The sequence below is a fragment of the Kitasatospora sp. NPDC028961 genome (genome assembly GCF_055564815.1).
The window spans coordinates 35,153-91,530 of sequence record NZ_JBVHVO010000026.1 but is presented as its reverse complement, the minus strand read 5'-3'; the positions used below and the strand labels follow the sequence as shown (position 1 = coordinate 91,530).

General features: G+C 74.2%; 47 protein-coding genes. 20 read left to right on the top strand and 27 right to left on the bottom strand.

Features of this window, described 5'->3' with window-relative positions; translation table 11 throughout:
- Positions 1-185: 185 nt before the first annotated feature.
- The 3 genes from ACZ4UX_RS30260 to ACZ4UX_RS30250 form a co-directional block, all read right to left on the bottom strand.
- Entirely contained in the window at positions 186-899 is a 714-nt protein-coding gene (locus ACZ4UX_RS30260) for a TNT domain-containing protein (RefSeq protein WP_465708969.1), read from the bottom strand.
- A gap of 349 nt (positions 900-1,248) precedes the next feature.
- Positions 1,249-2,031, bottom strand: a complete 783-nt coding sequence (nagB, locus tag ACZ4UX_RS30255; protein WP_329491001.1) for a glucosamine-6-phosphate deaminase — start codon at positions 2,029-2,031, stop codon at positions 1,249-1,251.
- A 375-nt stretch (positions 2,032-2,406) separates the two neighbouring features.
- The gene (locus ACZ4UX_RS30250) at positions 2,407-3,402 is read right to left on the bottom strand and encodes a 2-hydroxyacid dehydrogenase (RefSeq protein WP_465708968.1); all 996 of its coding nucleotides are present in this window, start codon (positions 3,400-3,402) and stop codon (positions 2,407-2,409) included.
- A gap of 475 nt (positions 3,403-3,877) precedes the next feature.
- Here ACZ4UX_RS30250 and melC1 point away from each other — a divergent pair, with 475 nt between their 5' ends.
- Positions 3,878-4,282, top strand: a complete 405-nt coding sequence (melC1, locus tag ACZ4UX_RS30245) for an apotyrosinase chaperone MelC1 (RefSeq protein WP_329491003.1) — start codon at positions 3,878-3,880, stop codon at positions 4,280-4,282.
- Between the two features lie 56 nt (positions 4,283-4,338).
- Positions 4,339-5,166, top strand: a complete 828-nt coding sequence (gene melC2 / locus ACZ4UX_RS30240) for a tyrosinase MelC2 (protein ID WP_465708967.1) — start codon at positions 4,339-4,341, stop codon at positions 5,164-5,166.
- A 92-nt stretch (positions 5,167-5,258) separates the two neighbouring features.
- Here melC2 and ACZ4UX_RS30235 read toward each other — a convergent pair whose 3' ends face one another.
- The 7 genes from ACZ4UX_RS30235 to asnB all read right to left on the bottom strand — a co-directional run bounded on the left by ACZ4UX_RS30235 (position 5,259) and on the right by asnB (position 15,279).
- The gene (locus ACZ4UX_RS30235; protein ID WP_329491007.1) at positions 5,259-6,284 is read right to left on the bottom strand and encodes a 6-phosphofructokinase; all 1,026 of its coding nucleotides are present in this window, start codon (positions 6,282-6,284) and stop codon (positions 5,259-5,261) included.
- A gap of 351 nt (positions 6,285-6,635) precedes the next feature.
- Entirely contained in the window at positions 6,636-7,364 is a 729-nt protein-coding gene (locus tag ACZ4UX_RS30230; RefSeq protein WP_329491008.1) for a type 1 glutamine amidotransferase, read from the bottom strand.
- A gap of 43 nt (positions 7,365-7,407) precedes the next feature.
- Entirely contained in the window at positions 7,408-8,670 is a 1,263-nt protein-coding gene (locus ACZ4UX_RS30225; RefSeq protein ID WP_329491009.1) for a MurT ligase domain-containing protein, read from the bottom strand.
- A 377-nt stretch (positions 8,671-9,047) separates the two neighbouring features.
- Entirely contained in the window at positions 9,048-10,475 is a 1,428-nt protein-coding gene (locus ACZ4UX_RS30220) for a GNAT family N-acetyltransferase (RefSeq protein WP_396490556.1), read from the bottom strand.
- Positions 10,476-10,551: 76 nt separating this feature from the next.
- A complete protein-coding gene (locus ACZ4UX_RS30215; RefSeq protein WP_465708966.1) occupies positions 10,552-11,988 on the bottom strand; it encodes a pyridoxal phosphate-dependent decarboxylase family protein in 1,437 nt (478 codons plus the stop codon).
- A 120-nt stretch (positions 11,989-12,108) separates the two neighbouring features.
- Complete coding sequence (locus ACZ4UX_RS30210; RefSeq protein ID WP_465708965.1) at positions 12,109-13,224, bottom strand: hypothetical protein; 1,116 nt, start codon at positions 13,222-13,224, stop codon at positions 12,109-12,111.
- Between the two features lie 204 nt (positions 13,225-13,428).
- Entirely contained in the window at positions 13,429-15,279 is a 1,851-nt protein-coding gene (asnB, locus tag ACZ4UX_RS30205; RefSeq protein WP_465708964.1) for an asparagine synthase (glutamine-hydrolyzing), read from the bottom strand.
- Between the two features lie 249 nt (positions 15,280-15,528).
- Between asnB and ACZ4UX_RS30200 the strand changes: the two genes are divergently transcribed.
- The 5 genes from ACZ4UX_RS30200 to ACZ4UX_RS30180 all read left to right on the top strand — a co-directional run bounded on the left by ACZ4UX_RS30200 (position 15,529) and on the right by ACZ4UX_RS30180 (position 20,260).
- Positions 15,529-15,813 carry a hypothetical protein gene (locus tag ACZ4UX_RS30200; protein ID WP_352294279.1) on the top strand — a complete coding sequence of 95 codons (285 nt, stop codon included), beginning with the start codon at positions 15,529-15,531 and terminating at the stop codon, positions 15,811-15,813.
- A 44-nt stretch (positions 15,814-15,857) separates the two neighbouring features.
- Positions 15,858-17,684 (top strand): glutamine--fructose-6-phosphate transaminase (isomerizing), encoded by a 1,827-nt coding sequence (gene glmS / locus ACZ4UX_RS30195; protein ID WP_396490561.1) that lies wholly within the window; start codon positions 15,858-15,860, stop codon positions 17,682-17,684.
- 167 nt (positions 17,685-17,851) lie between these two features.
- On the top strand, positions 17,852-19,171 hold the full coding sequence (locus ACZ4UX_RS30190; protein WP_465708963.1) for an aldehyde dehydrogenase family protein: 1,320 nt from the start codon (positions 17,852-17,854) through the stop codon (positions 19,169-19,171).
- A gap of 321 nt (positions 19,172-19,492) precedes the next feature.
- On the top strand, positions 19,493-19,696 hold the full coding sequence (locus tag ACZ4UX_RS30185; RefSeq protein WP_042388274.1) for a cold-shock protein: 204 nt from the start codon (positions 19,493-19,495) through the stop codon (positions 19,694-19,696).
- A 201-nt stretch (positions 19,697-19,897) separates the two neighbouring features.
- Entirely contained in the window at positions 19,898-20,260 is a 363-nt protein-coding gene (locus ACZ4UX_RS30180) for a hypothetical protein (RefSeq protein WP_329491017.1), read from the top strand.
- A gap of 49 nt (positions 20,261-20,309) precedes the next feature.
- On the opposite strand, the gene ACZ4UX_RS30175 is transcribed toward ACZ4UX_RS30180, so the two are convergent.
- The 5 genes from ACZ4UX_RS30175 to ACZ4UX_RS30155 form a co-directional block, all read right to left on the bottom strand.
- A complete protein-coding gene (locus ACZ4UX_RS30175; protein ID WP_465708962.1) occupies positions 20,310-21,464 on the bottom strand; it encodes a serine hydrolase domain-containing protein in 1,155 nt (384 codons plus the stop codon).
- A gap of 125 nt (positions 21,465-21,589) precedes the next feature.
- The gene (locus ACZ4UX_RS30170) at positions 21,590-22,564 is read right to left on the bottom strand and encodes a DUF1648 domain-containing protein (RefSeq protein ID WP_465708961.1); all 975 of its coding nucleotides are present in this window, start codon (positions 22,562-22,564) and stop codon (positions 21,590-21,592) included.
- Complete coding sequence (locus tag ACZ4UX_RS30165; RefSeq protein ID WP_329491019.1) at positions 22,561-22,908, bottom strand: GntR family transcriptional regulator; 348 nt, start codon at positions 22,906-22,908, stop codon at positions 22,561-22,563. The genes ACZ4UX_RS30170 and ACZ4UX_RS30165 overlap by 4 nt, the downstream gene beginning before the upstream one ends.
- A 145-nt stretch (positions 22,909-23,053) precedes the next feature.
- On the bottom strand, positions 23,054-24,847 hold the full coding sequence (locus tag ACZ4UX_RS30160; RefSeq protein WP_465708960.1) for a glycoside hydrolase family 35 protein: 1,794 nt from the start codon (positions 24,845-24,847) through the stop codon (positions 23,054-23,056).
- Positions 24,848-25,007: 160 nt separating this feature from the next.
- A complete protein-coding gene (locus tag ACZ4UX_RS30155) occupies positions 25,008-25,967 on the bottom strand; it encodes a carbohydrate kinase family protein (protein WP_465708959.1) in 960 nt (319 codons plus the stop codon).
- Between the two features lie 297 nt (positions 25,968-26,264).
- On the opposite strand from ACZ4UX_RS30155, the gene ACZ4UX_RS30150 reads away from it, so the two are divergent.
- The gene (locus ACZ4UX_RS30150) at positions 26,265-27,668 is read left to right on the top strand and encodes an amidase (protein WP_465708958.1); all 1,404 of its coding nucleotides are present in this window, start codon (positions 26,265-26,267) and stop codon (positions 27,666-27,668) included.
- An 80-nt stretch (positions 27,669-27,748) separates the two neighbouring features.
- Here ACZ4UX_RS30150 and ACZ4UX_RS30145 read toward each other — a convergent pair whose 3' ends face one another.
- The 3 genes from ACZ4UX_RS30145 to ACZ4UX_RS30135 form a co-directional block, all read right to left on the bottom strand.
- Positions 27,749-29,791 (bottom strand): FUSC family protein, encoded by a 2,043-nt coding sequence (locus tag ACZ4UX_RS30145; protein ID WP_465708957.1) that lies wholly within the window; start codon positions 29,789-29,791, stop codon positions 27,749-27,751.
- Positions 29,792-29,898: 107 nt separating this feature from the next.
- The gene (locus tag ACZ4UX_RS30140; RefSeq protein WP_465708956.1) at positions 29,899-31,221 is read right to left on the bottom strand and encodes an MFS transporter; all 1,323 of its coding nucleotides are present in this window, start codon (positions 31,219-31,221) and stop codon (positions 29,899-29,901) included.
- Positions 31,218-31,730, bottom strand: coding sequence for a helix-turn-helix domain-containing protein (locus ACZ4UX_RS30135; protein WP_465708977.1), 513 nt, complete (start codon positions 31,728-31,730; stop codon positions 31,218-31,220). Before ACZ4UX_RS30135 ends, ACZ4UX_RS30140 begins: the two co-directional genes overlap by 4 nt.
- A 391-nt stretch (positions 31,731-32,121) precedes the next feature.
- On the opposite strand from ACZ4UX_RS30135, the gene ACZ4UX_RS30130 reads away from it, so the two are divergent.
- Positions 32,122-32,865 (top strand): PIG-L deacetylase family protein, encoded by a 744-nt coding sequence (locus tag ACZ4UX_RS30130; RefSeq protein ID WP_329491026.1) that lies wholly within the window; start codon positions 32,122-32,124, stop codon positions 32,863-32,865.
- Between the two features lie 16 nt (positions 32,866-32,881).
- Here the strand turns inward: ACZ4UX_RS30130 and ACZ4UX_RS30125 are convergent, their stop codons facing one another.
- The 3 genes from ACZ4UX_RS30125 to ACZ4UX_RS30115 form a co-directional block, all read right to left on the bottom strand.
- Complete coding sequence (locus ACZ4UX_RS30125) at positions 32,882-33,529, bottom strand: DedA family protein (protein WP_465708955.1); 648 nt, start codon at positions 33,527-33,529, stop codon at positions 32,882-32,884.
- A gap of 49 nt (positions 33,530-33,578) precedes the next feature.
- The gene (locus ACZ4UX_RS30120; RefSeq protein WP_329491028.1) at positions 33,579-33,773 is read right to left on the bottom strand and encodes a DUF1918 domain-containing protein; all 195 of its coding nucleotides are present in this window, start codon (positions 33,771-33,773) and stop codon (positions 33,579-33,581) included.
- 162 nt (positions 33,774-33,935) lie between these two features.
- Positions 33,936-34,613, bottom strand: coding sequence for a TetR/AcrR family transcriptional regulator (locus ACZ4UX_RS30115; RefSeq protein WP_329491029.1), 678 nt, complete (start codon positions 34,611-34,613; stop codon positions 33,936-33,938).
- Between the two features lie 422 nt (positions 34,614-35,035).
- On the opposite strand from ACZ4UX_RS30115, the gene ACZ4UX_RS30110 reads away from it, so the two are divergent.
- Positions 35,036-36,919, top strand: coding sequence for an APC family permease (locus ACZ4UX_RS30110; RefSeq protein ID WP_352294314.1), 1,884 nt, complete (start codon positions 35,036-35,038; stop codon positions 36,917-36,919).
- Between the two features lie 43 nt (positions 36,920-36,962).
- Here ACZ4UX_RS30110 and ACZ4UX_RS30105 read toward each other — a convergent pair whose 3' ends face one another.
- Positions 36,963-37,817, bottom strand: a complete 855-nt coding sequence (locus tag ACZ4UX_RS30105; protein WP_465708954.1) for a universal stress protein — start codon at positions 37,815-37,817, stop codon at positions 36,963-36,965.
- A gap of 617 nt (positions 37,818-38,434) precedes the next feature.
- Here ACZ4UX_RS30105 and ACZ4UX_RS30100 point away from each other — a divergent pair.
- Positions 38,435-39,427, top strand: a complete 993-nt coding sequence (locus tag ACZ4UX_RS30100; protein ID WP_465708953.1) for an ATP-binding cassette domain-containing protein — start codon at positions 38,435-38,437, stop codon at positions 39,425-39,427.
- Entirely contained in the window at positions 39,424-40,212 is a 789-nt protein-coding gene (locus tag ACZ4UX_RS30095; RefSeq protein WP_465708952.1) for an ABC transporter permease, read from the top strand. The genes ACZ4UX_RS30100 and ACZ4UX_RS30095 overlap by 4 nt, the downstream gene beginning before the upstream one ends.
- A 213-nt stretch (positions 40,213-40,425) precedes the next feature.
- Here ACZ4UX_RS30095 and ACZ4UX_RS30090 read toward each other — a convergent pair whose 3' ends face one another.
- Both ACZ4UX_RS30090 and ACZ4UX_RS30085 read right to left on the bottom strand, forming a co-directional pair.
- Positions 40,426-41,127, bottom strand: a complete 702-nt coding sequence (locus ACZ4UX_RS30090) for a hypothetical protein (RefSeq protein WP_465708951.1) — start codon at positions 41,125-41,127, stop codon at positions 40,426-40,428.
- Positions 41,124-41,681, bottom strand: a complete 558-nt coding sequence (locus ACZ4UX_RS30085; protein ID WP_352293922.1) for a sigma factor-like helix-turn-helix DNA-binding protein — start codon at positions 41,679-41,681, stop codon at positions 41,124-41,126. The genes ACZ4UX_RS30090 and ACZ4UX_RS30085 overlap by 4 nt, the downstream gene beginning before the upstream one ends.
- 413 nt (positions 41,682-42,094) lie before the next feature.
- On the opposite strand from ACZ4UX_RS30085, the gene ACZ4UX_RS30080 reads away from it, so the two are divergent.
- On the top strand, positions 42,095-42,922 hold the full coding sequence (locus ACZ4UX_RS30080) for an SAM-dependent methyltransferase (RefSeq protein WP_465708950.1): 828 nt from the start codon (positions 42,095-42,097) through the stop codon (positions 42,920-42,922).
- 190 nt (positions 42,923-43,112) lie between these two features.
- Entirely contained in the window at positions 43,113-44,576 is a 1,464-nt protein-coding gene (locus ACZ4UX_RS30075; RefSeq protein WP_465708949.1) for a S8 family peptidase, read from the top strand.
- Positions 44,577-44,651: 75 nt separating this feature from the next.
- On the opposite strand, the gene ACZ4UX_RS30070 is transcribed toward ACZ4UX_RS30075, so the two are convergent.
- The 3 genes from ACZ4UX_RS30070 to ACZ4UX_RS30060 all read right to left on the bottom strand — a co-directional run bounded on the left by ACZ4UX_RS30070 (position 44,652) and on the right by ACZ4UX_RS30060 (position 49,467).
- Positions 44,652-45,494 carry an MBL fold metallo-hydrolase gene (locus ACZ4UX_RS30070; RefSeq protein ID WP_465708948.1) on the bottom strand — a complete coding sequence of 281 codons (843 nt, stop codon included), beginning with the start codon at positions 45,492-45,494 and terminating at the stop codon, positions 44,652-44,654.
- A 20-nt stretch (positions 45,495-45,514) separates the two neighbouring features.
- Positions 45,515-48,397 carry an AfsR/SARP family transcriptional regulator gene (locus ACZ4UX_RS30065; RefSeq protein ID WP_465708947.1) on the bottom strand — a complete coding sequence of 961 codons (2,883 nt, stop codon included), beginning with the start codon at positions 48,395-48,397 and terminating at the stop codon, positions 45,515-45,517.
- Between the two features lie 242 nt (positions 48,398-48,639).
- A complete protein-coding gene (locus ACZ4UX_RS30060; RefSeq protein WP_465708946.1) occupies positions 48,640-49,467 on the bottom strand; it encodes a TIGR04222 domain-containing membrane protein in 828 nt (275 codons plus the stop codon).
- Positions 49,468-50,138: 671 nt separating this feature from the next.
- On the opposite strand from ACZ4UX_RS30060, the gene ACZ4UX_RS30055 reads away from it, so the two are divergent.
- The 6 genes from ACZ4UX_RS30055 to ACZ4UX_RS30030 all read left to right on the top strand — a co-directional run bounded on the left by ACZ4UX_RS30055 (position 50,139) and on the right by ACZ4UX_RS30030 (position 56,226).
- A complete protein-coding gene (locus ACZ4UX_RS30055; RefSeq protein WP_465708945.1) occupies positions 50,139-51,077 on the top strand; it encodes an ATP-binding cassette domain-containing protein in 939 nt (312 codons plus the stop codon).
- On the top strand, positions 51,074-51,922 hold the full coding sequence (locus tag ACZ4UX_RS30050; protein WP_465708944.1) for an ABC transporter permease: 849 nt from the start codon (positions 51,074-51,076) through the stop codon (positions 51,920-51,922). The genes ACZ4UX_RS30055 and ACZ4UX_RS30050 overlap by 4 nt, the downstream gene beginning before the upstream one ends.
- Before the next feature lie 89 nt (positions 51,923-52,011).
- Positions 52,012-53,340 (top strand): sensor histidine kinase, encoded by a 1,329-nt coding sequence (locus tag ACZ4UX_RS30045; protein ID WP_465708943.1) that lies wholly within the window; start codon positions 52,012-52,014, stop codon positions 53,338-53,340.
- Positions 53,337-54,005, top strand: coding sequence for a response regulator (locus tag ACZ4UX_RS30040; RefSeq protein WP_465708942.1), 669 nt, complete (start codon positions 53,337-53,339; stop codon positions 54,003-54,005). Before ACZ4UX_RS30045 ends, ACZ4UX_RS30040 begins: the two co-directional genes overlap by 4 nt.
- An 847-nt stretch (positions 54,006-54,852) precedes the next feature.
- Positions 54,853-55,374, top strand: coding sequence for a hypothetical protein (locus ACZ4UX_RS30035; protein ID WP_465708941.1), 522 nt, complete (start codon positions 54,853-54,855; stop codon positions 55,372-55,374).
- 54 nt (positions 55,375-55,428) lie between these two features.
- Positions 55,429-56,226, top strand: a complete 798-nt coding sequence (locus tag ACZ4UX_RS30030; RefSeq protein ID WP_465708940.1) for a COG4705 family protein — start codon at positions 55,429-55,431, stop codon at positions 56,224-56,226.
- Positions 56,227-56,378: the final 152 nt, after the last annotated feature.

Here is a 56,378-nt window from a genome sequence, read left to right as displayed (position 1 = left end):
GGGTCCCGCTTTCCCTCGTCACGACCCTGGGTGGGTCCGGTTCGCCCGTTTTGCTTGCCTCCACAGCCTAGGCGGGCCTTACTCCGCCGCTTCCCCCGCCCCCCGTCCGCGGGGCGGCGGCGCGGGAAGGGGCGGCGCGCCGGTCGCCGTCCGCGCGCCGCCCCTTCCGTCCGTCCGGGCGGGTGTCAGGACCCGCTGTTCCCCCTCAGGCAGTAGCTCTTGTCCGTGTGCTCCTTCAGGTAGCCCGCCGTGATCAGGCCGCTCACGTCGAAGGTCGTCAGGGAGGGGTCGTTCGGCTTGAGGTCCGGGTCGAGCCACTGCTGGAGGCCGTTGCCGGGCTGCGAGAAGGCGCCCGCGATGTGGCCCTGCTGGACCTTGAACGCCTTCCGCACCTCGAAGCAGTGGTAGTTGGCCTCGCCCCCGTTGAGGGAGTCCGGCGGGAGGGCGCGCTCGGCGAACCGCGTGCCGCCGGGGGCCAGGAACCTGCCGCGGTCGTTGCTGCCGAAGCGGTCGAGCTTCTTGCCCGTCGGCAGGGTCACCTCGGTCATGTCGAGGTTGCCGCCGTTGGCGGTGAAGCCGTTGTGGTCCGGGTACTTCCAGCCCCGCCAGTCCCGGTACCAGTCCAGGAACCGGGCCGGTGTCACCCCGCCCAGCCGGTCGTAGTCCTTCAGCAGCGCCTTCAGCACCGGGCTCGTCGGCAGGGTGACCGGGCCGAGCTCCCGCCGGGTGCAGAGGAACTGGTCCGCGCCGGTGTCGTAGACCTTCGGGACGCCTTCGCACTCGTTGATCGGCACCCGCTGGGAGGGGGACGACTGCGCGACGGCGGTGCCGGTGGCGGCCAGGCCGGTCAGGGGGAGCGCGACCGCCATGGTGAAGGCGGCGAGAGCGGGACTGCGCATGCGTGGTTCCGTTCGGGAGGGGGGAGTGGGGGCGCCTCGGTCACCCCGCCCGCCCGGCGGGCCCGGCAGCCGAGAGCACGCGCACAGTTACCCACGGCGACACGGTTGGTGCACGGATGACCCACGCGCACAGCCTGCCGCCCACCCGTTCGGCCCAGGGCCCGTGCGGTGGAGGCCCGCTCGGGGGCTCGGCGGCCGCTCGCCCCGGACCGCCGGACGGTCCGGCCGAGGCGGCCGCGCCGTGTGTCGGGTGCGGCGGCGCGGGGGAACGCCGAGGACCCGTCACCGCGGGCGGTGACGGGTCCTCGGCGGTGGGGCTCCGGTTCCACCGGGTGGCCCCGGCCTCGTGTCAGAGGCCCTGCCAGGCGGGCTTGGCGGCGTAGGTGTCGCGGAAGTAGTCGGCGAGCTTGAGGCCGGAGGCGGCCGCCTCGTCGACGACGACGGTGGCGTGCGGGTGCAGCTGCAGGGCCGAGGCCGGCACCATCGCGGACAGCGGGCCCTCCACCGCGAGGGCGACGGCCTCGGCCTTGGCCTCACCGGTGGCGAGCAGCACCAGGTGGCGGGCCTCCAGGATGGTGCCGATGCCCTGGGTGAGCACGTGGTGCGGGACTTCGTCGAGGCTGTCGAAGAACCGGGCGTTGTCCTCGCGGGTCTGCCGGGTCAGCGTCTTGATGCGGGTGCGCGAGGCGAGCGAGGAGCACGGCTCGTTGAAGCCGATGTGGCCGTCGGTGCCGATGCCGAGCAGCTGGAGGTCGACCCCGCCGGCCTCGGCGAGCGCGCGGTCGTACGCCGCCGCGGCCGCGGCGATGTCCGGCGCGTTGCCGTCCGGCCCGAGGAAGGACGCCTCGGTCAGGCCGAGCGGCCCGACGACCTCGCGCAGGACCACCGAGCGGTACGACTCGGGGTGGCCGGCCGGGAGGCCGACGTACTCGTCCAGCTGGCAGACGCGTGCGCGGGAGGCGTCCAGGGTCCCGGCCTGCACGCGGGCGGCCAGTGCCTGGTAGATCGGCGTCGGGGTGGAGCCGGTTGCCACCCCGAGCAGGGCGTCGGGCTTGTCGGTCAGCAGATCGGCGATCGCCGCGGCGATGAGGCTGCCTCCGGCGGCAGCGTCGGGCACGATCACGATTTCCATACGGATAGCCATTTCTGGAGAGCGACGTAGAGGTCTAGACCACATTCTGCCGCGAATTCCTCCCCCAGGTCCATTCCGTTCCCCCGGGCGTCCCGGAGGGTGGTCGGCCCCGCCCCGGACGGGGCGGGGCCGGGCCGGGCGGTGGGCGGGCTCCTCGGCGGGGCCCCCGGAGCACACCGGCGACGTCGCCCCGTACGTGCACCAGGGTCATGTCCTCGGCTGCGGCGCGTTCAGGATCCAGGCCGACGCGCAGGCCGTCCTGCGGGCGGACACGCTCGACCCGAACGCACTCGACCGGGACGGCGACGGCCTCGCGTACCCGGACCTCCCCGGGCCGAAGGACCGCAAGCCGGGCCCCCGCCGGACACCCCGGGGTCAGTTCCTCGGTACCAGGGTGTTCTCGCTGCGCCGGCCGGCTTCGAAGTCGTCGACGTTGCGGACCGTCGCGTCGATGATCTGGCCGACGGCGGTGTGCGTGAAGTAGGCCTGGTGGGAGGTGATCAGGACCTGCGGGAAGGTGACCAGCCGGGCGAGCGTGTCGTCGCTGACGCCCTCGACCGAGCGGTCGTAGAAGAAGACGCCGGTCTCCTCCTCGTAGACGTCCAGACCGACGCCGGACAGCCGGCCGGCGCGCAGCGTCTCGACCAGGGCGGTGGTGTCGACGAGGCCGCCGCGGCTGGAGTTGATCAGGATCGCGTCGTCCTTCATCAGGGCGAGCGCCGCGCCGTCGATCACATGGTGGGTGCTCGGGACCAGCGGGACGTGCAGGCTGATCAGGTCGCTGCGGGCGAGCAGTTCGGCGCGGTCCACGTAGGTCATGCCGAGCGCGGTGCACGCGGGGTTCTCCGTGATGTCCCAGCCGAGCAGCTCGGTGCCGAAGCCGTGGGCGATCCGGGCGAAGCACTCGCCGATCTTGCCGGTGCCGAGCACGCCGACCGTCATCCCGTGGATGTCGCGGCCGAGCAGCCCGTCCAGCCGGAAGTCGAACTCGCGGGAGCGGTTGGTGGCCCGGGTGAGCCGCCGGTTCACCGCGAGCGCCAGCGCCCAGGCGTGCTCGGCGACGGCGTACGGGCTGTAGTACGAGACCCGGGCGACGGTGAGGCCGAGCTCGGCGGCGGCGTCCAGGTCGATGTTGTTGAAGCCGGTGGAGCGCTGCGCGATCAGCTCGGTGCCGCCGGATGCGAGCAGGCCGAGCGTCCGGGCGTCCAGGACGTCGTTGACGCTGCTGCTGACCGCGCGGTGCCCGGCCGCCAGCGGGGCGGTGTCGCGGTCGAGGAAGACCGCCAGGCTGCGCAGCGCGTGGCGCTCGGCGAAGGCCTTCTCCAGCAGGGGCCGCTCATCTTGTTGGACGCCGTAGGCGAGGATCTCCATTCCGTCACGCTACCGAGCCGTCCCGCTCCGACGCCCCCGACGCGTCGGGGGCGTCGCGCCCACCGGACGAACCGACAGTTGTGGCCGGTGGTACCGGGGTTCGGCCACCGTCGGCCGGAGGGAGGCCGTCCCATCGCGCCATCCTGGCCGGGTGGTGCCGGTCACCGCGGAAGGGTCGGGGGCGAAGGATTTTCGGCGCGGGATCTGCACAGCGTGAAGATCGATCCGGGTCTGACGATCATTCAGTGGAGAAACGGGAGATCTTCCTGGGGCGTCCGAGGCGTGGGCAGCCGGGGGATGGCTGGATCCGCGCCAACCGTACGTACCCCCGCCGATCGGCAGTTCACTAGGTCGAGTTGCCCTGCGAGCATCGAAACAGCGAGCACGATCATGAAATCGCCTCGCATTAACGTTTCTGCAAGCTTTTCTGAACGGCGCCCCAACACCAGACGGGGTGCCCAAGGGGGGTACCACCATGTCCGAAGACACCCATGCCTCGGAGCTGACCCGGCGGCGGATGCTGCAGGGGGCCGCCGTGGCCCTGACCGCGGCCGCCGGCACCGTCGTGCTCGGCGTCGCCGGTCCGACCAGCAAGTCGGCGACGGCGGCCGACCCGGGGGCGTCCGACACCTTCGACGAGGTCTTCCAGGGCCGTCGCATCCAGGGCCGCCCGGTCACCGACGGCAGCAGCCACCACCACGGCGGCGCCGGCTACTCGGTGCGGATCGACGGCGACGAGCTGCACATGATGCGCAACGCGGACGGCACCTGGATCAGCGTCGTCAACCACTACCAGACCTTCGCCACGCCGCGCGCGCTCGCCCGCGCGGCCGTCAGCGAGCTGCAGGGCGCCACGCTCGTGCCGATCGCGACGGTCTGAGCACCGAGTCCGAACACCCGGACCAGGAACACCACTTCACACCCAAGGGGGGACTCATGGCAGTCCGCAAGAACCAGGCGACCCTGACGGCCCAGGAGAAGCGCGCCTTCGTCAACGCCGTGCTCGAACTCAAGCGCAACGGCGGTTACGACTCCTTCGTCACGACCCACAACAACTTCATCATCAGCGACACCGACAACGGCGAGCGGGTCGGCCACCGTTCGCCGTCCTTCCTGCCCTGGCACCGGCGCTTCCTGCTCCAGTTCGAGGGGGCCCTGCAGGCGATCGACCCGACCGTCACCCTCCCGTACTGGGACTGGACGGCGGACCGCACCACCACCGCCTCGATCTGGGGCGCCGACTTCATGGGCGGCAACGGCCGCAGCAGCGACGGCCAGGTGACCACCGGGCCGTTCGCCTTCTCCGGCGGCAACTGGGCGCTGAACGTGCGGCCGGACAGCCGCACCTTCCTGCGGCGCCAGTTCGGCGTCTCGGTCGCCCAGCTGCCCACCCGCGCCGAGGCCACCGGTGTGCTGGCGATCGCCGCGTACGACGCCGCGCCGTGGAACAGCGCCTCGGACGGCTTCCGCAACAACCTGGAGGGCTGGCGCGGAGTCAACCTGCACAACCGGGTGCACGTCTGGGTCGGCGGTCACATGACCACCGGCATGTCGCCGAACGACCCGGTGTTCTGGCTGCACCACTGTTTCATCGACAAGCTCTGGTCGGAGTGGCAGAAGCTCCACCCGTCGTCCACCTACCTGCCGGCGGCCGGCACGGCGAACGTGGTCGACCTCAACGAGACCATGAAGCCGTGGAACGACGTGACCCCGGCGGACATGCTCGACCACACCGCCCGCTACACCTACGACACCGGCTTCTGACCGGCCGCGCGCCGACCTGACGCCCGCACGAGACGGCGCCGGCCCCCGAGCGGTTGCTCGGGGGCCGGCGGCCGTGGTCCGGTCGGGTCTGGTCAGATGACCGTCTCCGCCTCCAGGTAACGCTCCTGCGGCACGGTCTTGAGCTCGGCGACGGCCTCGCCGATCGGCACCAGGTTGATGTTGGTGCCCTGCAGTGCGGTGATGTGGCCGAAGGCGCCCTTGTGGACGGCCTCCACGGCGTGCCAGCCGAACCGGGTGGCCAGCACCCGGTCGTACGCGGTCGGGGTGCCGCCGCGCTGGGTGTGGCCGAGGATCACCGGGCGGGCCTCCTTGCCGAGCCGGTGCTCCAGCTCCCGGGAGAGCTGGGTGGCGATGCCGGTGAACCGCTCGTGGCCGTAGATGTCCTTGCTGCCCTCTTCCCAGTGCATGGTGCCGGGCTCGGGCTTGGCGCCCTCGGCGCAGACCACGATCGCGAACTTCTTCTGCCGGTCGAAGCGCTCGCGGACGACGGCCGTGAGCTTGTCGATGTGGAACGGGCGCTCCGGGACGACGATCGCGTGGGCGCCGGCGGCCATGCCCGCGTTGAGCGCGATCCAGCCGGTGTGCCGGCCCATGACCTCGACGACCATGACCCGCTGGTGCGACTCGGCCGTGGTCTTCAGCCGGTCCAGCGCGTCGGTGGCGACCGAGACCGCGGTGTCGAAGCCGAAGGTGACATCGGTGCACGCGATGTCGTTGTCGATGGTCTTCGGCACGCCGACGATCGGCAGACCGGCGTCGCTCATCAGCTTGGCGGCCTTGAGGGTGCCCTCGCCGCCGATCGGGATGACCGCGTCCAGACCGAGGTCGGCGCAGTACCGCTTGGCGCGCTCGACGCCGTCCCGCAGATGGCTCGGCTGCACTCGCGAGGAGCCGAGGATGGTGCCGCCCTGGGCGAGGATGCCGCTCACCGAGTCCAGGGTCAGGGGGCGGTGGACGCCCTCCAGGAAACCGCGCCAGCCGTCCTCGAACCCGATGATCTCGTCGCCGTGGTCGACCACCCCCCGGTGGACCACGGAGCGGATCACCGCATTCAGGCCGGGGCAGTCACCGCCGCTGGTCAGCACTCCAATACGCATTGCTTTGCAACTCCCGAGCAGAACCGAGGAACGGCCGGACTACAGGCTGGGACGACGAACCGTCACCGTAGCGGTCGGTTCCCACACCGTGATGGCGGGGAGATGACCGAGGGGTGAAGGACCGGTCGATCCGGACAGAACGCCCGAAAACGACCGTGCAGTCGAGCATACGACCCCTGCGTCCGGCCGGGCAGGAGCCGACGCGGGAGCGGCGCCGTCGGCGCCCCCGCGCGGAAGTGCAGCCTGCTGCCGAGGAGGGTGTGCAGCCGGCATCCCCATTGTCGTACGTCCGGGCCCGCCCGTGGACCGGATGACCGCATCGCGGGCACCCGGTCGGAGCGGGCCGGCGTACTACGCGGGGCGCGAAGTGGCCGCGATGCGCTCGGCGCGCAGCGCGTCGTACCAGGTGGTGTCGGCCGGCGGCAGGGCGTTCACGTCCAGCGCCAGCTTGATCAGCATGTCCGCGACCGCGGGATTGCGGGCCATCACGGGGCCGTGCAGGTACGTCCCGAAGACGGTGTCCCGCCAGGCACCCTCGGTGCCGTCACCGGTGCCGTTGCCCCGGCCCGCGGTGACGGTGGCCAGCGGCTGGACGCCCTGGCCGAGGTGCGTGATGCCCTGGTGGTTCTCGAAACCGGTCAGCTGCGGCAGGGCCAGGCGCGGGTCGACGTCGGCGAGCACGTCGCCGACGCAGCGGGCGCCCTCGCCGCGGGTGGTCCAGACGTCGAGCAGGCCGAGGCCCGGCTCGCGCTCGCCGAGGTCGTTGACGAACTCGTGGCCGAGGATCTGGTAGCCGGCGCAGACGGCGAAGATGATCGCGCCGTTCTCGGCGGCCCGGACCAGCCCGCTGTCGCCCCGCAGGCGCTCGGCGGCCAGCCGCTGCGGCCGGTCCTCACCGCCGCCGATCAGGTAGATGTCCCCGCTGGTGGGCACCGCCTGGTCGGAGCGGACGTCGATCCTGGTCACGTTGAGGTGGCGCTGGCGGGCCCGGCGCTCCACGACCAGGGCGTTGCCCCGGTCGCCGTAGGTGCTGAGCAGGTCGGGGTAGACCCAGACCACGCGCAGGCTGCTCTCACTCATCCTCGAAGGCCTTCCGTCGTGAAGTGGGCTGCTGGGCCGGGCATCAGCCGGCCACGACCTTCCGCAGCTGCTGGAAGGCGGTGTAGTTGGCGATCGCCTCGATCCGGCCGGGCGGGGCCATCCGGACGGCCTGCTCCAGCGAGTCCACCACGTGGAACTGCAGCCCGGCGACCTCCAGGCGGACGGCGAGGTCCAGCTTGCGCTGGCCCATCACGAAGACCGGGTGCCCGGCGAGGCGCTCGTAGTCGACGTCCCAGAGCCACGAGGTGTCGGTTCCGTCGGCGTCGAGCGCGTTGACGGAGAGGATCACCGGCGCCGGCGGGCCGTCGATCAGCGAGAAGGTCTCCAGCCAGCCGGCCGGGTTCTTGGCGAGCAGCAGCCTGATGTCCCGGCCCTGGTACTGGACCACGTCGTAGCGGCCGGCCACGGCCGTCACCGACTGCATCCGCTCCAGCGCGACCTGCGGCGGGACGCCGAAGACGGCGGCCACGGCGGCGGAGCTGGTGGCGTTGGCCAGGTTGGCGCGGCCGGGCAGCTGGAGCTGGATCGGCCAGGCGCCGCGCTGCGGGTCGATCACGTGGGTGCCCTGGAGCGCCCAGTGCGGGTTGGGGCGCCGGAAGCCGCAGTCCTGGCAGAACCAGTCGTCGCCGGGGCGCTGCATCACGCCGCCGCAGGCGGGGCAGGACCAGGCGTCCTCCTTCCAGGCCTGTCCGGCGGCCACCCAGACCACCTTCTTGCAGGAGGAGGCGGCCCAGGTCACCAGCGGGTCGTCGGCGTTGGCGATGACCACGGCCTCGGTGTCCTGGAGGCCCTCGCGCCACTTCTCGGCCATCATCCGGGTCTCGGCGGCGCGGTCCAGCTGGTCGCGCGAGAGGTTGAGCAGGGCGATCGCCTTGGGGTGGGTGTCACGGGCCACTCCGGCCAGGTACTTCTCGTCCACCTCGATGACGCCGAAGCGGGCGTCCGTGCCGCCGGCCAGGGCGGAGGTGATGCCGGCCGGCATGTTGGCGCCCAGGGCGTTGGAGACCACCGGGCCGGCGGCGCGCAGCGCCTCGGCGATCAGCCGGGTGGTCGTGGTCTTGCCGTTGGTGGCACTGACCAGCACGACGTCCAGGTGGTCGGCGAGGGTGGCGAGCAGGTCGGGGTCGAGCCTCAGGGCGATCTTGCCGCCGATCACCGAGCCGCTGCCTCGGCCCGCCTTCTGGGACAGGGCGGCGGCCACCTTGCCGGCCGTGACCGCGATCTTGGCGCGGGCGGGCAGCGAGGCGTCGCGTGCGCCTGTGGGCTCCGATTCGGTGCCTGCCATGCTCAGTGGTTCCTCCTTGCTGCGGCACCGCCCGGGGCCGGATAACGGGCCGTCGGGCGGCGGGGACGGGGCCAGCCTACCGACTCCGCCGCCCGGCTCGACGCTCCGGACCCCGCGCCGCCTGCTGCGACGGCGCCGGCTGCCTCGTCGGCGCCGCTCTGACGCGGCGTCAGAACGGGCGGTGTACGGAGGGGCCTTGCCCTGCGGGGGACGCCTCGGCCGGGCCGGTCGGTTCCCCCGGTGCGCGCCTGCGAGGGGCCCGCCGAGCGCCCGACGGCGCCGGTCCGGTCCGGGCGCGCGACGGTCCGGGCGGCATGATCGCCGCCCGGACCGGTGAGCGTGCCGAGGCCCGCGGTGAGGATCCGGTGAAGACCGGACTACCTGCCCGGCCGGGTGGGCCAGGGCACGGGCAGCTCCTCGGCGGCCTCCGCCAGGTGCGCGGTGATCACCAGGGTGCCCTCCTCGACCTGGTAGTCCAGCGGCGCGGCCAGCTTGCGCATGGTGGCGATCAGCCCGGTGTTGGAGGAGTGGGTGACGGCGTAGACCGTCTCCACTCCGGCCTCCAGCGCCAGCGCGGCCATCCGCCGCATCAGGTCGAGCCCCAGCCCGCGCCGCTGCCAGTCGTCCTCGACCAGCACCGCGACCTCGGCGCTGCCGTCGTCCCACATCAGGTGCCCGAGGGCGACGATCCGCCCGTCGGCGGCCTCGACCGTGAGGGTCTGGCCGTGCCGGGCGTCCAGCAGGTGGTCCAGATAGCGGTCGGCGTCCCGGACGGGGCCGTGGTAGCGCCGGCGCAGGGTCTCCGGGGAGCAGCGCCCGTGCATCGCCAGCGCCGCCTCCCGGTCGCCCTCGTCCGCGCGCCGCACGGTCAGGTCCGCCCCGGCGGGCAGCCGCAGCCGGGCCCGGACGTCCGGCACCCGGGGGCCGAGCAGGGTGTCCAGCTCGACCAGGGCCTGGGCCCGGGCGAACTCGGTCGGGGTGAACGGCAGGTGCGGGCGGCTGAGCTCGATGAGGTCGCCGGAGGGCACCGGCAGCCGCATCAGGTGCCCGTCCACCCCGGCGCCGCCGCGCCGGGCCGCGCCCGGGTACTGCCGGATTGCGCACTGCCCGAACAGCCGGCGCAGCGCGATCGGCAGCTCGGCGGCGTCCAGCGCGGTGCGGGTCGCCAGCGCCAGGACGTGGGTGGGCACGTCCACCAGGTCGTGCGCGTCGGCCGGGTCGGTCCAGATGTCGTGCCCGCCGGCCGACGCCACCAGCGCGGCCAGGTCGGTCCGGGTGAGGGCGTGCGGCGCCCGGACGAAGAACTCGTCCACGGTGCCGTTCGGCAGCGGGTGGGACTGCATCGAGATGATGTTGACCTGCCGCTCGGCGAAGGCCGTGCAGACCCGGGCCAGACTGCCGGGGGAGTCCTGCACCGTGGTGCGGACCCGCCAGAGCGCGGTCTGCTCGAAGTCGGCCAGCGGCCCCTTCAGCCCCTCCGCCGCGTTCGGCGCGGGCGGACCCGGGGGCGCCGACGCGTCCGGGGCCGGCGGGCCGTGCAGATGGTGCCGGTGTGACCACCAGGTGTGGAACAGCGCCGTGGCGAGCAGGGCCACCGCCGAGGCGGCGAGCACCACCGGGCCCTCCGGGCCGTGCACGACGAGCTTGGCCACCAGGTCGGCGGCGGTCACCGAGAGGAAGACCGCGGCCAGCTCCACGGTGTCGCGGCGCCAGCGGTGGGTTCTGGCGCCGCGCCGTTGGGCACGGGAGGGGGTCGGCGAGTGGTCGGTGGATTCGGTCGTCGTCAGAGGCTCCGTGTGCTCCATGCCATCAATCTGCCGCTCCGGTGTTTCGCGATCACGAATCCCCCGTGACCTGTCGGTAAATGTCTCCGGGCCTCGGTTACCGCTGCGCGCCGGCGAGCAGTTCGGCCGCGGCCGCCTTCACCTCGGTGAGCAGCAGGGCGAGGTCCGCCTCGGTGGTCGCGGCGTTCAGCAGGCAGGCGCGCAGCATCTCGTGGCCGTCGAGCCGGGCGCCGGTGACGAAGACCCGGCCGCGCCGCTGCACCGCGGTCGGCAGCTCCCGGTTGAGCGCGTCCAGCGCGGCGCCGTCCAGGCCGGCGGCGCGGTGACGGAACGCCACGATCGAGGTCTGCACCTCGGCCAGCAGCTCCAACTCGTCGTCCGCCTCGACGAGTTCCCCGAGGTGGCGGGCCAGCGCGGTGCACCGGGCGATGTCCCGGGCGATGCCGTCGCGGCCCCGGTGGGCGATGGTGGCCCAGACCTTGAGGGCGCGGAAGGGGCGGGTCTGCTCGGTGCCGTACTCGGAGAACCAGCCGAGCGCCCCGGCGGCCTCGTCGCGCAGGTAGGGCGGCACCAGGCTGAAGGTGGCGCGCAGCTCCTCGGTGTCGCGCACCAGCGCGCAGCCGCAGTCCACCGGGACGCCGAGCCACTTGTGCGGGTCGAGGGCGAGTGAGTCGGCCCGCTCCAGCCCGGCGTAACGGTGGGCGATCAGCGGGTCCAGTACGCCGAAGGCCCCGTACGCGCCGTCCACGTGCAGCCAGAGGCGCTGCTCGGCGCAGACGTCGGCGATCGGCCCGAAGGCGTCCACGGCGCCGGTGCCGACCGTGCCGGCGGAGGCCACCACCAGGAACGGCAGCAGTCCGGCGGCCCGGTCCCGCTCGATCGCGGCCCGCAGGACGGCCGGGTCGAGCCGGCCGTCGGGGCCGGTGGCGACGGTGCGCAGGTGCCGGCTGCCCAGGCCGAGCAGCTCGGCGGCCTTGCGCACGCACGAGTGCGTCTCGCCGGTGACGTAGCCGACCAGCGGCGGCAGCCCGGCGAGGCCGTCCTCGCGGACGTCCCACCCGGCCGCGCGGGCGGCCCGGTCGCGGGCGGCGGCGAGGCAGACGATGGTCGCCATCGAGGTGCCCGAGGTGAGCAGCCCGCCGCCGGCCGGGTGGGGGAAGCCGACCAGCTCGGCGATCCAGCGGACCACGGCCCGCTCCAGGTGGACGTCGGCGTGGTCGCCGCCGGCCGAGCTGGGGTTCATGGCGGACGCGGCGAGGGTGGCGAGCACGCCGGCCGGCGCGGGGGCGGAGTTCACCCAGCCGAAGAACCGCGGGTTGCCGTTGCCCATCGGGTACGGCAGCACCTCCGCGTCGATGGCGGTGAGCAGCTCGGTGAGCGGCCGGCCGGCCGCGGGCAGCGGCGCGTCCAGCAGGGCCTGCCGGGCGCTGTCGTCCATCGGCTGCCAGACCGGGCGGGCGGGCAGGTCGGCGAGGTAGTCGCTGACCAGGTCGGCGGCGGCGTGCGCGGCGGCGCGGAAGTCCTCGGAGGTCACGGCGGGCTCCAGGTGGTACGGGGCCGTTGGGCGAGGTGCCCTCGGCACCCCTGGCCCACCCTGTTCCTACGAAGGCGGTCCCGCGCCGTGCGGCGCGGCCCCGGTCCTGGGAGGAGGGGATCAGTCCAGGGAGGCGGAGAGCCCGCTCGCCGAGCGGCAGTAGCCCTGCATCTCCTTGTTCGTGATCTTGGCGCAGAGCCGGCCTGCCGCACCGCCGTCGGTGTAGTTGACCGTGTAGTAGCTGACCAGGCCCTCGGCGCAGGCCTTGCGCTGCCAGCCGTCGGCGGCGGTCGCGCACTGCTCGGCGGCCCACTCCTCGCGGTCCAGGTTGTACTTCATGGTCCGCGAGCCGACGCCCCGGCTGCAGTCCACCGCGCCGCCGCTCGCCTTGCCGTTGAGGCACCACTTCAGCGCCTCGCCGTAGACCTCGGGGTGGTTCGGGTAGTCGTGCGAGGAGAGGAAGAAGGTCGGCGCGTAGAAGTAGCAGGCGGACTGGTAGAGGGCCGGCTGGTCCTTGCACGGGTAGAGCGGGTCCTGCGCGAGCTTGTCGGCGGGCAGGTTCGCCTTCGCCTTCTCGTCCTCCTCGTCCGGGCCGAAGAGCTGCATGAACAGGCCCTCCGAGCAGCGGATCCGGTTCTGGTCGGTGGTGAACTTGTTGCAGAGGTCGCGGGCCTTGGCCACGTCCTGCTTGGCGACGAACATCGTGCCGTGCCCGACGCCGTGGATGCAGGGGCCGGTGTTCTTGGGCGCGCAGAGCTTGAGCAGGTCCACCTCGGGCTGGGCGGAGGCGTTCAGCATCTCCTCGACCGCGCCGTGCAGGTAGCCGGCCGCGCAGGTCTCGTGGGGGAAGGAGATGACCTTCTGGAAGTCGGCGTTGTACCGCTTGACCGCCTCGTGCCCGAGCTCGTGCGCGATCGGGTGGCAGAACCGGACGGTGTACGGCAGCTGCTTGGTGATCCGGTCGAGGTCCGCCAGCGCCACCCCCGGGTCGCTCGCCTGCATCTCGGCCATCATCTTGTTGCGCAGCGTCGAGCGGGTCCAGACCGCCGGGTCACCGGTCGGGGTCGCCGTCGCGGCGCCGCCGACGGGGGGTGCGTTGGAGCCGGCCGCGGTGGCGGCGCCGGGGGCGGTCGCCGAGGTGCTCGTCGCGGGGGTCCAGTCGGTGACGGCCACCGACCCGAGGCCCAGCACTCCCAGCAGGAGGGCGGTGAGAATCGCGAAGACTCGCGGCTGCATGGCGGAGATCCCCCGGCGGATCGAGACGGACGGTTCGCTCCCCATCCTGACGCCACGGGGGCGGGAATCCGCGTTTTGGGCAGCCATTCGGGAGGTGTCGGCGACGCTATCGCACGTCGCACCCGGTCAACGAAGCGGGATGCCCGGCGGTCACCACCCGGACGGCGGGCACCCGGCACGCCGCCGTCCGGAGGTGACGGCCGCTCACAGTTCCAGGGAGACCTGGTACTCCGTCAGCCAGGCGTTGAGGTCCAGCGCCAGGTCGACGCCGAGCCGGACGGACTGCGGGTCGGTGTCCGGCGCGAGCGCGTCGGTGAGCGCCCGGCGGTCCAGCAACCCGAGCACGGGGGCGCCCGGGTCGGCGGCGAGCTCGGCGAGTTCGGCGCGCAGCAGCGCCGGGTAGTGCGGGTCCTGGACGACGGGGTACGGGCTCTTCACCCGGTCGGCGATCTCGGCCGGCAGCAGGTCGCGGACGGCGGCCCGCAGCAGGCTTTTCTCCCGGCCGTCGAAGCTCTTCATCGCCCAGGGGGTGTTGAAGACGTACTGGACCAGCCGGTGGTCGCAGAACGGCACCCGGACCTCCAGGCCGTTGGCCATGCTCATCCGGTCCTTGCGGTCCAGCAGGATGCAGACGAAGCGGGTGAGGTTGAGGTAGGAGATCTCGCGCATCCGGCGTTCCACCGGGTCGGCGCCGGGCAGGTGGGGGACTTCGGTCAGCGCCTCGCGGTAGCGGGCCCGCCGGTACTCGGCCACGTCGAGCTTCTCGGCCAGCCCCCGGTCCAGCAGCTGGTCGCGCGGGCCGGCGCCGGTTCCGCCGAGCTGGGTGACCGCGTCCACCCACGGGAAGTCGTCGGCGGCGACCAGCTTCGGGTCGTGGTACCAGCGGTAGCCGCCGAACAGCTCGTCGGCGGACTCGCCGGACAGCGCCACGGTGGACTTCTCGCGCACCCCCCGGAAGAGCAGCAGCAGCGAGACGTCCATGTCGCCGAAGCCGCCGGGGGTGTCCCGGGCCCGCAGTACGGCGGAGCGCTGCGCCGGGTCGGTGAGCGCGGCGCTGTCCAGCTCGATGACGTGGTGGTCGGCGCCGACGTGCCCGGCCAGCATCCGCGCGTACGGGCCGTCCGGGGTGGACCGGACGGCGTCGGCCCGGAAGCTCTCGCTCTGGCCGGTGAAGTCGACCGCGAAGGAGCGCACCGGGCCGGCACCGGCCGTCCGCAGCGCCCGGGCGGCGATGGCGGTGACGGCGCTGGAGTCGAGCCCGCCGGAGAGCAGCGAGCAGAGCGGGACGTCCGCCTCCAGCTGGCGGTGGACGATGTCCTCCAGCAGGGCGCGCACGGTGGCGACGGTGGTCTCCAGGTTGTGGGTGTGCTCGCGGGCCTCCAGCGCCCAGTACCGCCGGCTCGTGACGCCCTGGCTGCGCACCCGGACGACGTGGCCGGGCCGCACCTCGGCGATCCCCCGGTAGACGGTGCGGCCGGGGGTCCGGCTGACGGCGAGCATCTCGCGCAGCCCGTCCAGGTCGACCACCGCCCGGACGTCCGGGTGCGCCAGCACGGCCTTGGCCTCGGAGCCGAAGACCACGCCGTGCGGCGTCCGGAAGTAGTGCAGCGGCTTGACGCCCATCCGGTCGCGGACCAGCAGCAGCTCCTGGCGGCGGGAGTCCCAGACGGCGAAGGCGAACATGCCGTTCAGTCGCTCGGCCAGGCCCTCGCCCCACTCCAGGTAGGCGTGCAGCACCACCTCGGTGTCGCTGCGGGTGCGGAACCGGTGGCCGGCCGCCTCCAGCTCGGCGCGCAGCTCGCGGTGGTTGTAGACCTCGCCGCTGTAGGTGAGGGCGGCCAGTACGCGGCCGTCGTGCTCGACGGTCATGGGCTGGATGCCGCCCTCGATGTCGATCACGGCGAGGCGGCGGTGGCCGAGCGCGGCGTGCCGCTCCAGGTGGGCGCCGCCGGCGTCCGGGCCGCGGCAGAGCTGGGTCCGCGTCATCGCGTCCAGCACTGGACGCTGGGCGGTGAGGTCGCGCTCGAAGTCGACCCATCCGGTGATCCCGCACATCAGCAAGCCTCCGGTCTTCCGCTACGCATCTCCGATGCGTATGCGGAGTATCACGCTACGGGGCGTAGTGGTGTCGCTACAAGGGTGTGTCGGCCGGGTGGCGAACCGGCGCCGGCCGGGGTGGCGCGCCGCCACCCGAGGGCCGAAAGGGACTTCGGGCGCCCTGCCTCCTCCAAATGCCGCAAGGCCTGCCCGAAATCGGGCAGGATCTTTGATCTCGCGGCCCGGTCCGGCCTAGGCTCCCCATTCGTGTCCAGCTCACCCGGCTCCTCGCACCCTCACGAAGACCTGCTCGCGCACCTCACCCGGACCAGCCCGCTCGGGCCCCGCGAGGCGGCGCGGGTGGTGGCGGAGGTGCTGGCGTACTTCTCCGAGACGACCGAGGAGTACGTCCGCCGCCGCCACGGCGAGCTGCAGGCACGCGGCCTGACCAACGAGAAGATCTTCGCCCGGCTGGCCGAGGAGCTGCCCGCCCGGCGCGTCGCGGCGCCCGGGCTCTCGGCCCGCCAGCTGCGCCGGATCGTCTACGGCTGACCGCCGTCGCCCCCTCGCCCTCCCCGTTCAAGGAGTCCACCCAGATGTGCGGAATCGTGGCCTACATCGGCCCCAAGGACGCGACCCCCTTCCTCCTGGAGGGCCTGGCCCGGCTGGAGTACCGCGGCTACGACTCGGCCGGCGTGGCCGTCACCGGCCGCACCGGCGGCCTCAAGCTCCGCAAGGTCAAGGGCCGGGTCGCCGACCTCGCCGCCGCCGTACCGGCCCGGTTCAAGGGCACCACCGGCATCGGGCACACCCGCTGGGCGACCCACGGCGTGCCCAGCGACGCCAACGCCCACCCGCACCTGGACAACGCCGAGCGCATCGCCGTCGTCCACAACGGCATCATCGAGAACGCCGACGAGCTGCGGGCCAAGCTGACCGCCGACGGCGCGGTGTTCCGCTCCGAGACCGACACCGAGGTGCTCGCCCACCTGATCGCCGCGCACGCCGCCGAGGGCGCGGAGCTGGAGGACGCGGTGCGCGCCGCGCTCGGCAAGGTGGTCGGCACCTACGGCATCGCCGTGCTCGACGCGGAGCAGCCCGACCGGATCGTGGTCGCCCGCAACGGCAGCCCGATCGTGCTCGGCATCGGCGAGAAGGAGATGTTCGCCGCCTCCGACGTCTCCGCCCTCGTCCGCTACACCCGCCAGGTCGTCCACCTGGAGGACGGCGAGCTGGCCACCGTCCGCGCCGACGGCTTCCGCACCTTCACCGAGGACGCCCGCACCACCCACCGCCAGCCGTCCACCGTCGACTGGGAGATCGACTCCTACGACACCGGCGGCTACGAGCACTTCCTGCTCAAGGAGATCCACGAGCAGCCCGGCTCGGTGGAGCGCACCCTCAGCGGCCGGCTCGACGAGCGCTTCGCCACCGCCCACCTCGGCGGTCTCAACCTGGACGCCCGCGAGCTGCGCGAGATCCGCCGGGTCAAGATCCTCGGCTGCGGCTCCGCCTACTACGCCGGCGAGATGGGCGCCCAGCTGATCGAGGAGCTGTCCCGGATCCCCGCCCACAGCGAGCCGGCCTCGGAGTTCCGCTACCGCAACCCGGTGATCGAGGCGGACACCCTGTACGTGGCGGTCAGCCAGTCCGGCGAGACCTACGACACGCTCGCCGCCGTCCAGGAGATCAAGCGCAAGGGCGGGCGGGTGCTCGGCGTGGTCAACACCGTCGGCAGCGCCATCGCGCGCGAGTGCGACGGCGGCATCTACCTGCACGCCGGCCCGGAGATCTCGGTCGCCTCCACCAAGGCCTTCACCTCGACGGTGGTCGCCTTCGCGCTGCTCGCCCTGCACTTCGGCCGCATCCACGACCTCTCGCCCGCCGACGGCCGCCGGATCGTGGCCGGGCTGAAGGCGCTGCCGGACCAGATCCGGGAGATCCTCGCGCAGGGCGAGGAGATCGCCGAGCTCGCGGCCGCGTACGCCGAGTCCGAAGGCATGATGTTCATCGGCCGGGTCCGCGGCTTCCCGGTGGCCCGCGAGGGTGCGCAGAAGCTCAAGGAGATCTCCTACGTCCACGCCGAGGCCTACCCCGCCAGCGAGCTGAAGCACGGCCCGCTCGCGCTGATCAGCCCCGAGCTGCCGACCGTCGCGCTGGTCCCGGACGACGAGCTGCTCGACAAGAACCTCACCACCCTCGGTGAGATCAAGGCCCGCTCCGGCCGCGTGCTGGCCGTCGCCCACCGCCGGCCCGAGGCCAAGCTCGCGGACCACTGCATCCTGGTGCCCAAGAGCGAGCCGGAGCTGGACCCGCTGCTCCTCAACATCCCGCTCCAGCTGCTGGCCTACTACGCCGCGGTGGCCCTGAAGCGCGACGTCGACAAGCCCCGCAACCTGGCGAAGAGCGTGACGGTCGAGTAGCGGCCGCCCGGCCGCACGGAACCGGCCGCCCGGGTGCGTCGCGCGCCCGGGCGGCCGCGCCGGTCCCGGAGATGATTGACTTTGCCAACCATCTCGGCCTACTGTCGACAGAAGCTTGATGTTGTCAACTATCAAGCGCTTCAAAATTTCCTGTCGGGAGTACTCTCATGAAGGCCATCACCGAATCCGATCCCGCCGCCGTCGTCGCCGGTCTGCGCGCCGCCTTCGCGAGCGGCCGGACCCGCCCGGTCGCCTGGCGCCGGGAGCAGCTGGGCGCCCTGCGCGCGCTGCTCACCGAGCGGAGCGAGGATTTCCTCGCGGCGCTCCACGCCGACCTCGGCAAGGGGCCCGCCGAGGCGTACCGCACGGAGATCGCCTTCACCCTCAACGAGCTCGACCACACCGTCCGGCACCTGGACGAGTGGCTGAGCCCGCGGCCGGCCGACGTCCCCGAGGCGTTCCGCCCGGCCACCGCCCGGGTGGTCCGGGAGCCGCTCGGCGTGGTGCTGGTGATCGCGCCCTGGAACTACCCGCTCCAGCTCGCCCTGGCCCCGGTGGTGGGCGCGCTGGCGGCCGGCAACGCCGTCCTCGTGAAGCCCAGCGAGCTGGCCCCCGCCACCTCCGCCGCGCTGGCCCGGCTGCTCCCGCGCTACCTCGACCCGGAGGCCGTCGCCGTCGTCGAGGGCGCCGTCCCGGAGACCACCGCCCTGCTGGAGCAGCGGTTCGACCACATCTTCTACACCGGCAACGGCGCGGTCGGCCGGATCGTGATGACCGCCGCCGCCCGCCACCTGACCCCGGTGACCCTGGAACTCGGCGGCAAGAGCCCGGTGGTGGTCGACCCGGGCACCGACCTGGAGGTCACCGCCCGGCGGCTGGCCGCCGGCAAGTTCCTCAACGCCGGCCAGACCTGCGTGGCCCCCGACTACGTCCTCGCCGTGGGCGGCACCGGCCCCGCGCTGGCCGGGCACCTGGCCGAGGCCGTCCGCGCGCTCTACGGCGAGGACCCGGCGGCTGATCCCGAGTACGGCCGGATCGTCAACACCCGCCACTTCGACCGCCTGGCCGCGCTGCTCGGCGACGGCCGCGTGGTCACCGGCGGCGGCCACGACCGGGCCACCCGCTTCATCGAGCCCACCGTGCTGGCCGACGTGGATCCGGACGCCCCGGTGATGCGCGAGGAGATCTTCGGCCCGGTGCTGCCGGTACTGGAGGTGGCCGATCTCGACGCGGCGATCGCCTTCGTCACCGCGCGGGAGAAGCCGCTCGCGCTCTACGCCTTCACGGAGTCGGAGACGACCAAGCGCCGGCTCGCCGAGGAGACCTCCTCCGGTGCCCTGGTCTTCGGCCTTCCGGTGTCCCATCTGGCCGTACCCGAACTGCCGTTCGGCGGCGTCGGGGAGAGTGGCATGGGCAACTACCACGGCGAGTACTCGCTGGCGACGTTCAGCCACACCAAGGCGGTGCTCGACAAGCCGCTGGGCTGAGCCCGGGGGCCCGTCCAGGGGCGCCGCCCGCCTCCCGGGGCGGGCGGCGCCCGCGTTCGGAAGCGCCCGCGCGCGGCCGGGCCGGACGGTGCCGGATGCCACCCCGCGGACGCGCCCGGAAAAGGACCCCGTTTCGCGCCCGCACCTGCTACAGTCGACGTCAGTTGCAGTTTTGGTTCCCATGAACTCTGTGTGCGCCTGCCGGTTGTAACCGCTGGCGCATTTTGTTTTCCCGGATTTTCCTCGGGTGGGCCTCATCGCGGCGACGCGGGACTTCGCGAGGTGCGAAGCTCCGGATTTGCCCTTTCAAGGAGAATTTTTATGGCTAATGGCACTGTGAAGTGGTTCAACGCGGAGAAGGGCTTCGGCTTCATCGAGCAGGAGGGTGGCGGCCCGGACGTCTTCGCCCACTACTCGAACATCAACGCCCAGGGCTTCCGTGAGCTGCTCGAGGGCCAGAAGGTCGAGTTCGACGTCACGCAGGGCCAGAAGGGCCCGCAGGCGGAGAACATTCGCCCCCTGTAGTACGCACCGCTGAGCGGCCCCGGCCGAACAGCACGGGCCTGCACTGCGCTTCGCGCACGGTGCAGGCCCTTCGGCGTTCCCGGGCGCGGGCCGGGCGGCCGTGGGCGCCCGCGGCCGCCCGGCGGCGCCGGGACCGGCCGGAGCGAAGCCGGCGGGCCGGGGACCCTGACTCCGCCGGGTCCGGTCCGTTAGCCTGGCGGTATGCCGAACCCGGATCCGTTGCTCATCAGTATCACCGCGATGGTGGAGTCGACGGGCAGTAATCAGATGCCGATCACCGTGGTCGTCCCCGGCGCAGTCATCACCGGGCGGCTCGCCGCCGAGACTGTCTGGCGGGAACGAGTCGCCGAAGTCCTGGAAGCGTCCGACCACCTCAAACCCTTCGCGCCGCTGTTCGCCGACGCGGTGACGGACGCCGACGCCCCGGTGACCCACCTGCACCTGCACCTCGCCAAGATCCTGCAGGGCAGCTTCGGCCTCCCGCACACCGGCGGGATGTACCGCATCGCGATCGACGACGTCAGCAGCTGGACCCTGGGGGACCTCAGCTACTCGGACCAGTGACGGCGGCGGGTGCCCGGCCGGCCGCGCAGGCCCGGCCGGGCACCCGTCCTCAGCGCACCGCCGCGGCGGCGCGGAGGACGGCCGCGGCCAGCGCGTGGTTCTCCGGCGCACCACCGCCTTCGGTGCCGAACCTGCGGCGGGTGTAGCCGTACGCCACTTTGCTGCGAGGATCGGCGAACGACTGGGCGCCCACCGCGCCGCTGTGTCCGAAGGCGTCCGGCCCCAGGAAGGGGTAGCGCGACCCCTGCGCCTCGAAGCCGAGGCCGAAGTGGTCGCGCTCACCGGTGACCAGGTCGACGCCGGTCGTCCGGACCGGGCCGAACTCGGCGATCGTCTCCGCCGTCAGCAGCGGCGGCCGGCCGCCGAGCCCGAAGGCGGCCGCCGCGTACATCGCCGCCAGCCCGCGGGCGCTGCCCACCCCGCCGGCGGAGGCCGGGCCGAGGGCGCGGACCGCGGGGGTGCCGGCGAACTCCACCAGGTCGGTGGGCGGGTCGGCGTTCAGGTTGAAGGCGATCCCGGTGAGGCTGTCCGGAGCGGGCGGCTCGCCGGCCGCCGCGCGCTGCTCCGGCGTGGGGCGGGCGGCCAGCACGGGCAGGTGGCGCGGCTCCAGACCGGCCGGCAGGCCGAAGTGGAAGTCGAGCCCGTACGGCGCCCGGACCTCCTCCTCGTAGAGCTCCTGGATGGACCGGCCGGTGCGGCGGCGGACCACCTCGCCAGTGAGCGCGGCGATGACGAAGGCGTGGTAGCCGTAGGCCGTCCCGGGCTCCCAGTAGGGCTTCTGACGGGCCAGCCGGGCGGCGATCCGCCGGTCGTCCGCCAACTCCTCGACGGTGAAGCCGCCGTCGACACCGATCAGTCCGGCCCGGTGCTCCAGTACCTGCCGCAGGGTGATCCCGGCCTTGCCCTCCGCCGCGAACTCCGGCCAGTGACGGGCCACTTCCTCGTCCAGGCCGAGCACGCCCCGCTGCACCAGCAGCGCCACCACCAGATGGGCGGCGCCCTTCGCCGAGGAGTAGAGGGAGAGCAGCGAGTCACCCGCCATGCCCTCGCCCGTCCAGAGGTCCACCACCCGGCGGCCGTCCAGATGGGCGGCCAGCTGGGCGCCGCCGTGGCCCGGATCGGTGGCCACGACGGCGGCGAACTCCGCGCGCACCCCCTCGAATCCCGGCGCCACGCTGCCATGGACGGTGGTACTGCTCGACATTGGTTCCCCCCGAGGTCGCACACCTGGTCAGGCCTTGATCATCGGCCTGTCGAAGCCTCAACCACCGCTGAGCCGGGCGCATTCCTGCCGGGCATGCGGTTCCTTCGGGGCCGGCCGGGGCGTGGTCATCTGTCGGCCCGCTGCGCCGCGAGGGTGTTGAGCAGGGCGGCGCCGCGCTCGGCGTCGTCGACGCTGACCGCGAACTCCGCGCCCGTGCGCGGGTGGACGACCAGGCACTCGCCGCGCCGGAGCATCACGGTGGTGCCCAGCCCGCTCAGCCGGTAGCCCCAGCCGCCGACCTGGGCGGGCGTCCGCTGTTCGACGCGGGCCGACTCGATGTCCTGGATCGGCCAGCGCCGGACCGGCCAGCCCGCCGGGCCGAAGGCCACCTCCAGCCCCTCGGGCGTCACCCGGGCCTGGACGGAGGAGCAGCCGAGCACCGCCGCGGCGCCGAGGGCCAGCGGGGCGATCGCCGCCCAGGGGGCGTCGATGAGCCCGCCGGCCGCGGCGATCGCCCCGGCCGCCGCGGCCAGACCGAACACGGCGGCGGTCAGCTGGAGCCAGGGGTTGGTCGTCCAGGAGAGCCAGACGAACCGCTCTCCCACGGGGACGTCGAGCACTGGTCCGCCGGCCGGGGCCGCGGCGGCCGTCGTACCGCGCCGGCCGACGAGCAGGCCCAGCAGGCCGGCGAGCAGCGCCGCGCCCAGGGTCAGGGCGACCGCGGCGCCGACCCCGTCGGCCTCGGCCCAGTCGGCGCGGTCCAGGTTGGCGTGCACGATGGCGGCCTGGGCGCCGGTCAGCAGGACGCCGGTGAAGAGCAGCGTCGCGCCGAACCAGGGGCGCGCCGGCAGGGTCGTGCGCCGGGTCAGCAGGGCGAGGACCAGCACCAGGACCGCCCAGATCAGGGCGGGGAAGAGCGGGACGGCCCAGCGGGGCAGCGAGCCGTCCGGGTGCCCGCCGTCGCCCCAGTGGGTGGCCACCCGCTCGGGCAGCCGCCCGGCGGCACTCAGCGGCAGGGCGACCAGCGCCGCCAGGACGCCGGCCACCCAGGCCGCCGCGCTCCAGCGCGCTCCACGATTCCGGTTCCCCCCACTGCTCACGGCAGCCTCCTGATCAGTTCGACGAGATCGGCCCGGCTGTACCCCAGGCGGGCCGCTTCGGCGACCAGTTCGGCCGCCTGCCGGGCCAGTTCGGCGCGCTGGCCGGCGCCGCCGGCGACGGTCACGCCGCGCCCCCGGCGGAACTCCAGCACGCCCTCGTCCCGGAGGGCCCGCAGGCCCCGCAGGACGGTGTTGGCGTTGACGCCGAGCGCGCGGGAGAGCTCCCGGGCGGGCGGCAGCCGGTCGCCCGGCGCGCACTCGCCCTCGGCGATCGCGCGCCGGATCGCACCCGCGACCTGCTCGTGCAGGGGGCGGTTGTCGGTGAGGTCCAGCTTGAGCAACATGGTGATATCGACAGTAGCACCATCTGGCGATGGTGCCATCGCCGGGGGGAGCGGCCGGACCGCCGCGTCCGCGCCGGCCGAGGCCGTTCGCGGGGCGGGGGCCCGCCGGGTTCCGGGCGCCGGGGGCTCGGCGCTCCGGGTGGCCTCAGTAGTCCGCGCTGGGCGCCGCCGCCGTGGGGCCGAGGTCCGGCGTGTCGCGGAGTTCGACCGCCTCCCCGTGGGTCTCCAGTTCGAGGACGACCAGCTCGTTGCGGCCGGCCCGCCAGAGCGGGGCCGGCGCGTAGAGGGTGCGCTGCGGGCCCTGCCGGGTGTAGCGGCCGAGCAGGAAGCCGTTCAGCCAGAGCAGGCCCCGGCCCCAGTCCGGGAGGGCGACGAAGGCGTCGGCGGGGGCGTCCAGCGCGGCCTCGAAGCGGTGGAAGACCGGGTCGCCGTCGGCGGCCGGCGCGGTGGCGTCACCGAAGGCGAGCGGGCCCAGGTCGTCGAGCGGGAGCGGGCGGATCTCCCAGTCGAAGAGGCGCTGGGAGCCGTGCGAGACGCCGCGGCCGATGCCCTTGCGGTCGTCCAGCTGAGGGCCGTAGTTCACCCGGCCGAGTGCCTCCACCAGGATGTCGAGCGCCGCGCCGGCCGGGCCGCTCTCCAGCGGCAGCGTCCCGCCGGGGGCATTGCGGTCCAGGACGCCGAGCGGCACGCCGTCGGCGAAGACGAGGGCCCGGTCGCCGATCCCGTCGATCCGCAGCGCCGCGGCCGGGCGGGGCCCGGGCACCCGGGTGCGGTAGTGGATCAGGCCGCGGGACTGGCCGACCCGCTCCATCGGCTCCGGCGTCGCGCTGCGGACCGGCGTGGACAGCGCGTCGAGGGAGGCCAGCAGGCGGGCACGGCCGGTCGGGCCTGCGAGCCGCTGCGGCGCGACGCGCGGGGCGGGCTCCGGCAGCGCCGCGTCCGGCAGTGGGGCGTACTTGGCGATGACGGACCGGAACGCGTGGAACTTGTCGGTCAGTTCACCCGCCTCGCCGATCGGCGCGTCGTAGTCGTAGCTGGTGGAGGTGGGCTCGTACCCGGCGTCGTACGGATGGGCGCCGAAGTGGTTGGCGCCCGACCAGAAGCCGAAGTTGGTGCCGCCGTGGGCCATGTAGAGGTTGACCGAGGCGCCGGTGGCGAGGAGTTCGTCGAGGGAGCGCGCGGACTCCCCGGCGTCGCGGACGTGGTGCGGCCCGCCGACCCGGTCGAACCAGCCGATCCAGAACTCCATCGCCGTCAGCGGGCCCTTGGGCTGGTGGCGGCGCAGGACGGCGAAGCGCTCGGCGGCCCGCGACCCGAAGGTGGCGGTGGCCAACTGGCCGGGGATCGCGCCGCCCTGCTGCATGGCGTCCTCGGCGCCGTCCGTGGTGAAGAGCAGGCAGTCCAGGCCCCGGCCGAGCAGGCCGTCGCGCAGGTGGGCCAGGTACCCGGCGTCGTCGCCGTAGCTGCCGTACTCGTTCTCGACCTGGACGGCGACCACCGGGCCGCCGCGGCTCGCCAGCAGCGGCAGGATCTCGGGCACCACGGCGTCGAACCAGCCGTCCACCTCGGCCAGGAAGGCCGGGTCGGCGCAGCGCAGCCGCACGCCGTCGGCGGCGAGCAGGCGGGCCGGGAGGCCGCCGAACTCCCACTCCGCGCAGATGTACGGGCCGGGGCGCAGGATCACGTCCAGGCCGTTCGCCCGCGCCAGTCCGGCGAACCGGGCGATGTCCCGCCAGCCGGTGAAGTCGAACTCGCCGGAGGACAGTTCGTGGAAGTTCCAGGGGACGTAGGTGTCGACGGTGTTGGCGCCCATCGCGCGCAGCCGGCGCAGGCGGTCGTCCCAGAGGTCGGGGTGGACGCGGAAGTAGTGCAGGGCGCCGGAGATGATCCGGTGCGGGGCGCCGGCGCGGCGGAACCCGGTGTCGTCGTAGTCGAGCAAGGGGGCCTGCCTTCGTGGGAACACGGTGGGATCGCGGAGTGATCGTGGTGTGCCGGGCGAGGGTCGAGGGGCCGACGGTCGGTGTACGGGTGATCTTCGGAGCCTACCCGGGGCGGCCGACGGGATGCCGGCGCACGGCCTGCCGGTGCGGGGCGTCGGGCTACGAGTCGGCCCGGTCCCGGAGGTCGGCGTGCCAGGGCGGGTTGGGGCCGGCGACCGAGCAGGTCAGGGCGGCCACCCGGGCGGCGAAGCGGCAGGCGTCGTGCACCTCCTCCGGGGTCAGCCCGTCGAGGCGGCCGCCGAGCCGGCCGATCCCGCCGAGGTGGTGCAGCAGGCCGCCGGTGAAGGCGTCGCCGGCGCCGATGGTGTCGACCACGGCGGTCCGCGGAGCGTCGACGGTCAGCCGCTCGCCGTCCAGCGAGGCCAGCGCGCCCCGGCCGCCCAGGGTGATCACGACCAGTCGGACACCGGCCAGGTGCCAGTCGTCGCAGGCGCGTTCGGGACTGACGCCGGGCAGCAGCAGGTCGAGGTCGTCCGCGCTGAGCCGCAGGATGTCGGCGGCCGCGCACCAGTGCGGGAGCCGGGACCGGTAGCGTGCCGGATCGACCAGCAGCGGACGCACGTTGGGGTCGATCGACACGGTCGGGCGGCCGGGGACCCGGGTCAGCAACTCCTCGACGCGGGGGCCGCCGGGCTCGCGGACCAGGGCGAGCGAGCCGGTGTGCAGACAGCCCACGCCGGCCAGCGGGAGGGCGCCGAGCTCGGCCGGCGTCCAGGCCCAGTCGGCGGTGCCCTCGGCGTGGAACGAGTAGCGGGCCTGGCCCAGTTCGTCCACGGTGGCGATGGCCAGGGTGCTGGGTTCGGTCGCCGTGACACTGCCGCCGAGGTCGACGCCGGAGGAGTCGAGGTGCTGTCGGAACAGCGCCCCGAAGGGGTCGGCGGAGATCCGGCCGAGGAAGCGGGTCGGGGTGCCCAGCCGGGCCAGCGCGACGGCGGTGTTGGCGGGGCCGCCGCCGGGCAGGACGCGCAGCGCGAGTTCGCCGGGGCGCCGCTCGGCGGAGGAGTCGGTGAACGCGTCGGCGACGCACTCGCCGAGTACGGCGACCGGGAGTCGGGTCATGGCGGACCGCCTTCGGGAGAGGGCTCGTTGGGTGCTGCCGGGCGTCCCGGGCGACACCGCAGGGGTGTTCCCGGGGCACCTCAGCGTACGGGGGGATGCCGCCGGGGCGGGAGCACCGAAGGCCCGCACGGCGTCGGGCGGGCGTTGCTCACGGCGTTGCTCACGGTGCGTCGGATCGGGTGGCCCGGTCGCCGGGCCCGCCCGCCCGGCCGTCCGGTGGGGTGTCCGGGCGGGCGGAGCACGCCTAGACTGCGGAACTCGCGCGGTATTACCGACCGGTAGGGATGGGGAGTTCGGATGGCCGAGGAGCGGGTCCACGCGTTCGGGGACGACGCGTTGGGGGAGCACGACGCGGTCGCACTGGCGGCGCTGGTACGGTCCGGCGAGGTCGCTCCCGGTGAGCTGGCCGCCGCCGCGGCGGCGCGCGCCGAGCGGGTCGACGCGGCGCTGGCACCCGTCGCGTTCGCGTCGTACGGGCAGCCGCGCAGCGCCCCGGCCGGTGGTGGGGCCCCGCTGTTCGGGGTCCCGAGCTACCTCAAGGACAACGTGGACCTGCGGGGGATGCCCACCGGGCAGGGCAGTTCGGCGTTCCGCGCCAAGCCGGCGCGGCGCGACGCCGGCTTCGCCGAGCAGTTCCTCAGTACCGGCCTGGCGGTGCTGGGCAAGACCAGGATGCCGGAGTTCGGCCTCAACGCCTCGACCGAGTTCGCCGAGGCTCGGCCGGTCCGCAACCCGTGGCGGACCTCGCACTCGCCGGGGGCCTCCTCCGGCGGCGCGGCCGCGCTGGTCGCGGCGGGCGTCGTGCCGATCGCGCACGCCAACGACGGCGGCGGGTCGATCCGCATACCGGCCGCCTGCTGCGGCCTGGTCGGCCTGAAGCCGACCCGCGGCCGGCTGGTCGCCAACGACCAGGGCCGCCGGCTGCCGATCGACCTGGTGACGGACGGTGTGGTGACGCGCTCCGTCCGGGACACCGCCGCCTTCTTCGCCGCCGCCGAACTCCACCACCGCAATCCGGCGCTGCCGCCGCTCGGACTGGTGGAGGGCCCGGGGGACCGGCCGCTGCGGGTCGGCCTGGTGGTGGACTCCCCGATCGCCGTCACCGACGGGCCGACCCGGCAGGCGGTCGAGCGGACGGCGGCGCGGCTGGAGGCGATGGGGCACAAGGTCACGCCCGCGACGCTGCCGTTCGGAGAGGACTTCTCCCGCGACTTCACGCTCTACTGGGGCTGCATCGCCTTCATGATCGCCACCACGGGACGGCTGCTCCTGGACCCGGGCTTCCAGGCGCGGAAGCTGGACGGTCTGACCACGGGGCTGCGGCGGCGCTTCCACCGGGAGTTCCTGCGCACGCCCGGCGTGCTGCGCCGGCTCCGGCAGGCGGAGGCGGCGTACGGCGGACTGTTCCGCGAGCACGACGTGATCCTCTCGCCGGTGCTGGCCCATGTCGCGCCGCCGATAGGGCACTTGAGCCCGAACGTGGCGTTCGACGAGCTGCTGGACCGGCTGGGCCGGTACGTGGCCTTCACCCCGGTGAACAACGTGACCGGCGGTCCCGGGATCTCGCTGCCCGCCGAGTCGGCCGGGAACGGGCTGCCGATCGGGGTGCACCTCTCGGCCGCGCACGGCCAGGAGCGGCTGCTGCTGGAGCTGGCGTTCGCGCTGGAGGCGGACCGGCCCTGGCAGCGGATCCAGGACTGAGCGCGGGGTCGGCAGGCGTCCCGCGTGGTGCGTGCTCAAGCCGGGCCGGGGGAGGTGTCCCGCGTGAGGGGGGCCGGTGCTCAGCCCGGGCCCGGGGAGGCGATCGCGCGGGCGGCCCGCACCTCCTGGCGCAGCGGCGCCAGCACGCCGTCCTCGGCGGACTCTCCGCCGGACTCCTCGCCGGTCTCCTCGCCGGTCTCCGGCCCGGTCTCTCCGCCGGTCCGCCCGGTGCCGGCGGCCGGATCGGACGGCGGAGGGGTCGCGGGTCGCGGAGCGTCGGCGCGCAGGGCCGCCGCGAGCTCGTCGAGCTCACGGGTGATGGTGGCGACCTCGGCCGCCGGTGGCGGGGGCACCCCGTGGTCGATCCGGACCCGGGTGGCGGTGGTGGCCTCCACGATCCGCTCGACGGCGATGACCAGCGGCCACCACGCGGCGGCCCGCGCCCCGGTGGGCGGGGGTTCGGTGAGCGCCCGCTGGAACTCCGACCGCACGGCGGACAGGTCGCGGTAGAGCCTGCGCCGGTGGCGCAGCCGGGCCGACTGGTCCCGGCCGGGGTCCGCGTCGAACGCCAGCCTGACGTAGGCCGCGGTGTCCGCCGCGGCGTCCGCGAGCCGGTCGCCGATCCGGGTGTGCCAGGACTCCAGCCAGAGCAGGTAGCCGGCGATCAGCGAGACCCCGCAGCCGATCAGCGAGTCGTAGAGCCGGGGCGCCACCAGCCGGAACCCCTGGTGGTTGAGCAGGTCGGAGAGGAGCAGGATGACCGGGGTGATCGCCGCGGTCTGGAAGGCGTAGCCCTTCGCGGAGAACGCCGGGATCAGCATCGCGAGCAGGGCGATGGTCGGCACGTCCCACCACCCGCGCGGCACCTCGGCGAGGACCGGGATGGCGATCAGCAGGCCGACCGCCGTGCCGAACGCCCGCAGCACGGCGCGCGAGAAGACCGAGCCGAAGTCGGGCTTCATCACGAAGGTGACGGTCAGTGCCACCCAGTACGAGCGGGGCACGGCGATCACCGAGACCAGCGTCTGGGCGACGCCGATGCACAGGGCCAGCCGCAGGCCGTAGCGCCAGGACGCCCCGGACAGCAGGGCCGCGCGGGCCGCGCGGCGGGCCCGGACGTGCAGCACGGCGGGGCGGCCGAGCCGGTCGGCCCCGCCGAACGGGTCCGGCGCGGGCTCCCCGGCGACGGCGGCCGCGTACCGCAGCGCCTGGTCGACGGCCCGCTCCGAGGGACCGGTCGGCGGTGGCAGGTCCAGCGTGTGCGGCTCGCCGGGCCGCCCCCGCTCGACGGTGTCGGCCAGGGCCCGGGCCGCCGCCTGGTAGGCGTCCGGCAGCGGGCCGAGCGAGGCCGGGCGCAGTTTCGCCGCCGAGGCGGCCTCCACGACCGGGATCACGGCGTTGAGCTGGGCGAGCAGCCGGGTGAGGCCGGGGGAGCGGCCGTGCCGGCGGGTGCGGTGGGCGAGCAGCAGGTCGTAGGACCGGTTGAGCGAGTGGGTGACGGCCAGGCGCCGTTCGTCGTGCGCCGGGGTGCCCGCCGCCCGGAGGAAGTCGGCGACGGTTCGGTACGTCTGCGCGACCGCCGTCCGCTCCGGGACGCCACCGCGCAGCGGCCAGGCGAACAGGGTGAGCGCGAGCACCACCAGGCCGCCGAGGAGGAGCAGCAGCGGCGGCTTCCACCAGGGCGCCGGCATCGGCAGGCCGGCCCCGACGACGGCGTTGAGCAGGAGCAGCAGCCCCGACACCGAGGCGACCGAACCGATCGAGGAGATCATGCCGGAGACCAGCGCGATCAGGGTGAGCACGACGACGGCGAGCCAGCCCTCCCCGTACACCAGGGTGCCGAGGGTGACGCCGACGGCGCCGAAGAGCTGGGGGACGGCGATGTTGTAGACCCGCATCCGGTAGGCGTCGGCGGTGTCGCCGATGACTCCGGAGAGCGCCCCCATGGAGGCCAGCGCGCCGTACTGGGGCTGCCCGGCCGCGAAACCGACGGCGAGCGGTGCGGAGAGGGCGACGGCGGCGCGGGCGACGGCCGCCCAGGGGATCGGCGCGGGGTGCGGGCGCAGGCCTGCGGTGAGCCAGCTGGGGGGTGCGAGCCGGCCGGCTCGTGCGCTCCGTGCCATACGAGAAACGTACGGCTCCGGGCCGGGGCGGGCCCGGTGTCGGCGCGCCGGACGGCTCGGTGTCGCGGCGCCGGGGGCGGGGTGCCGGGGGGCGGGGTGCCGCCCCGTCAGGTTCGGCCGACCGGGGTGGGGGAGGCGGCCGGGGTGGCCGGCGCGGCGGAGCCGTCCGGGAGGTCGCGCAGGTGGGGCAGCGGGGACAGCCAGAGGACGGCGGCGGCGAGCGGGACGGCGGCGGTGGCCAGCCACATCGCGGGCACCACCCCGACGGCGGAGGCGGTCGCGCCGCTGGCCAGGGCGCCGAGGGGGATGGCGCCGTAGTTGAGGAAGGAACCGCTCGCGCTGATCCGGCCGAGCACCCGGGCGGGGACGTGGCGCTGCTGGAAGGTGGCCCGGAGGACGTTCCCGGCGACGATGCCCGCCGAGACGGCGAAACCGCCGAGGACGTAGCAGGCGACACCGGCGCCCGGCCCGGTCAGCGGGATCAGCAGGGCCAGCATCGGCACCCAGAACAGGAAGAGCATCAGGGCGCGGGCGGTGCCGATCGCGGCTCCGACCCGGCGGGCGACGGCCGCGCCGAGGACGCCGCCGGCACCGGCGGCGCCGACCACCGCGCCGATCGCGCCCTCGGAGAGACGGGCCTGGTCGACCAGGAAGACGACCTGGATCGACTGGAAGGCCATCAGGGCCATGTTGGCCAGCGCCCCGTGGAGGGCGAAGGTGCGCAGCCAGACGTCGCCGGTGATCAGGCGCAGGCCCTCGGAGACCTCGCGCCGAAGGTTCGGGTGGGGGCTCGGGGCGGTGCCCGGGTGGTCGCCGCGGCGTGCCGCCGGGGCGGGCTCGCGGGTGCGGATGGCGGCGGTGGAGAGGAGCGAGAGGAGGAACGTGGCGGTGTTCGCGAGCAGGCTGTTGACCGGTCCGAAGGTCTGGGCGGCGGCGCCGCCGGCGCCGAGCCCGACGATCTGGGCGGCCGAGGCGCTGCCGTGCAGGGCGGCGTTCCCCTCGGCGCGGTCCGGTTCGGCGACGAGGGTGGGGAGGTAGGCGGTGTACGCGGTCTGGAAGAAGACCTCGGCGGCGCCGGTCGCCGTGGCGACCGCGAGGAGCTGGCCGGTGGTGAGGACGCCGAGCACGGCGGCGGCGGGGACGGTGAGGTGGAGCACCAGGGAGACGGCGGTGGAGACGAGCATGACCGTCCGTCGGCGCATCCGGTCGACCCAGGCGCCGGCCGGCAGGCCGATCAGCAACCAGGGCACCCACTTCGCGGCGACCAGCAGGGCGGCCTCGAAGGCGCCGGCGTGCAGGACGCCGACGGCGATCAGCGGTAACGACAGATTGGTGAGGGCGCCGCCGAACCTGCCGGCGACCTCGCCGGTGAAGAGAAGCCGGAAGTCCCGGTTGCGGCGGAGCAGCGAGCCGCGGGCGCCGGCGCTCATTCGGCACCGCGCGACGTACGGGGGAAGGACTGCAGCTGCACCACGACCGGCAGCGCGTCCGGCGCCGGGTCGGCGTCCGGGGCGGGGGTGTGGCGGCCGATCACCTCGAACAACTCCTCGTTGAGGGACTTAAGCTGAGGTGGCGTCAGGCGCAGGTTGGTCCAGTCCGCGATGGTGCCGGAGTTGCGCCAGTCGCCCGCCCAGTCCTCGCTGAGGTAGGAGGTGACGCGGTTGAAGTACTGCTGCACCAGCTCGTGCGTGTAGAGCGCGACCGCGCCCCGGCTGTCCGGGTCGTCCCGGAACTCGGCGGTGTTCAGCTCGTTGCGGACGGGGATCCGCCGCCACCAGCGCTCGCGCTTGGTGCCGCGTCCGGTGTCCTCCTCGATGAAGCCGTGCTCGGCGAGGTGGCGCAGGTGCCAGCTGACGGTGCCGGTGTTCTCGCCGAGCCGTTCGGCGAGCCGGGTGGCGGTGGCGGGACCGTCCAGCTTCAGCAGCTCGAAGATTCGCATCCGCAGCGGATGGGCCAGCCCGCGCAGGCTGCGGGCGTCCAGCCGGCGGAGCGGTCGGTCGGCCGGCGGCTGCGGCTCGGTCGGGTCCGGCGGCTCGGTGGGGGCGGGGTGTTCGGTCATGGCGCCATCGTAGGGTGCAGAGAGTTCTCTGCATAGGTGTCTCTGCAGAGAATACTCTGCAAGTTGCCCCGGAGTGATGCCGGGAGGAGTGTGGGGGGCGTGCGGAGGCGGGCGGAGAACCGGAGTGACCACCTCCGGGGCACGTCGGCCTGCCCGGGGGCCGGCGGTCGATCGACTCGGTGATCTTCTAGAGTCGCCAGCGGTACGACTGTATGACCACCGTGCGGTCCCGGGGACTGTGCGGAGCGCGACACCGAGAGGCGGCACCACCATGAACGACCAGCAGGCACCCGAGCCGTTCGAGCCCGTCGACGAGGACTGGCAGACCGCGCTGGCGGTCGTCGCCCACCCCGACGACATGGAGTACGGCGGTGCCGCCGCCGTCGCCCGCTGGACGGCCCAGGGCAAGAAGGTGGTCTATGTGATGGTCACCAGCGGCGAGGCCGGCATCGACTCGATGAGCCCCGAGGACTGCGGCCCGCTCCGCGAGGCCGAGCAGATCGCCTCCGCCGCCGTGGTCGGCGTCGACACCGTCGAGTTCCTCGGCCACCCGGACGGGGTGCTGGAGTACGGGCTGCCGCTGCGCCGGGACATCGCCCGGGCCGTCCGCCGCCACCGCCCGGACATCGTCATCACCAGCAACTTCCGTGAGACGTACGGCGGGGTCTTCCTCAACCAGGCCGACCACATCGCGGTCGGCCGGGCCACCCTGGACGCGGTCCGGGACGCCGCCAACCGCTGGGTGTTCCGCGAGCTGGTGGCCGAGGGGTACGAGCCGTGGAACGGGGTGCGGGCGGTCTGGGCGGCCGGCTCGCCCGAGTCGCGGCACGCCGTGGACACCACCGAGCACTTCGACAAGGGCGTCGCCTCGCTCGCCGAGCACAAGGCGTACCTCGCCGGGCTGGGCGGTGCGATGGCCGATCCGCAGGAGTTCCTGGAGGGCTTCGGCCGGGGCGCCGGCAGCCGGCTCGGCACCCGGTTCGCCGTCCCCTTCGAGGTGTTCCCGCTGCGCTGAGGCGTGCCGCGCGGGATCAGGAGCCGTGGTCGGCGTGCTCGCGGCGGCGCCGCCGGTGGCGCAGCAGCTGCCGGGCGGCGAGCGCCGCGCAGAGCACGCCGACGGCGACCAGCAGCCACAGCTGGTACCGGACCGCCGTCCGGTACACGGCCCCGATGTTGGCCCCGGCCAGGTAGCCGAAGGCGGACCAGACCCCCACCCAGAGCGCCGCGCCTAGCACGTTGAACGGCTGGAACCGCCGCCAGGGCATCTCGGTGGTGCCGGCGATGATGCCGTTGGTCTGGCGCAGCCCGTCCACGAAGCGCGCCACGGTGACGACCTTGCCGCCGTGCCGGGCGAAGAAGCCGTCGGCGCGCTCCATCCGGGCCGGGGTGAGCAGCACGTAGCGGCCCCACCGGTGGACGAAGGCGCGGCCGCCGGTGCTGCCGATCAGGTAACCGAGGCTGTTCCCGAGGACGGCGGCCACGAAGGCGATCCCGACCACGGCGGCCAGGTCGAGGTGCCCGGCGCCGGCGTAGACGGCGGCCAGCACCAGGATGGTCTGGCCGGGCGCGGGGATGGCGCAGTTGTCCAGCAGGACGAAGAGCGCCACGGCCGCGTAGCCGTACTCGTCGAGCAGCGGGGCGAGCCCGGCGAGCGGGCCGGGCAGTGCGGGCTCGGACACGTGGCTCACCACCCCGCGCCGGTCGGGCCCGGGGTGGCGGCCGGATGGGTCAGCGGAGCGCCTGGCGGGGCTCGATGTTGCAGTCGGGGCCGGGGTAGATCAGCCCCGTGTGGCCGTCCTCGAAGCGGACCATGTACGGCGGCTCGCCCTCCGCGCCGCGCACCTCGATGATCTCGCCCTTCTGGTCGACCATGCCCACCGCCCTGCTGTGGATGTGGAGCTGGTCACCTACCGCTGCGTGCATGGTCTGCTCCTCGGGTCGCGATGGCCGCGCGGGCGGCCGTTCTGCTTCCACTCTGCTGCGGCGGGGGCGGGCCCGCAACGGCTTGGCCGTGCGGCCGGTGCGGGGGGCGGGTGTCGTCGTGGGCCGGTCGACGTCGCCGGTCGGGGCACGGGGCGGGCCCGGTCAGTGGGGGCCGAACTGCTCGGCGAGGTAGCAGCGGACCAGTCGCTTGCACTCGCCGATCAGCGCCGGATCCCCGTCCGGAGCGCTCCGGAAGGCGAGTTTGAGCACGGCGTCCGCCGCCTCCAGGGCCACCCGCAGCGCGAGCGTGAGCGCCGCCGGGTCGGCCGTCGCGAACAGGTCGCCGCCGAGGGCCTGGAGGCGCAGCGCGACGGCGGTGTTGTTGTCGAGGTCGGTGTCGAGCAGGTGCAGGTCGTCCCGGACCCCGGCGGGCACGGCCGCGCCGGCCAGCCCGAAGTCCACCTGGCCGAAGCCGGGAACGGCCCGCTTCATCGCCACGAACTCGTCCACCGCGAGGTCGGTGAACCCCGCGGTACCGGTCGGCGCCGCGTCGAGCAGCCGGCGGTCGAGGCGTTCCAGGTAGTGGTCGAGGTTGCGGCCGGCGAGCGCCGCCAGCAGGTCCTCCTTGCCGGCGAAGAACTGGTACAGCGTGCCGATCGGCACCTGGGCGCGGTGCGCGACCTCCTTGGTGGTGAGCGCGGCCGCGCCGACCTCGTCGAGCAGCCCCGCGCAGGCGTCCAGGAGCCGCTCGTAGCGCTCCTGGCTGCGCTGCTGCACCGGCCGCCGCCGGCCCGGTCCGCCCTGCCCGGCCACCCGGTGACTCCTCGTGTCCGCGCTCATGGGGCCACTGTGCCGCATCGGGTGTTCCACGGGCGAATCATCGCTGTGAGCCGTGCTCATATTCTTCGCCGCGGTGCCCCGGCCGACCTGTCCGTCGCCCGGTCGACGGCGGGTCGTCGCCGTCCGGCCGCCGGGACCGCGACGCCTGCTGCCGGGGCCGGGCGCGGGCAGCCGTGGCCGGGCGGCCCCGTGTGCCCTGCGGCCGGGGGAGAGTGTTCCGCCATTGCGGCGACATCGCCCCGGCGCTGCCCGGTCCGATGATCCGAGCCGCATACCCTGTCGCCTTGCCGTCGCCCGACGGTGAGGCGGCGTGGGTCGGTGGACAGGGGTGCGGCTTGGTTTCGTCGGGTTCAGCCGATCCGGGGGCCGCGGCGTCGGGGCGGCAGCGCTTGCGTGCGTGGTTGCTGGACGGGCTGGCCGACATGGCCAAGCAGTACCCCGGGCCGCACGCGCAGGCGCCCGTCGAGCACCAGGGCGCCCGCTGGTGGCGGGTGATGTGCCTGACCGGTCTGGACTACTTCTCGACGCTCGGCTACCAGCCGGGCATCGCCGCGCTGGCGGCCGGCCTGCTGTCCCCGGTGGCGACCATCGTGCTGGTGCTGGTGACACTGTTCGGGGCCCTGCCGGTGTACCGGCGGGTCGCGAAGGAGTCCCCGCACGGCGAGGGCTCGATCGCGATGCTGGAGCGGCTGCTCTCGTTCTGGAAGGGCAAGCTCTTCGTCCTCGCGCTGCTGGGCTTCGCCGCCACCGACTTCATGATCACCATCACCCTGTCGGCCGCCGACGCCACCGCGCACCTGGTGGAGAACCCGCACCTGCAGAGCGCGCTGAGCGGCCGGCAGGTGCTGATCACGCTCGTCCTGGTCGCGCTGCTGGGCGGCGTCTTCCTGAAGGGCTTCAGCGAGGCGATCGGCCTGGCCGTGGTGCTGGTCGCGATCTACCTGTCGCTGAACGTGGTCGTGGTGGCCACCGGGCTCTGGGAGGTCGCGCGCTCCCCGCACCTGGTCACCGACTGGTCGGACGCGCTGACCACCGAGCACGGCAACGTGGTCGCGATGATCGGCGTCGCACTGATCACCTTCCCCAAGCTCGCGCTCGGCCTGTCCGGTTTCGAGACCGGCGTCGCGGTGATGCCGCACATCGAGGGCGATCCGGAGGACACCGAGGAGCGGCCGACCGGCCGGATCCGGGGCGCCCGGAAGCTGCTGACCACGGCCGCGCTGATCATGAGCGTCTTCCTGATCACCACCAGCTTCATCACCACCTTGCTGATCCCGAAGGCGGCGTTCGAGCCCGGCGGCGAGGCCAACGGCCGGGCCCTGGCCTACCTGGCGCACGAGTACCTGGGCAGCGCCTTCGGCAGCGTCTACGACCTGGCCACGATCCTCATCCTCTGGTTCGCCGGCGCGTCGGCGATGGCGGGCATGCTCAACCTGATGCCCCGCTACCTGCCGCGCTACGGCATGGCGCCGGCCTGGGCGCGGGCGGTGCGGCCGATGGTCATCGTGCTCACCCTGATCGCCTTCCTGGTGACCTGGATCTTCGACGCGAGCGTCGACGCGCAGGGCGGCGCGTACGCCACCGGCGTGCTGGTGCTGATCAGCTCCGCCGCGATCGCCGTCACCATCGCCGCGCACAAGGCCCGCCAGCGCAACTGGACCATCGGCTTCGCGGTGATCGCGGCCGTCTTCGTCTACACCACGGCGCTGAACATCGCCGAGCGGCCGGACGGCGTCAAGATCGGTGCCTGCTTCATCGCCGGCATCATCCTGCTGTCGCTGCTCTCCCGGCTCAAGCGGGCCTTCGAGCTGCGGGTGACGGACGTCGCGTTCGACGAGGCCGCCGAGCGGTTCGTCCGCGACTACACGCACCGCCCGCTGCGCCTGATCGCCAACGAGCCGAACAGCCGGGACCTCGCGGAGTACCAGGAGAAGAAGCGCCAGATCCGGGCGGACAACGACATCCCCGCCGAGGACGACCTGGTCTTCGTCGAGGTCACCGTGCTCGACCCGTCGGAGTTCGAGACCGTCCTGAAGGTCCACGGGGAGGTCCTGCACGACCGCTACCGGGTGCTCACCCTGGAGAGCTCCAGCGTGCCGAACGCCCTGGCGGCCCTCCTGATGGAAGTGCGGGACCGGACGGGGCAGCAGCCGCACATCTACTTCGAGTGGACCGAGGGCAACCCGTTCGCCCAGTTCCTGCGGTTCTTCCTGTTCGGCCACGGCGAGGTCGCGCCGGTCACCCGCGAGGTGCTGCGGGAGGCCGAGCCGGACCGCGGCCGCCGCCCCCGCGTCCACGTCGGGTGAGCGGGAACCCGGGGGGCTGCGGGCGTCGAGGCGGGCCGGGCGCTCAGACCGGAACGACCGCGACCGGGCAGCCGGCGTGCCGGACGACCGCCTGGCTGGTCGAGCCCAGCCTGCCGAGCGGTCCGCGCTGCTCACCGTGGCGTCCGACGACGACCAGTCGTTGGGTCTGCGACCCGGCGACCAGCTCGCGGGCCGGGTTGGAACGCACCGCGGTCGCGGTGACGGTGACGTCCGGGAACTGTTCGCGCGGGCCGGCCAGCACCTCGGCCAGCAGCCGGTCGTGCTCGGCGGCGATGTCCGCCTCCTCGTAGACCAGCGGGAGGTCGTGCGCGGGCCCGGCGACCAGCGGGTAGGCCCAGGCGTGGACGGCGAACAGGGGGAGGTTCCGGCGCCGCGCGGAGTCGAAGGCGTAGGCGAGCACCTCGTCGTCGTGTCCCTTGCCCTGGACGCCCACCAGCACGCCGCCGCCGCCGGAGCCGGCCCCGGTGTCGTGCACGACGACGACCGGACAGGCGGCGTGGCCGGCGGCCCGGAGACTGGTCGAGCCGAGCAGCAGGCGGGGGAAGCCCCCCGTACCCCGGGCGCCCAGGACCAGGAGCAGGGCCTCCTCGGCCGCTGCCGCCAGGGCCTGCCGCGGGTGGTCGTCCACGAGCTCGGTGACGACGGCGAGGCCGGGGTGCCTCAGCAGGACGCGTTCGCGGGCCGCGTCGAGCAGGCCGGCGCCCGCGTCCTTACTGAGCCGGGTCTCCTGACCCGCGGGAGCGTGTGCCGCCTCACCGAACCAGGCGTGGACCACGCGGAGCGGCGCGTTGCGCAGCCAGGCCTCGTCCGATGCCCAGTCCACGGCCTCCAGGCTCGACTGCGAGGCGGCGACGCCCACGACGACGGGGTTTCTCATGGCCGGCTCCTCCTGACTGCGGGGCGGCGTCGCGGGGCAGCCCGGTGCTCGCACGGGCACCGCGTCCGGTCCTGCGTCCAGGCTATGCCGCGACCCGCGCGGTGGCAGGGCGGGCGGGTCGCGGGTCGGGGGCCGGGTGCTCGTCCGGGGCCCGGGGGCCAAGGCAGGGGGGCGGATGTCGGGCGGGCCGGTCGGGTGCCTGCGGGTGGCGTCGTGGCGTCGCCTGGCGCGTGGGTGGCACCATCTGGCGTCATCCGGTGTCATGAGACGTCATGAGGTGCCACGGGTGCTGCCTCCAGGGGTTGCGGGGTGCGGGGTGCCCGGTCGTTGGGGGGTGCTTGCTCCAGGATCGGGCAGATGGGAGGCCCGGGAATGCCTGGCGCGAGCCCGATGCAAGGGCCGGTGCCATAAAGGCTTGCGCATGGCGCCATCATGGTGCCACCATAGCGTCATCGGCCTCGCGACGTCAGTGATCCCGGAGACGATCGACGACGTCGTGGTCCGAAAGAACCACACCCGGCAGAGCACCATCGACCTCCTCCGTGCCGCGGCCTGAGCCCCGGCACCGCCACCTCGCACACCCCCCCAGTCACTTCAGTTCTCGAACGGGAGGGCTCATGCCTTCATCCGCCATGCCCACACCCAGGCGGGCCGACGGTCACCTGCCACCGGCCGCCGTCTCCGCCGTCGGCCTGCGCAAGTCCTACGGGGGCAAGACCGTCCTCGACGGCATCGATCTGCGGATCCCGGCCGGGTCCGTGTTCGCGCTACTCGGCCCGAACGGGGCCGGCAAGACCACCGTCGTCAAGATCCTCTCCACCCTGATCGGGGCCGACGGCGGCCAGGCCCGGGTGGCGGGCCACGACATCGCCACCGCGCCGCAGGCGGTGCGCGCCGCGATCGGTGTCACCGGGCAGTTCTCCGCCGTCGACGGCCTGATCACCGGCGAGGAGAACATGCTCCTGATGGCCGACCTGCACCACCTGTCCAAGCGCGAGGGGCGGCGGGTCGCCGCCGAACTCCTGGAACGCTTCGACCTGGTGGAGGCGGCGGGGAAGCCCGCCTCCACCTACTCCGGCGGCATGAAGCGCCGGCTGGACATCGCCATGACGCTGGTCGGCGGCCCGCGGGTCATCTTCCTCGACGAGCCGACCACCGGCCTCGACCCGCGCTCGCGCCACACCATGTGGCAGATCATCCGCGAACTCGTCACCGGTGGCGTGACCGTCTTCCTCACCACCCAGTACCTGGAGGAGGCCGACCAACTCGCCGACCGCATCGCGGTCCTGAACGACGGCCGGATCGCCGCCGAAGGCACCGCCGACGAGCTGAAGCGACTCATTCCCGGCGGCCACGTGCGGCTGCGCTTCGCCGATCCGGCGGCCTACCGGTCCGCCGCCCTCGCCCTGCACGACGTCACCCGCGACGACGAGGCCCTGGCCCTGCAGATCCCCAGCGACGGCAGCCAGCGCGACCTGCGCGCCGTCCTCGACCGGCTGGACGCCGCCGGCATCGAGGCCGACGAACTCACCGTCCACACCCCCGACCTCGACGACGTGTTCTTCGCCCTGACCGGCGGCACCGACCAGTCCAAGGAGACCGTCCGATGAGCTCCCTCTCCCTCGCCGTGCGCGACTCCTCCACGATGCTGCGCCGCAATCTCCTGCACGCCCGGCGCTACCCGTCACTCACCCTGAACCTGCTGCTCACCCCAATCGTCCTGCTGCTGCTCTTCGTCTACGTGTTCGGGGACGTGATGAGCGCGGGGATGGGCGGCGGCGCCGACCGCTCCGCGTACATCGCCTACGTCGTGCCGGGCATCCTGCTGATGACCATCGGTGGCACGGTGGTCGGGACGGCGGTTTCCGTCTCCAACGACATGACCGAGGGCATCATCGCCCGCTTCCGCACCATGGCGATCCACCGCGGGTCGATCCTCATCGGACACGTCATCGGCAGCGTCCTGCAGTCGGTCGCCAGTGTCCTCCTCGTGGGCGCCGTCGCCGTGGCCATCGGCTTCCGCTCCACGGACGCTACCGCCCTGGAGTGGCTGGCCGCCTTCGGTCTGCTCGCGCTCGTCGCCCTGGCGCTCACCTGGATCGCGGTGGGGATGGGCATGGTCAGCCCGAACGCCGAGGCGGCGAGCAACAACGCGCTGCCGCTGATCGTCCTGCCGCTGATCTCCAGTGCCTTCGTCCCGGTCGACGCGATGCCGGGCTGGTTCCAGCCGATCGCCGAGTACCAGCCGTTCACGCCGGCCATCGAGACCCTGCGCGGCCTGTTGCTCGGCCATGGGATCGGGCACAACGGGTGGCTCGCCGTCGCCTGGTGCGTGGCGCTCACCGTCCTCGGTTACCTCTGGTCGAAGTCGGTCTTCAACCGTGATCCGAGGTAGCGCCGGGCGGGCGGGCCGGGGTGGGGTGGGGTACGCGGACACCGCGTCGGCGCACCCCGCCCCGGCGGCGGTGGCCCGTGGCCGGGGGCGGCGGCCGGCGCGGCGCCCCCTCGGCCGCGCCGTCCGGGCCGCACCCGGCTGACACGTCGTCCGGGCCGCTTCGCCGGGCAGCTTCGCCGGGCTGCGTCGTCCGGGCTGCGGCACTGGGTCGCGTCATCGGGTTGCGGCGAGGTCCTCGACCAGGCTGGCGGACGGCTGGGGGATCTCGCCGAAGTCCTCGTCCTCGCCGTCCACGACGAGTTGGTTGAGGACGGCCTGCAGCCGGGGCGGGAGGCGGGGGGCGAGACCGTCGTGGCAGCGGGCGAGGATGTCGTGCCGCACCTGCTCGGGGAGCAGCGCGGTGGCGGGGCGGTGGGGTCCGGCACGGTGCCGCGAGTTCTCGGCCAGGTTCTCCGCCTGGGCGCGCCAGTAGGCGGCGTCCCGCGTCTCGCCCGCCTGCTGGTGGTGCAGGTGGAGGAGGTACGCGGCGGTGGTGCTGCCGGAGCCGGCCGCGAACTGCCACCAGAACTGCGCGGCGTCCACCCGGCCGCTGAGGGCCAGCAGACAGGCGAGGACGAGCGCGCCCTCGGGGTGGATCCGGGACCCGTTGACCAGTTGTTTCAGGGACGCGCCGGCCTGCGGTGCGTTGAGGACCAGGGCGATGGCGAGGGAGAGTTCGTGGGCGGCCTGCTCGTGGGCGGAGGGGAAGGGTGCCGGTGCGACGGTGATCCGCGGCGGCTGCACGGGCGGTGCGGCCGCGGTGCCGGTGAAGACCTCCGTCCGGCCCCCCGCTTCCGTGTCGGTCGGCCAGCCGTTGCAGGCCGGGCCGCCGTCGAGCCAGGAGGTGAGGCCGGGGTGGTCGAGATTGCGGTTCACCGGGACTCCCTGTCCGAGAGGTCGGGTCGGCCGATGGCCTTGGCTATCCGCCGGCGGGCGTGGCGGCGGTTGGACCGCAGGGTGGCGGTCGGCGTGCCGAGGTAGGCGGCGGCCTCGTCGTCGTCCAGGTCGAGGCAGTAGGTGAGGACCATGATGTCGCGTTGGCGCTCGGGTAGGGCGAGGATCGCGGTGAGCAGGCCGATCTGCTCGGGCAGGGTCTCCAGGCTGAGCCGGGCCTGTCGGCAGAAGTGTCCGATCACGGCGTCCATCGCGGCGATCTGCACCGCGGTGGGCTGGCTCTGGGCGTCCAGCCAAGCGCCGAGGTGCTCCTTGAGCAGGCGCCAGGCGTAGGCGGCGGGGATCTCCTGGCGCAGGGCGAGGGACCAGTTGCGACGCAGGTGGGCCTTCATCTCGGCGACGATCAGTTCGGCGGCGCCGTGGTCGGCGCCGACCTGGGTGCGGGCGAAGCCCGACCAGGCCCGCTCGTGGGTGGCGCAGAACGCCTCGAAGGTGAGCCGCAAGCGGGGACCGTCCGGTGCGCTGCTGTCGTTCATGGCTTGCCCTCCCCTGCGCCCGCCCGTCGGGGGCGGCGCCTGCCGGTCGATCGTCATGTCGGTCCTCCTCGTGTCTGCGGTGTGGGGCCACCGAGCCTGAGCGAGGGAACGGTTGAGGCCCCCGTGGAACATGCAAGCGCAGCAGGGGCGGCTGTGTGCAAAGAGAGAATCAAGAATACTGACTGAAAGTAATATGATGAATACGCAGACGATACTGATGGATCGTCACATGCCGGTGGCATAGGTTGGACCGGTTCAGTGAGGCGCCGGTCGCAGCGGCCGCCGCGCCGGTTGACCGGCATCGGTCGTGGGCAGATGTCTCCACTGAGAGGTGCGCCCTGGCGCGCCTGAGCGCGCGCCGCATGGCGCATGGGGGTGGCGCGGCCCACGGGCCGACAAGGCGGGGGAGACAGATGGCAGGGAGCAGGGGAAGCCACGACGGCGTCGAGGTCGATCTGCAGTTGCACCGGGCGCACTCGGCCCGGATGTACGACTACTACCTCGGCGGGACGACCAACTTCGCGGCCGACCGCGAGGCCGCGGGGCAGGCCCTGGCCGTCTTTCCGTGGGCGCCCGTCGCGGCCCGGGCCAACCGGGCGTTCATGCACCGGTCCATCCGCTTCCTGGCCGGTACGGGGATCGACCAGTTCCTGGACATCGGTACCGGCATCCCGACCAGCCCCAACCTCCACGAGGTCGCCCAGCAGGTCAACCCGCAGGCCCGGGTGCTCTACACGGACAACGACCCGATCGTCTTCGCCCACGCCCAGGCCCTCCTGCGTTCCAACCCGGCGGGCTGCACGGTCTACCTCCAGGCCGACGTCCACAAGCCCGAGGCCATCCTGGAGTCCGCGGAGCTGCGGGAGGCCCTGGACCTGGCGCGGCCGGTGGCCCTCAGCCTCGTGGCGCTCCTGCACTTCATCCCGGACGAGCGGCAGGCGCACGCCGTGGTGGACCGGCTCAAGAGCGCGCTCGCCCCCGGCAGCGCCCTCGTGATCAGCCACGGCACGGCGGACTTCGCGCCCGCCGCCGCCGAGCGCGTCAGCCAGGTGTACGCCGCCGCCGGCACCCCGGTGCGGATGCGCGGCCGCGAGGAGGTCCGGAGCTTCCTCGACGGCTGGGAGCTCCGCGACCCCGGTGTGGTGGCCACCCACCGCTGGCGGCCCGATCCGGACGGCTCCGGCCCGGAGATCACCGAGGCCGAGGCCTCCGCCTACGCCGCCGTGGCCGTCAAGCCCTGACCGGCGCGCGGCCGCCCGCGGGAGGGGTCGCCCGCGGGAGAGGGCCGGGCCGCGGGGCCGGAGACCGGTGCTGTTCCGGCGGGTGACAGGGGTGTGTCGTGAGCGGTCCCCGGTTCAAGGGATCATTGCTCTTGCACGTTGCGTCGAGACCTCGTGCGAACGCCTTGCAGACGGGCTGATCGGAGAACACATGTCACCCCTGGTACGCCGGCGGACCGGTCGTCGGGTCCTCGCTGTCGCCGCCCTGACCGCGGTGGCGGTCGGCGTCCCCGCGGTGCTCACGGCCATCCCCGCCTCCACGCCGGAGGCGGCCCCGCCCGGCTGGTCCGCCGGGATCCGCTCGTACCTGGTGATCAGCGCACCCGCCGACGTCCACTCCGCCAAGGCCGCCGTGGTGGCGAAGGGGGGCACGGTCTTCGCCTCCTACGACGCGATCGGCGTGGTCGTCGCGCACTCGACCGCCGGCGACTTCGCCACCACGCTGCGGGGCGTGCCCGGGATCCAGCAGGTGGGCGCCACCCGCACCGCCGACGTGCCGGCCGACGCCTACGCCCCGGCGGTGCCGGCCGCCCCCGACGAGACGGACGAGGCCCCCGACGAGACCGTCGGCTGGAACATGAGCCAGATCAGGGCCGACCAGGCCTGGGACGTGACCACCGGCTCCCGCACCGTCAAGGTCGGCGTGCTGGACACCGGTGTGGACGACCTGCACCAGGACCTCGCGCCCAACTTCGACGCCGCCGACTCCGTCTCCTGCGCCTACGGCAGGACCGACACCCGGGCCGGATCCTGGCGCGCCATCGGCTCGCACGGCACCCACGTCGCGGGGATCATAGCCGCGGCCAGGAACGGCGTGGGCGTCGTCGGTGTCGCCCCGGGCGTGGAGATCGCCTCGGTCCGGACCGCGGAGCCGGGCAGCCTCACCTACGCCGAGAACGCCGTGTGCGGGCTCGTCTGGGCCGGTGACCACGGTTTCCGGGTGACCAACAGCAGCAACGAGACCGACCCGTGGCTGTTCAACTGCCCGGACAACCCGGACCAGGCCGCCATCATCGAGGGCGTCAGGCGCGCCCAGGAGTACGCCGAGAGCCGGGGATCGCTCCAGGTCGCCGCGGCCGGCAACGCCAACCAGGACTTCGCCGGAACGCCCACGGACACGTCCAGCCCCAGCGACTCCGAGCCCTTCGAACGGACCGTCACCAAGGCCTGCCTCGACGTCCCCGCCGAGCTCCCGGGCGTGGTGGCCGTCGCCTCCACGGCCGTCGGCGGCGGCTGGGCGTCCTACTCCAACTACGGCGAGGGCGTCATCGCCCTCGCGGCGCCGGGCGGCGACGGTGACGCCGACGTGTACTCGACCGTGCCCGGCGGGGGCTACGGCATGATGAGCGGCACCTCGATGGCCTCCCCGCACGTCACGGGTGTCGCCGCGCTGATCGCGAGCACCGACCCGTCGCTCACCCCGGCCGGGATCCGCGAGCGCCTCGCCGCCCAGGCCGACCCGCAGCCGTGCCCCGCCTCGGACACCCGCTGCGTCGGCACCGAGGGCGACAACGGCTTCTTCGGCAAGGGCGAGGTCGACGCGCTGAAGGCGGTCGGCGGCGCCGTCGCCGCCACGCGGCGGCCGGTGGCCGTTGCCGGCGGCTCCCCGGAGTAGCGACCCGGCGGTCCGGGGCCGTCGTCGGGGCGCCGTGCCCCGGCGCACCCGCCGGCGCCCGGACGCACCCGCCGGTCAGGGCCGTCCTGGGTGCGGTGCCGGGGGGCGGGGGAAGTCGGCCGGGTCATGGGCGCAGATCAGTCGGACCTCGTCGTGGTGCGCGCGGCGCAGTTCGCGCAGGCGTTCCCGGTTCTGCAGGCGGGCGCCGTTGTCGAACGCCATCATGCGCTGGAAGGCCGTCAGCCCGGGCGGGCGGCGGGGTGCGGCGGGGTCGACGTCCGTCTGCGAGAAGTAGGCGTCGCCGCAGTGCAGCAGCCAGCGGTCGGCCTCCCGGACGGCGACGCCGCAGTGGCCGCGGGTGTGCCCCGGCAGGGGGACGAGCAGCAGGTCGGGGGCCCCGCGCCAGGGCGCCGGGATCGCGCGGAAGCCGTACCAGCTCTCGGTGGCGGCGTCCGGTCGGTGCTCCACCCAGCGCGGACCGTGGGCCCACTGGACCGGGCGGTAGCGGTCGCGTTCCCCGCGGGTCGCCAGGGCCTCGACGGCCCGGAGCTCGTCGGCCAGGACGTGCACCCGGGCGTGTGGGAAGTCGCCGATCCCGCCGGCGTGGTCGGGGTCGAGGTGGGTCAGGACGATGTCACGGACGTCGCGCGGGTCGTGGCCGAGCGCGCGGATCCGGTGCACCGCGGTGGCGGCCGGCCGGAGCCGGGGCCGGACCGTCCACAGGAAGGACCGCCCGAGCCGCCGCGGGTCCGCGACGTCAGCGGTCCCGAACCCGGTGTCGACCAGGACCAGTCCGTCCGCGCCCTCCACCAGCAGGCAGTGGGCCGTCAGCCGGCCGATCAGCGGTCCGCCGCTGCCCAGGAGCAGGCGGCCCCCGACGGGGCACATGGTGGCGCAGTTCAGGTGATGGATGGTCATCTCGTCTCCGGTGTCCCGTGCTAAGCGAGTCGCAGGCCGTGGCGGGCCCGGGGGGTGGGCGCGATCGCGGTCGGGCCCGCCGGGGTCCGGCGGCCCGCCGGTCCGGCCAGCCGCCCGTCCAGGTCCTCGGCCAGCCGGACGTCCCCGTGCGCGGTGTACAGCTCGCCCGCCGCCCGGAGCTGGTCACCGGCCTCCTCGGTGCGTCCCGTCCCCGCCAGGAAGTCGGCGAAGTGACGCCGCGCCAGGGCGTGCAGCCGTACGTTGCCGCTCGACCCGCACAGGTGCAGCGCCTCCCGCCAGACCCGTTCGGCCGCCTCCGGTTCGCCCAGCGCCTGCCGGGCGAGGGCCTCGCTGACCATCGCCCACAGGTGGGCGTTGGCGGTCGGACGGTCGGACAGCAGCGCACGCGTCTCGCGGGCGTGCTCCAGCGCGGCCACCGGCTCGCCCAGCACCACCTTGATCGCCGCCGCGTTGCTGAGCACGGTGGCGGCGTGCTCGCGCAGTCCGCTCGCCCGGATGAGGGTGAGGGCGGCCCGCGCGATCCGGTCGGCCTCGGCCGGGTCGCCGGACAGGGCGGCCATCGAGGACCGTACGGAGAGGGCGTGGATGTGCAGTTCGCCGTCGTCCGGGGTGGTCCGGCCGACGGCCCGCCCGGCGAGCGGCAGCGCCTCGGCGACGCGTCCGCTGGAGCCGAGGGCGCAGGCCGTCGCCGCCTCCATGGCGGCCAGCCCCTCCCGGCCGCCGTCCAGCCGGGCGGCCCGCAGCCCGACCCGCAGGCAGTCGAGCCGGTCGGCGACCCGCCCGGCGCCGTAGTAGAGGATCGAGGCCGACCGGGCCAGGCGCCACGCGCGTTCGTACTCGCCGCGATCGGTCGCGGCCGTCACCAGCGCGCGGAGCACCGGCTCCTCGGCGTGGCACCAGGCGAGCGTGGACCGGACGTCGCCGAGCCGCGGCAGTGCGCGCGGCCCGGGCCCGGCCGGCCGGAACGGCTCGTGGTACGGGTTGATCCGCCGGACCGCCAGGCCGGTCGCGACGAGCTCGTAGTCGACCAGGCGCCGGAACGCCGCCCGTTGCCGCTCGGGGGCGAATCGGGCGAACAGCTCCGAACCGTAGAGCCGGACGAGGTCGTGCCGGCCGAAGCGACCGGGCGTCTGCTCCGCCAGTAGGTGGTGCGCGGTGAGCGGGCCGAGCGCGTGCCGGGCGCCCTCGGCGTCGGTGTCCAGCAGCGCGGCGGCCGCGTACGGGTCGGTGGTGCTGCCCGGGTGCACGGTCAGCAGCGCGAGCAGGCTCCGCGCGCCGTCCGGGAGATGGTGGTGCGTCAGGGTGAGCGCCGCCCGGACGCTGACCGCCCCGCCCTGGGTGCCGAGCGCGGCCAGCCGGGTGCCCTCGTCGCTCAGCTCGTCCACCAGGTCGGCGATCCGCCAGCCCGGGCGGGCGGCGAGCCGGGCGGCCACGATCCGTAGCGCCAGCGGGAGCCGGTCGCAGAGACCGATCAGCCGCCCGGCCGGCTCCGGCTCCGCCGCCACGCGCTCGGCGGTGAGCAGGCGCTCCAGCAGGCGGTGCGCGTCGGCGGACGGCAGGGCGGCGAGCTGGAGCAGCGTGGCGCCGTCGGTGACGACCAGGTCCTCCAGGCTGTTCCGGCTGGTGATCACGGTGGCGCAGCCGGGCCCGGACGGCAGCAGGTCGGCCACCTCGGCGGCGCACCGCGCGTTGTCCAGCACGACGAGCAGCCGGCGCCCCTGGGTGCGGTCACGGAACAGTGCCGCGCGCGCGGCCCGGTCCTCCGGGATCGCCTGCTCGGGGAGGCCGAGCGCGCGGAGGAAGCGGCCCAGGGCCTGGGCCGGGTCGCCCGGCCCGGCGGGGTCGAAGCCGCGCAGGTCCGCGAAGAGGACGCCGTCCGGGAAGCCCGCCGCGACGCGGTGGGCCCAGTGGAGCACCGTCGCGGTCTTGCCCACCCCGGCGGGGCCGGTCACCACGGCCAGGCCGTCCCCGGTCCGGTCGGGCCCGCACTGCCGGTCGAGCCAGTGGTGCTCCGACGAGCGCCCGACGAAGCCCCGGGGCGGCCCGGGCAGGTCCCCGACGGCCACCGGCGGCTCGACGGCGGCCGTGTTGTCGGAGGTGTCGGAGGTGTCGGGGGTGTCGGGGGCCTGATGGGTAGGGGCGCCCCGGCCGGGGCGGTCGGTGGCCGGCAGCTCGGCCAGGGCCTCCTGCAGCGCGGGCCCCGGTGCGACGCCCAGTTCCTCGTCCAGCCGGGCACGGGCCCGGTGGTAGACGCGCAGGGCGTCCGCACCGCGACCGCTCTGGTGCAGACAGCGCATCAGCAGGGCTGCGGTGGGCTCCCGCAGTCCGTCCGCTCGGACGGACTGCTCCAGGGCGGGGACGGCCGCGTGGCCCAGGCCGAGCCGCAACTGGCGCCGCGCCCACGCGGTCAGGACCTCGGTCCGGCCCTCGTCGAGCCGGCCGGCCAGATCGGTGCAGAGCGGGGTGGCCGGAAGATCGGCCAGGGCGGCGCCGCGCCAGAGCCCGAGCGCCCGCTGGAGCAGCCCGGCGGCGGTGGCGTCGTCGGCCGTCTCGGCGGCCCGCGCGGCCAGTGCCCCGGCGGCGAGCGCGTCGACCGCCCCGGGGTCGCCGTCGAGCCGGTAGCCGGGCGCGCGGGTGGTGAGCGTGAACCCCGAGCTGGCCAGCACCTTGCGCAGCGCCGCGACGTGCCCCTGCAACGCCGCCTTCGCCTGGATCGGCGGCTCGTCGCCCCACATCAGCTCGAAGAGCCGCTCGACCGCCACCGTCCGGCCCAGCTCCAGCGCGAGCAGGGCGAGCACCGCCCGCCGCTTCGCACCGCCGACCGCGGCGGCCTCGCCGTCCGCGCGCCACAGCTCGACCGGTCCGAGCAGCCGTATCCCCATCGTCCCCGTCCCGCCTGTGCCGTGCTGGGGCCCGCTGTGCCGTGCCCTGCGGTGCCCCTGCTGTGCTGTGCCTGTTCCGTGCAGGGGTGGCATCCTACCGACGGGTAGCATCCCGGTGGCACCCGTCGTCCGACGGGGGAGGGGCGGCGGGCGACCTCCTGGCGCCCGCCCCGGGTGCCGCCCCGGGCGCCGGGCCGGGCGCCGTTCCGGGTGCCGGATCGGATGCCGCGCCTGGCGTCGCGTCAGAGGCCGCCGAGCCCCGGGGGGTCGTCGACGGGCGGCCCGGTGCGTGGGCCTTCGGGCCAGGAGACGGCCCCGGAGAGGGGGCCGAGCCTGCCGGTGAAGCCGCCCCGACGAACGGCGGTGACGAGCAACTCGGCGTCGTGCGCCGAGAGATCGTCGTTGGTGCGGGGGATCCACGGCTCGTGGTCGGCGTAGTGGGCCTCCAGCGCGGCCCGCCCCGCGTCCGTCCGGCTGCAGTGCCAGTAGTGGCCGCTCACCGGCGGGGCGGCGGCCTTCCAGCCGACCGCGAGGAGGACGACCGTGGCCACGAGCGGGACCAGGAACACGCGGCCTCCCTCGGCGGCGGCCAGGCCGACGGCGGTCAGTCCCATCGCGACGGACGCCACCTGGGCCCACACCAGCCAGGTGTGGCTCCGCTGCGCCGCCCGGGACCGGCCGGGGTGCCGCACCAGCCCCTGGTCGCCGAGCCGGTCACCGATCGCGAGGACGGCCCGGCTCCGCTGGAACCGGTCCATCCGGCGCCAGGTCCGGCGGCTCGGTGAAAGCCCGATCACCTTGATCACGTCGGCTTCGACCGCGTCGCGCGGCACGGGATCGATGACGGTGAGCACCTTGTCCCGCGCCCTCAGCCGCCCGCCCAGCACCATCGCGGCCATGGCCGCCCGGGCGACCCGGTCCTCGTAGAGCTGCAGGAAGGCCACCTCGTAGAGCGTGAACTCCTCGCCGGGTGCCCGCGGAAGGACCGGAGCGTCCAGGAAGGCGCGGAGTGCGCGCCGGTACCGGACGGCGCAGACCGCGGTCGACCCGTAGGCGACGACAAGCAGCACCCACCAAGGCACGGCACAGTCCCTCCACCCCACCGACAGGTCACCCGCCCTCTACCCCGCCCGGACGCGCCCGACACGGAGGAGCGTGAACGGCACGACCTCGGCCGTCGTCAACTTCAACAGCGGCCTCGTCCTCGACGTCTCCGGTGGGGACCCGAGTGACACGACGCCCGTGATCCAGTGGTCCGCGGGCGGCCCGGGAAGACGAACCAGCAGTGGGCGCTCAACCCCGTCGGCTGACCCGCCCCGGCCGCCCGGCCGGCGCTTCCGCCGGGCCGGGTGGCCGCCCTTGCCGGACGGGCGCGGTCGGTCAGGTCGCGTCGCCCGGCCAGGGACGGACGGGCTGCCAGCAGCCGGAGGACGCCGCGAAGCTCGCTGACGCGGCCGCTGGTCCCGCGGCGGCCGAGGAAGACGACCGGCCCCTGGCGGGGAGACCTGCACCAGCCGGTGCTCCGGGCCCGGAGCCCGGGACCGTGCGCGGCGGTCGGGCACCGGCTTCCCGCCCGGTCGCCGTCCCGCCGACGGCTCGACCGCAGGTGGGACGTAGTACCGCGGTACCACCGGTCGGGCGGAGCACTGGTCCCCGGTACCACGGTTCCCGGGCCGGGCGCCGCTAGCGTTTCCGGTGAGGCGTCCCGGGACGGCCGGCGTCCGAGTGCGAGGGAGTACCCATGATCGAGGCGTACCAGCTGACCAAGCGGTACGGCGAGAAGACGGCGGTCGACCGGCTGGACTTCACCGTCCGGCCGGGGTCGGTCACCGGCTTCCTGGGACCCAACGGGGCGGGCAAGTCCACCACCATGCGGATGATCGTCGGCCTCGACGCCCCGACCGCGGGGTCGGTGACGGTCAACGGCCGCCGCTACGCCGAGCACACCTCCCCCTTGCAGGAGGTCGGCGCGCTGTTGGAGGCCAAGTCCATCCACCCGGGCCGCTCGGCCTTCGACCACCTGATGGCCCAGGCCTACACGCACGGCATCCCGCGGCGTCGGGTCGACGAGGTCATCGAGCTGACCGGTCTGCGCACGGTGGCGAAGAAGCGTGCCGGGGCGTTCTCGCTCGGCATGGGCCAGCGGCTCGGCATCGCTGCCGCGCTGCTCGGCGACCCGGCCACGGTCATGCTCGACGAGCCGGTCAACGGCTTGGACCCCGAGGGCGTGCTCTGGATCCGCAACCTGCTCACCGCACTCGCCGCCGAGGGCCGCACGGTCTTCGTCTCCTCGCACCTGATGAGCGAGATGGCGCTGGTCGCCGAGCACCTGATCATCGTCGGACGCGGGCGGCTGCTCGCCGACACCACCGTGAAGGACCTCGTCCGGCAGGCCGGCGGGGACACCGTCAAGGTGGCCAGCGCCGACGCGGCCCGGCTGCGCGAGGTGCTGGCCGGGCCCGGCGTCGAGATCACCGGCCGGGTCGGGTCCGAGGAGCTCCTGGTGACCGGCCTGACCCCGCGCGCGATCGGGCTGAAGGCCGCGGCGCAGGGCATCGCACTGTTCGAGCTGACCGCCAAGACGGTGTCCCTGGAAGAGGCGTTCATGGACCTGACCAGGGACTCCGTCGAGTACCACGGGACCACCGCCGGCATCGAGACCCCCGGGAGGGTGGCATGACCACCATCACGCCCGTCCACCCCGCGGAGCCGTCCGAGGTCCGGGCCGCCCGCCCGGCCTACCGGGTCACCGGCCGCCGGGTGCTGCGCGCCGAGTGGGCCAAGCTGTGGTCGCTGCGCTCCACCTGGATCACGCTGGGGCTCGCCCTGCTCTTCGTGATCGCCTTCGGCCTGATCGCCTGCGCGCAGTACAAGCACCGGATCACCTCCGGCGGACACATGGACCGGGACTTCGCCGGTGCCACGGCCGTTCGCCTGTCGCTGTTCGGCACCAACTTCGGCCAGCTGGCGCTGGGTGTGCTGGGCGTGCTGGTCACCGCCGGCGAGTACTCCACCGGGATGATCCGCTCGACCCTGGCCGCCGTGCCGCGCCGGCTGCCGGTGCTGTGGTCCAAGGCCGCCGTCTACGGGGCGGTCGCCCTCGTGGTCGGGACGGTGGGGGCGTTCACCTCCTTCCTGATCGGCAGCGGGATCGTCGCCGGCACCCCGGCCGCGCTCACCGTCTCCGACCCCGGCGTGGTGCGCAGCCTGTTCGGTGCCGGCCTCTACCTGGCCCTGGTCGGTGTGGTCGGCGCCGCGTTGGGCGCGCTGCTGCGCTCCGTGGCGGGCGGGATATCGCTGCTGGTCGCGACGCTGATGCTGATTCCCGGCCTGGTCAGCCTGCTGCCCACGTCCTGGCAGGACCACATCGGCCCGTACCTGCCCGGCAACGCGGGTGAGGCGATGTTCACGCTGCACCACGACACCACCATGTTGAGCCCGGCCACCGGGCTGTTGGTCCTCCTCGCCTGGGCCGCCCTGACGATGGGTGCCGCGGCCTGGCGCCTGGTGCGCACCGACGCCTGACAGCTGCCGCCCGGCTCCGGGGCGATGGCCGGCGGCACCGCTTCGGCGGTGGACCGCCGGCCATCGCCCACTATGGACAGGTGACCTCCATGACCACCGACGACTCCGGCACCAGGGCCGGTCCCGCCACGTCCCCGGCGCTCCCTCCGCAGGGACTGGAGCCGCTGTGGGGGCACCCCGTGGTGGCCCGGCTGGCCCGGGGCGGCCAGCGGCTGCGCGGGCTGGACCGGCGCCACCCGTGGCTGCTGGACACGGCGGTGGTGGCCGTCGTCTTCCTGCTGTTCTGCGTACCGGACCTCGTCCACGACGGCGGGCCGCGCGAGCTGCGGATCCGGATCGCGCACCTGTCGACCGCCGCCACCCTGGGGTGGCAGCTCGCGTTGGTGCTGCCCCTGTGGTGGCGCCGAAGGGCGCCGTCGGCGACCTTCGCGGTGATCGCGGCGGTGTTCATGGCGCAGTGGGCCGCGACGGTCTGGTTGCGTGCGGACGTGGCGCTGCTGATCGCGTTGTACAGCCTGGCGCTGCACGGCCGGCTGCGGCACCTGCCCTGGGCCTGCGCGGTCATGGCCGCGGCGCTCGGGGTGGCCGCCGTCCGGCTGGCCAGCGCGGTGTTCTTCGGTGACGCGCTGTTCTTCCTCGCCAGCGCCGCCACCGCATCCGTCGCGCTGGGCCTGGTGCTCCGGATCCGCCGGGCGCACGTGGCCGCCCTGCGCGAGCGCGCCGTCCGGCTGGAGATCGAGCGCGACCAGCGCACCGAGCTGGCAGCCGCGACCGAGCGGGCCAGGGTGGCCCGCGAGATGCACGACATCATCGGCCACAACCTGTCGGTGATCATCGGCCTCGCCGACGGCGGGGCGTACGCGGCGGAGCTCAGCCCCGGTCGCGCCAAGGAGGCGCTGCAGCTGATCGCCGGCACCGGACGGCAGGCGCTGGGCGAGATGCGGCGGATGCTCGGCGTGCTGCGCGACCAGCGGCAGGGGCCCGAGCTCAGCCCGCAGCCGGGCGTCGCCGACCTCGACGAGCTCTGCGAGCGGGTGCGGGCGGCCGGACCGCAGGTCCGCTACCGCACCGCCGGCGACCTGGAACTGCTCGACCGGGCGGCCCAGCTGACCGTCTACCGCATCGCGCAGGAGGCGCTGACCAACAGCCTCAAGCACGCGGGCCCCCGCACCCGGGCCGAGCTCCGGATCGCGGTCGAGGCCGATACGGTGTTGGTCCGGGTGCGGGACAACGGCCCGCCGGACGGTCCGAGCACCGCGCCGCCCAACGAGGAGGGACACGGCCTGGCAGGCATGCGCGAGCGCGTCGCCCTCTACGGCGGCAGCGTCGCGGCCGGCCCGGCGCCGGGCGGCGGCTGGACCGTCGAAGCTCTCCTCAGCCTCACACCGCCCACCGACCCAGGAGGCTCGGCGCCGTGACCACCGTGCTGATCGTCGACGACCAGCCGCTCCAGCGCCTGGGCTTCCGGATGCTGCTCGAAAGCAGCCCCGAGACCGAGGTGGTCGGTGAGGCCGGGCACGGTGCCGAGGCGGTGCGCCGGGCTGCCGAACTGCGGCCCGACGTGGTGCTGATGGACGTCCGGATGCCGGGCATGGACGGGATCGAGGCCACCCGCCGGATCGTGGCGGCCGGCGGGCGCTGCCGGGTCCTGGTGCTGACCACCTTCGACATGGACGAGTACGCTCACGCGGCGCTGCGGGCCGGGGCCAGCGGGTTCCTGCTCAAGGACGCCCTGCCCGAGGAACTGCTGGCCGGCATCCGCGCGGTCGCCTCGGGTGACGCGGTGATCGCCCCCGGGCTGACCCGTCGGCTGCTCGACGCCTACGCCCACCACCTGCCCGCACGCGGGCCCGGGGAGGGGCCGGCCGCAGACCCACGACTGGCCGCACTGACCGAGCGCGAGCGGGAGATCCTGGTCGCCATCGCCCAGGGCTGGACCAACGGCGAGATCGCCCGACGTCTGGTGCTCGCCGAATCCACCGTCAAGACCCACGTCGGACGGGTACTGGCGAAGATCGGCGCCCGGGACCGGGTGCAGGCCGTGATCTTCGCGTACGACATGGGGCTGACCCGGCCCGGCTGACCGGGCCCGGTCGGACGACATCGACATCGACATCGACATCGACGTCGACATTGATGGTGCGCGTCGAGGCCGGTCGGAAGGCCGAGCAGGGTGCCCCGGTCCGGCGGTGCGACCGCCGATGGGTGGGCCTCTGCCTCCGCGCGTCCGCACCCCGCCGGGCCGACACGAGGTGCTCCCGTTCCCGGCGCACGTCGGCGGCCGCACCCTGCCCCGAACGGCGTAATACCGCAGGTCCCACCCCGGCTGCCGGATTCCGACCCGGGTACCGCGGCGGAGCACAGCGCTGCCCCTAGCGTGGATGGCGGGGTGGACGGCCGGCCAACGGGCCGACCGTCCCACCGCAGCCGTCGACGGATCACCCCGCGACCGGCACCACCCCCGACATCACTCGGAGGGCTGCATGAACACTGCGACCGGCCCGACCACGAACAGCCACCGACCCGCCCCGGCAGGCCACATGCCCGCCCGCGCCGCCACGCCCGCCGCGTGGGCGACCCGCAGGCCCACCCCGACACCACCACCGACGACCCGGCACCCCCAGGGCGCGGCGGCAGCGGCCACCTGGACTCTGACGGCCCCGATGACACCACGCTGCGCCTGCTCGTGCTCGTCATCGGCCGGGATACCGGCTCCTTGGGCTTCCTGGTGAGGTCGTCGGCGAGTCGAGGGCGACGGGGTGAGGTCGGCAGCCGCGTCCTTGGACCGTGGTGGGGGCGAGGCCGGCGAGCCGGGCGCGGCCGCTGAAGGCATCTTCAGGTCTTCAGCAATCCTTCAGCGGGCGCTCGCCATGCTGGGCCCATCGACCGGGCACGGCGCCCGGAGGCGCGTTGGAGCCGGGGTGAGCAGGGTGGACGAGTCCACGGGTGGGCAGGACTTCCAGGACCCGCAGGAGAAGCGGACACCGACCGAGCCGACCCGGCGGTGGCGGCCCGGACGGACGGCGCGGTGGGGCAGCGCGGCCGCGACGGCGGTCCTGATAGCCGGCGGCGCGGTCGTGGTCGTCGCGCACCACGGTTTCGAGGAGAGGGCCGACCGGGTCACCGCGCACGCCGACGGTCGGGGCCACGGTGCCGCGCGGGCGGACGGCGCGGACGGGAACGACGGCGAGGAGAGCGACGACCGCAGCACCGACGACGCCGGCCCGGCGAAGGCGCCCGCGCCGCTGCCGTCGCTGGACGCCGCGGACGCCGTCGTCAAGGCCTCCTCCGCCGTGCCCGGCGGCAAGGTCGAGTCGCTGCACCCGGTCTCCGTCGCCGGCGGCGGCCGGGCCTGGCAGACCGTGGTCCTCGGACCGGACGGCGTCCGGCACGCGGTCACCGTCGACGGCACCGCCTCCACGATCACCTCCAACACCGTCCTCGGCGGCTGACGCCCCCTCACCCGACGGCGCGCCGTGGCCGCGCCGTGAAAGGAGTGCGCCGCTGTGAGCGCCACCACGACGACCGGCGCACCCCGGCTCCACGACCGTCCGACCGGCGGGCCGTGGAGCAAGGTGCCCGCGGTGACCGCCTCGTTCTGGGCGGTCAAGGTCCTCACCACCGGCATGGGCGAGACCACCTCCGACTACCTCGCCGGCACCCTCGGCCCCGTCCCGGCCGTCGCCGGCGCCGCCGCGCTGCTCGCGGCCGCGCTGTACGCCCAGGCCCGGGCCGACCGTTACCGGCCCGCCGTGTACTGGGCGGCGGTGGTGATGGTCAGCGTGTTCGGCACGATGGCCGCCGATGTCGCGCACGTCGCCCTCGGCGTCCCCTACGCCGCCTCGGCCGCCGCGTTCGCCCTCGCGCTCGGCGCCGTCTTCCGGCTGTGGCACCGCCTGGAGGGCACCCTCGCCGTGGACTCCGTCCGGGGCGGGCGCCGCGAGGTCCTCTACTGGGCGGCGGTGATGGTGACCTTCGCTCTCGGCACCGCGGTGGGCGACCTGACCGCCGCCTCCCTCGGCTGGGGCTACCTGCCCTCCGGTCTGCTGTTCACCGCTCTGATCGCCGTACCGGCGCTCGGCCACCGCGCGCTGCGCCTGCCGCCGGTCCTGGCGTTCTGGTGGGCGTACGTCCTCACCCGCCCGCTCGGCGCGTGCTTCGCCGACTGGGCCGGTGTGAGCAGGCAGCGCGGCGGCCTCGACCTCGGCACCGGCCCGGTCAGCCTCGTCCTGGCCGTGGTCATCGCGGCAGCGGTCGTGTCGCTCACTGCGCGGGCCCGGCGCCCCGCCCGCGCGGACGCCTGACGGTCCGCGCCCACCTGCCCCGGGGGGGGGGGGGGGGTCCCCCGAGGGGCCCCCCCCCCCGACCCCCCCCCCCCCCGCACCACCACCCCGACCCCTGGGAGCGTTCCGCCTGCTTCTGTCACAGGGGCGAAACCCCGGCGAGGGACAAACGC

Bases quoted from the DNA above. Each gene is read 5' to 3' on its own strand.
- ACZ4UX_RS30260 (WP_465708969.1), bottom strand. From the start codon at position 899: ATGCGCAGTCCCGCTCTCGCCGCCTTCACCATGGCGGTCGCGCTCCCC.
- nagB (WP_329491001.1), bottom strand. From the start codon at position 2,031: ATGGAAATCGTGATCGTGCCCGACGCTGCCGCCGGAGGCAGCCTCATC.
- ACZ4UX_RS30250 (WP_465708968.1), bottom strand. From the start codon at position 3,402: ATGGAGATCCTCGCCTACGGCGTCCAACAAGATGAGCGGCCCCTGCTG.
- melC1 (WP_329491003.1), top strand. From the start codon at position 3,878: ATGTCCGAAGACACCCATGCCTCGGAGCTGACCCGGCGGCGGATGCTG.
- melC2 (WP_465708967.1), top strand. From the start codon at position 4,339: ATGGCAGTCCGCAAGAACCAGGCGACCCTGACGGCCCAGGAGAAGCGC.
- ACZ4UX_RS30235 (WP_329491007.1), bottom strand. From the start codon at position 6,284: ATGCGTATTGGAGTGCTGACCAGCGGCGGTGACTGCCCCGGCCTGAAT.
- ACZ4UX_RS30230 (WP_329491008.1), bottom strand. From the start codon at position 7,364: ATGAGTGAGAGCAGCCTGCGCGTGGTCTGGGTCTACCCCGACCTGCTC.
- ACZ4UX_RS30225 (WP_329491009.1), bottom strand. From the start codon at position 8,670: ATGGCAGGCACCGAATCGGAGCCCACAGGCGCACGCGACGCCTCGCTG.
- ACZ4UX_RS30220 (WP_396490556.1), bottom strand. From the start codon at position 10,475: ATGGAGCACACGGAGCCTCTGACGACGACCGAATCCACCGACCACTCG.
- ACZ4UX_RS30210 (WP_465708965.1), bottom strand. From the start codon at position 13,224: ATGCAGCCGCGAGTCTTCGCGATTCTCACCGCCCTCCTGCTGGGAGTG.
- asnB (WP_465708964.1), bottom strand. From the start codon at position 15,279: ATGTGCGGGATCACCGGATGGGTCGACTTCGAGCGCGACCTCACCGCC.
- glmS (WP_396490561.1), top strand. From the start codon at position 15,858: ATGTGCGGAATCGTGGCCTACATCGGCCCCAAGGACGCGACCCCCTTC.
- ACZ4UX_RS30190 (WP_465708963.1), top strand. From the start codon at position 17,852: ATGAAGGCCATCACCGAATCCGATCCCGCCGCCGTCGTCGCCGGTCTG.
- ACZ4UX_RS30185 (WP_042388274.1), top strand. From the start codon at position 19,493: ATGGCTAATGGCACTGTGAAGTGGTTCAACGCGGAGAAGGGCTTCGGC.
- ACZ4UX_RS30180 (WP_329491017.1), top strand. From the start codon at position 19,898: ATGCCGAACCCGGATCCGTTGCTCATCAGTATCACCGCGATGGTGGAG.
- ACZ4UX_RS30175 (WP_465708962.1), bottom strand. From the start codon at position 21,464: ATGTCGAGCAGTACCACCGTCCATGGCAGCGTGGCGCCGGGATTCGAG.
- ACZ4UX_RS30165 (WP_329491019.1), bottom strand. From the start codon at position 22,908: ATGTTGCTCAAGCTGGACCTCACCGACAACCGCCCCCTGCACGAGCAG.
- ACZ4UX_RS30155 (WP_465708959.1), bottom strand. From the start codon at position 25,967: ATGACCCGACTCCCGGTCGCCGTACTCGGCGAGTGCGTCGCCGACGCG.
- ACZ4UX_RS30150 (WP_465708958.1), top strand. From the start codon at position 26,265: ATGGCCGAGGAGCGGGTCCACGCGTTCGGGGACGACGCGTTGGGGGAG.
- ACZ4UX_RS30145 (WP_465708957.1), bottom strand. From the start codon at position 29,791: ATGGCACGGAGCGCACGAGCCGGCCGGCTCGCACCCCCCAGCTGGCTC.
- ACZ4UX_RS30140 (WP_465708956.1), bottom strand. From the start codon at position 31,221: ATGAGCGCCGGCGCCCGCGGCTCGCTGCTCCGCCGCAACCGGGACTTC.
- ACZ4UX_RS30135 (WP_465708977.1), bottom strand. From the start codon at position 31,730: ATGCGAATCTTCGAGCTGCTGAAGCTGGACGGTCCCGCCACCGCCACC.
- ACZ4UX_RS30130 (WP_329491026.1), top strand. From the start codon at position 32,122: ATGAACGACCAGCAGGCACCCGAGCCGTTCGAGCCCGTCGACGAGGAC.
- ACZ4UX_RS30120 (WP_329491028.1), bottom strand. From the start codon at position 33,773: ATGCACGCAGCGGTAGGTGACCAGCTCCACATCCACAGCAGGGCGGTG.
- ACZ4UX_RS30115 (WP_329491029.1), bottom strand. From the start codon at position 34,613: ATGAGCGCGGACACGAGGAGTCACCGGGTGGCCGGGCAGGGCGGACCG.
- ACZ4UX_RS30110 (WP_352294314.1), top strand. From the start codon at position 35,036: ATGGCCAAGCAGTACCCCGGGCCGCACGCGCAGGCGCCCGTCGAGCAC.
- ACZ4UX_RS30105 (WP_465708954.1), bottom strand. From the start codon at position 37,817: ATGAGAAACCCCGTCGTCGTGGGCGTCGCCGCCTCGCAGTCGAGCCTG.
- ACZ4UX_RS30100 (WP_465708953.1), top strand. From the start codon at position 38,435: ATGCCTTCATCCGCCATGCCCACACCCAGGCGGGCCGACGGTCACCTG.
- ACZ4UX_RS30095 (WP_465708952.1), top strand. From the start codon at position 39,424: ATGAGCTCCCTCTCCCTCGCCGTGCGCGACTCCTCCACGATGCTGCGC.
- ACZ4UX_RS30085 (WP_352293922.1), bottom strand. From the start codon at position 41,681: ATGAACGACAGCAGCGCACCGGACGGTCCCCGCTTGCGGCTCACCTTC.
- ACZ4UX_RS30080 (WP_465708950.1), top strand. From the start codon at position 42,095: ATGGCAGGGAGCAGGGGAAGCCACGACGGCGTCGAGGTCGATCTGCAG.
- ACZ4UX_RS30075 (WP_465708949.1), top strand. From the start codon at position 43,113: ATGTCACCCCTGGTACGCCGGCGGACCGGTCGTCGGGTCCTCGCTGTC.
- ACZ4UX_RS30070 (WP_465708948.1), bottom strand. From the start codon at position 45,494: ATGACCATCCATCACCTGAACTGCGCCACCATGTGCCCCGTCGGGGGC.
- ACZ4UX_RS30065 (WP_465708947.1), bottom strand. From the start codon at position 48,397: ATGGGGATACGGCTGCTCGGACCGGTCGAGCTGTGGCGCGCGGACGGC.
- ACZ4UX_RS30055 (WP_465708945.1), top strand. From the start codon at position 50,139: ATGATCGAGGCGTACCAGCTGACCAAGCGGTACGGCGAGAAGACGGCG.
- ACZ4UX_RS30050 (WP_465708944.1), top strand. From the start codon at position 51,074: ATGACCACCATCACGCCCGTCCACCCCGCGGAGCCGTCCGAGGTCCGG.
- ACZ4UX_RS30045 (WP_465708943.1), top strand. From the start codon at position 52,012: ATGACCACCGACGACTCCGGCACCAGGGCCGGTCCCGCCACGTCCCCG.